This is a genomic window from Pedococcus sp. P5_B7, from assembly GCF_054049895.1.
The window spans coordinates 1-43,380 of record NZ_JBFULM010000006.1; the positions used below are offsets into that span (position 1 = coordinate 1).

At 71.1% G+C, this 43,380-nt stretch carries 46 protein-coding genes, 1 tRNA gene, 1 pseudogene and 1 riboswitch; of the genes and pseudogenes, 37 read left to right on the forward strand and 11 right to left on the reverse strand.

Annotation, left to right across the window (positions count from 1 at the left end; translation table 11 throughout):
- Window positions 1–260: pseudogene (locus tag ACXJKD_RS13805) on the forward strand (pyridoxal 5'-phosphate synthase lyase subunit PdxS); the annotation flags it as partial.
- A gap of 133 nt (window positions 261–393) precedes the next feature.
- Here the strand turns inward: ACXJKD_RS13805 and kynU are convergent.
- The gene (gene kynU / locus ACXJKD_RS13810) at window positions 394–1,629 is read right to left on the reverse strand and encodes a kynureninase (protein ID WP_457255197.1); all 1,236 of its coding nucleotides are present in this window, start codon (window positions 1,627–1,629) and stop codon (window positions 394–396) included.
- Between the two features lie 60 nt (window positions 1,630–1,689).
- Window positions 1,690–2,217 (reverse strand): GNAT family N-acetyltransferase, encoded by a 528-nt coding sequence (locus tag ACXJKD_RS13815; protein ID WP_457255198.1) that lies wholly within the window; start codon window positions 2,215–2,217, stop codon window positions 1,690–1,692.
- Window positions 2,218–2,284: 67 nt separating this feature from the next.
- Here ACXJKD_RS13815 and pdxT point away from each other — a divergent pair, with 67 nt between their 5' ends.
- The 10 genes from pdxT to ACXJKD_RS13865 all read left to right on the forward strand — a co-directional run bounded on the left by pdxT (window position 2,285) and on the right by ACXJKD_RS13865 (window position 12,367).
- The gene (pdxT, locus tag ACXJKD_RS13820) at window positions 2,285–2,893 is read left to right on the forward strand and encodes a pyridoxal 5'-phosphate synthase glutaminase subunit PdxT (protein WP_457255199.1); all 609 of its coding nucleotides are present in this window, start codon (window positions 2,285–2,287) and stop codon (window positions 2,891–2,893) included.
- Window positions 2,890–3,651, forward strand: coding sequence for a YebC/PmpR family DNA-binding transcriptional regulator (locus tag ACXJKD_RS13825; RefSeq protein ID WP_457255200.1), 762 nt, complete (start codon window positions 2,890–2,892; stop codon window positions 3,649–3,651). Before pdxT ends, ACXJKD_RS13825 begins: the two co-directional genes overlap by 4 nt.
- A gap of 98 nt (window positions 3,652–3,749) precedes the next feature.
- Window positions 3,750–4,289 carry a crossover junction endodeoxyribonuclease RuvC gene (gene ruvC, locus ACXJKD_RS13830; protein WP_457255201.1) on the forward strand — a complete coding sequence of 180 codons (540 nt, stop codon included), beginning with the start codon at window positions 3,750–3,752 and terminating at the stop codon, window positions 4,287–4,289.
- On the forward strand, window positions 4,286–4,888 hold the full coding sequence (gene ruvA / locus ACXJKD_RS13835) for a Holliday junction branch migration protein RuvA (protein ID WP_457255202.1): 603 nt from the start codon (window positions 4,286–4,288) through the stop codon (window positions 4,886–4,888). The genes ruvC and ruvA overlap by 4 nt, the downstream gene beginning before the upstream one ends.
- 3 nt (window positions 4,889–4,891) lie before the next feature.
- Window positions 4,892–5,995, forward strand: a complete 1,104-nt coding sequence (ruvB, locus tag ACXJKD_RS13840; RefSeq protein ID WP_457255203.1) for a Holliday junction branch migration DNA helicase RuvB — start codon at window positions 4,892–4,894, stop codon at window positions 5,993–5,995.
- Between the two features lie 165 nt (window positions 5,996–6,160).
- A complete protein-coding gene (gene yajC, locus ACXJKD_RS13845; protein WP_457255204.1) occupies window positions 6,161–6,499 on the forward strand; it encodes a preprotein translocase subunit YajC in 339 nt (112 codons plus the stop codon).
- Window positions 6,500–6,511: 12 nt separating this feature from the next.
- Complete coding sequence (secD, locus tag ACXJKD_RS13850) at window positions 6,512–8,308, forward strand: protein translocase subunit SecD (protein ID WP_457255205.1); 1,797 nt, start codon at window positions 6,512–6,514, stop codon at window positions 8,306–8,308.
- Window positions 8,305–9,471: a protein translocase subunit SecF gene (gene secF / locus ACXJKD_RS13855; RefSeq protein ID WP_457255206.1), complete on the forward strand. Its 1,167-nt coding sequence runs from the start codon at window positions 8,305–8,307 to the stop codon at window positions 9,469–9,471. The genes secD and secF overlap by 4 nt, the downstream gene beginning before the upstream one ends.
- Window positions 9,472–9,517: 46 nt before the next feature.
- Complete coding sequence (locus ACXJKD_RS13860) at window positions 9,518–10,048, forward strand: adenine phosphoribosyltransferase (protein WP_457255207.1); 531 nt, start codon at window positions 9,518–9,520, stop codon at window positions 10,046–10,048.
- A gap of 9 nt (window positions 10,049–10,057) precedes the next feature.
- Window positions 10,058–12,367: a RelA/SpoT family protein gene (locus tag ACXJKD_RS13865; RefSeq protein WP_457255208.1), complete on the forward strand. Its 2,310-nt coding sequence runs from the start codon at window positions 10,058–10,060 to the stop codon at window positions 12,365–12,367.
- 32 nt (window positions 12,368–12,399) lie between these two features.
- Here the strand turns inward: ACXJKD_RS13865 and ACXJKD_RS13870 are convergent, their stop codons facing one another.
- The 3 genes from ACXJKD_RS13870 to ACXJKD_RS13880 are packed head-to-tail and all read right to left on the reverse strand — an operon-like array spanning window position 12,400 to window position 16,978.
- The gene (locus tag ACXJKD_RS13870; RefSeq protein ID WP_457255209.1) at window positions 12,400–14,091 is read right to left on the reverse strand and encodes a DUF349 domain-containing protein; all 1,692 of its coding nucleotides are present in this window, start codon (window positions 14,089–14,091) and stop codon (window positions 12,400–12,402) included.
- 2 nt (window positions 14,092–14,093) lie between these two features.
- Window positions 14,094–14,906, reverse strand: a complete 813-nt coding sequence (locus tag ACXJKD_RS13875; RefSeq protein ID WP_457255210.1) for a peptidylprolyl isomerase — start codon at window positions 14,904–14,906, stop codon at window positions 14,094–14,096.
- 5 nt (window positions 14,907–14,911) lie between these two features.
- A complete protein-coding gene (locus ACXJKD_RS13880; RefSeq protein WP_457255211.1) occupies window positions 14,912–16,978 on the reverse strand; it encodes a penicillin acylase family protein in 2,067 nt (688 codons plus the stop codon).
- Window positions 16,979–17,042: 64 nt separating this feature from the next.
- Between ACXJKD_RS13880 and ACXJKD_RS13885 the strand changes: the two genes are divergently transcribed.
- Genes ACXJKD_RS13885 through ACXJKD_RS13895 form a run of 3 tightly spaced genes read left to right on the forward strand, consistent with a single transcriptional unit; the run spans window position 17,043 to window position 20,353 of the window.
- Window positions 17,043–17,744 carry an MBL fold metallo-hydrolase gene (locus ACXJKD_RS13885; RefSeq protein ID WP_457255212.1) on the forward strand — a complete coding sequence of 234 codons (702 nt, stop codon included), beginning with the start codon at window positions 17,043–17,045 and terminating at the stop codon, window positions 17,742–17,744.
- Entirely contained in the window at window positions 17,741–19,099 is a 1,359-nt protein-coding gene (gene hisS, locus ACXJKD_RS13890) for a histidine--tRNA ligase (RefSeq protein ID WP_457255213.1), read from the forward strand. Before ACXJKD_RS13885 ends, hisS begins: the two co-directional genes overlap by 4 nt.
- A 6-nt stretch (window positions 19,100–19,105) precedes the next feature.
- The gene (locus ACXJKD_RS13895) at window positions 19,106–20,353 is read left to right on the forward strand and encodes a 4-alpha-glucanotransferase (protein WP_457255214.1); all 1,248 of its coding nucleotides are present in this window, start codon (window positions 19,106–19,108) and stop codon (window positions 20,351–20,353) included.
- On the opposite strand, the gene ACXJKD_RS13900 is transcribed toward ACXJKD_RS13895, so the two are convergent.
- Window positions 20,333–20,956 carry a hypothetical protein gene (locus ACXJKD_RS13900; RefSeq protein ID WP_457255215.1) on the reverse strand — a complete coding sequence of 208 codons (624 nt, stop codon included), beginning with the start codon at window positions 20,954–20,956 and terminating at the stop codon, window positions 20,333–20,335. The two genes, ACXJKD_RS13895 and ACXJKD_RS13900, sit on opposite strands and share 21 nt — an antisense overlap.
- Here ACXJKD_RS13900 and xerD point away from each other — a divergent pair.
- From xerD to ACXJKD_RS13950, 10 genes are all read left to right on the forward strand, one after another.
- Window positions 20,955–21,905: a site-specific tyrosine recombinase XerD gene (xerD, locus tag ACXJKD_RS13905; RefSeq protein ID WP_457255216.1), complete on the forward strand. Its 951-nt coding sequence runs from the start codon at window positions 20,955–20,957 to the stop codon at window positions 21,903–21,905. The two genes, ACXJKD_RS13900 and xerD, sit on opposite strands and share 2 nt — an antisense overlap.
- Window positions 21,906–22,122: 217 nt before the next feature.
- Window positions 22,123–22,938: a ParA family protein gene (locus ACXJKD_RS13910; RefSeq protein WP_457255595.1), complete on the forward strand. Its 816-nt coding sequence runs from the start codon at window positions 22,123–22,125 to the stop codon at window positions 22,936–22,938.
- A 19-nt stretch (window positions 22,939–22,957) separates the two neighbouring features.
- Window positions 22,958–23,911 carry a segregation and condensation protein A gene (locus ACXJKD_RS13915; RefSeq protein WP_457255596.1) on the forward strand — a complete coding sequence of 318 codons (954 nt, stop codon included), beginning with the start codon at window positions 22,958–22,960 and terminating at the stop codon, window positions 23,909–23,911.
- Complete coding sequence (gene scpB, locus ACXJKD_RS13920) at window positions 23,904–24,560, forward strand: SMC-Scp complex subunit ScpB (RefSeq protein ID WP_457255217.1); 657 nt, start codon at window positions 23,904–23,906, stop codon at window positions 24,558–24,560. The genes ACXJKD_RS13915 and scpB overlap by 8 nt, the downstream gene beginning before the upstream one ends.
- Window positions 24,557–25,537, forward strand: coding sequence for a pseudouridine synthase (locus ACXJKD_RS13925; RefSeq protein ID WP_457255218.1), 981 nt, complete (start codon window positions 24,557–24,559; stop codon window positions 25,535–25,537). Before scpB ends, ACXJKD_RS13925 begins: the two co-directional genes overlap by 4 nt.
- A 37-nt stretch (window positions 25,538–25,574) precedes the next feature.
- On the forward strand, window positions 25,575–26,657 hold the full coding sequence (locus tag ACXJKD_RS13930; RefSeq protein WP_457255219.1) for a prephenate dehydrogenase: 1,083 nt from the start codon (window positions 25,575–25,577) through the stop codon (window positions 26,655–26,657).
- A gap of 28 nt (window positions 26,658–26,685) precedes the next feature.
- Window positions 26,686–27,390 (forward strand): (d)CMP kinase, encoded by a 705-nt coding sequence (gene cmk / locus ACXJKD_RS13935; protein WP_457255220.1) that lies wholly within the window; start codon window positions 26,686–26,688, stop codon window positions 27,388–27,390.
- Window positions 27,387–28,112: a lysophospholipid acyltransferase family protein gene (locus ACXJKD_RS13940; RefSeq protein WP_457255221.1), complete on the forward strand. Its 726-nt coding sequence runs from the start codon at window positions 27,387–27,389 to the stop codon at window positions 28,110–28,112. Before cmk ends, ACXJKD_RS13940 begins: the two co-directional genes overlap by 4 nt.
- Window positions 28,113–28,226: 114 nt before the next feature.
- The gene (der, locus tag ACXJKD_RS13945; protein ID WP_457255222.1) at window positions 28,227–29,684 is read left to right on the forward strand and encodes a ribosome biogenesis GTPase Der; all 1,458 of its coding nucleotides are present in this window, start codon (window positions 28,227–28,229) and stop codon (window positions 29,682–29,684) included.
- Window positions 29,685–29,786: 102 nt separating this feature from the next.
- Window positions 29,787–29,860 (forward strand) — tRNA-Pro (locus tag ACXJKD_RS13950).
- A gap of 93 nt (window positions 29,861–29,953) precedes the next feature.
- On the opposite strand, the gene ACXJKD_RS13955 is transcribed toward ACXJKD_RS13950, so the two are convergent.
- Both ACXJKD_RS13955 and ACXJKD_RS13960 read right to left on the reverse strand, forming a co-directional pair.
- On the reverse strand, window positions 29,954–30,424 hold the full coding sequence (locus ACXJKD_RS13955) for a hypothetical protein (RefSeq protein WP_457255223.1): 471 nt from the start codon (window positions 30,422–30,424) through the stop codon (window positions 29,954–29,956).
- Window positions 30,425–30,782: 358 nt separating this feature from the next.
- The gene (locus tag ACXJKD_RS13960) at window positions 30,783–31,013 is read right to left on the reverse strand and encodes a hypothetical protein (protein ID WP_457255224.1); all 231 of its coding nucleotides are present in this window, start codon (window positions 31,011–31,013) and stop codon (window positions 30,783–30,785) included.
- A gap of 148 nt (window positions 31,014–31,161) precedes the next feature.
- Here ACXJKD_RS13960 and ACXJKD_RS13965 point away from each other — a divergent pair, with 148 nt between their 5' ends.
- Both ACXJKD_RS13965 and ACXJKD_RS13970 read left to right on the forward strand, forming a co-directional pair.
- Window positions 31,162–31,824 (forward strand): hypothetical protein, encoded by a 663-nt coding sequence (locus tag ACXJKD_RS13965; RefSeq protein ID WP_457255225.1) that lies wholly within the window; start codon window positions 31,162–31,164, stop codon window positions 31,822–31,824.
- Window positions 31,825–31,864: 40 nt separating this feature from the next.
- Window positions 31,865–32,845: an NAD(P)-dependent alcohol dehydrogenase gene (locus tag ACXJKD_RS13970; protein WP_457255226.1), complete on the forward strand. Its 981-nt coding sequence runs from the start codon at window positions 31,865–31,867 to the stop codon at window positions 32,843–32,845.
- 37 nt (window positions 32,846–32,882) lie between these two features.
- On the opposite strand, the gene ACXJKD_RS13975 is transcribed toward ACXJKD_RS13970, so the two are convergent.
- Together ACXJKD_RS13975 and ACXJKD_RS13980 are read right to left on the reverse strand one after the other, a co-directional pair.
- Window positions 32,883–33,644: a class I SAM-dependent methyltransferase gene (locus tag ACXJKD_RS13975; RefSeq protein ID WP_457255227.1), complete on the reverse strand. Its 762-nt coding sequence runs from the start codon at window positions 33,642–33,644 to the stop codon at window positions 32,883–32,885.
- 9 nt (window positions 33,645–33,653) lie between these two features.
- Complete coding sequence (locus tag ACXJKD_RS13980) at window positions 33,654–34,298, reverse strand: DUF2461 domain-containing protein (RefSeq protein ID WP_457255228.1); 645 nt, start codon at window positions 34,296–34,298, stop codon at window positions 33,654–33,656.
- Window positions 34,299–34,331: 33 nt separating this feature from the next.
- On the opposite strand from ACXJKD_RS13980, the gene ACXJKD_RS13985 reads away from it, so the two are divergent.
- The gene (locus ACXJKD_RS13985) at window positions 34,332–34,781 is read left to right on the forward strand and encodes a YdeI/OmpD-associated family protein (protein ID WP_457255229.1); all 450 of its coding nucleotides are present in this window, start codon (window positions 34,332–34,334) and stop codon (window positions 34,779–34,781) included.
- On the opposite strand, the gene ACXJKD_RS13990 is transcribed toward ACXJKD_RS13985, so the two are convergent.
- Window positions 34,778–35,920, reverse strand: coding sequence for a MalY/PatB family protein (locus ACXJKD_RS13990; RefSeq protein ID WP_457255230.1), 1,143 nt, complete (start codon window positions 35,918–35,920; stop codon window positions 34,778–34,780). The genes ACXJKD_RS13985 and ACXJKD_RS13990 overlap by 4 nt on opposite strands.
- Window positions 35,921–35,961: 41 nt before the next feature.
- Here ACXJKD_RS13990 and ACXJKD_RS13995 point away from each other — a divergent pair, with 41 nt between their 5' ends.
- The 10 genes from ACXJKD_RS13995 to ACXJKD_RS14040 form a co-directional block, all read left to right on the forward strand.
- Complete coding sequence (locus ACXJKD_RS13995; protein WP_457255231.1) at window positions 35,962–36,576, forward strand: CDP-alcohol phosphatidyltransferase family protein; 615 nt, start codon at window positions 35,962–35,964, stop codon at window positions 36,574–36,576.
- A complete protein-coding gene (locus ACXJKD_RS14000) occupies window positions 36,573–37,547 on the forward strand; it encodes a DUF881 domain-containing protein (RefSeq protein ID WP_457255232.1) in 975 nt (324 codons plus the stop codon). The genes ACXJKD_RS13995 and ACXJKD_RS14000 overlap by 4 nt, the downstream gene beginning before the upstream one ends.
- The gene (locus ACXJKD_RS14005) at window positions 37,544–37,876 is read left to right on the forward strand and encodes a small basic family protein (RefSeq protein WP_056920954.1); all 333 of its coding nucleotides are present in this window, start codon (window positions 37,544–37,546) and stop codon (window positions 37,874–37,876) included. Before ACXJKD_RS14000 ends, ACXJKD_RS14005 begins: the two co-directional genes overlap by 4 nt.
- 25 nt (window positions 37,877–37,901) lie before the next feature.
- A complete protein-coding gene (locus ACXJKD_RS14010; RefSeq protein ID WP_457255233.1) occupies window positions 37,902–38,651 on the forward strand; it encodes a DUF881 domain-containing protein in 750 nt (249 codons plus the stop codon).
- A 70-nt stretch (window positions 38,652–38,721) separates the two neighbouring features.
- Complete coding sequence (gene gcvH, locus ACXJKD_RS14015; protein ID WP_457255234.1) at window positions 38,722–39,111, forward strand: glycine cleavage system protein GcvH; 390 nt, start codon at window positions 38,722–38,724, stop codon at window positions 39,109–39,111.
- A gap of 108 nt (window positions 39,112–39,219) precedes the next feature.
- Window positions 39,220–39,675, forward strand: coding sequence for an FHA domain-containing protein (locus tag ACXJKD_RS14020; protein WP_457255235.1), 456 nt, complete (start codon window positions 39,220–39,222; stop codon window positions 39,673–39,675).
- A gap of 71 nt (window positions 39,676–39,746) precedes the next feature.
- The gene (gene ftsR / locus ACXJKD_RS14025; protein WP_457255236.1) at window positions 39,747–40,448 is read left to right on the forward strand and encodes a transcriptional regulator FtsR; all 702 of its coding nucleotides are present in this window, start codon (window positions 39,747–39,749) and stop codon (window positions 40,446–40,448) included.
- A gap of 19 nt (window positions 40,449–40,467) precedes the next feature.
- Window positions 40,468–40,965 (forward strand): bifunctional nuclease family protein, encoded by a 498-nt coding sequence (locus ACXJKD_RS14030; RefSeq protein ID WP_457255237.1) that lies wholly within the window; start codon window positions 40,468–40,470, stop codon window positions 40,963–40,965.
- A 173-nt stretch (window positions 40,966–41,138) separates the two neighbouring features.
- A complete protein-coding gene (locus ACXJKD_RS14035) occupies window positions 41,139–41,720 on the forward strand; it encodes a MerR family transcriptional regulator (RefSeq protein WP_457255597.1) in 582 nt (193 codons plus the stop codon).
- 78 nt (window positions 41,721–41,798) lie between these two features.
- Window positions 41,799–41,906, forward strand: a riboswitch (glycine riboswitch).
- A gap of 150 nt (window positions 41,907–42,056) precedes the next feature.
- Window positions 42,057–43,380 (forward strand): glycine dehydrogenase (locus ACXJKD_RS14040; RefSeq protein WP_457255598.1); only part of this gene is annotated, 1,324 nt, incomplete at its 3' end.

Consider the following 43,380-nt stretch of genomic DNA (forward strand, 5'->3'; position numbering starts at 1 on the left):
GGTTCACCGCCGGTGGCATCGCGACCCCGGCCGACGCGGCGATGATGATGCAGCTCGGCGCCGAGGGTGTCTTCGTCGGCTCCGGCATCTTCAAGTCCGGCAACCCGGCCCAGCGCGCTGAGGCCATCGTCAAGGCGACGACCTTCTTCGACGACCCCGACGTGATCGCCAAGGTCTCGCGCGGTCTCGGCGAGGCCATGGTCGGCCTCAACGTCGACGAGATCCCGGAGCCGCACCGGCTCGCCGAGCGCGGCTGGTAGCCGACCCACCCCTTTATCGGGTTTAGCAGCAAGGTTGCCCTTCACCCGACTTGCGAAGTCGGGTGAAGGGCAACTTTGTCCCAGAACCCGATAAAGGGGAGGCCCGGAGGTCGGAGGTGAGGCCTACCGGCGCTCAGGTGACGGTGCTGCGGGCGCGGAACTCGTCGCGCTCGAACTCGCGACCGTCCAGCACCGCCGCGACGTGCTCGGCCGCGGCGACCACGTCGGCGTGCGAGAGGTAGAGCGGGCTGAATCCCAGGCGCACGATGTCCACCTCACGGAAGTCGCCGATGACGCCTCGGGCGATGAGCGCCTGCACCACGGCATACGCCTCGGGGTGCCGCAGGCTCACCTGTGAGCCGCGACGTGCCTCGTCGCGCGGAGTGGCGAGGGGCAGGTCGACGCCGAGGCTGTCGAGCGCCTCGATGAACAGCCCGGTCAGCGACAGCGACCGCGCCCGCACGTCCTCGATCGAGAGCCCGTCGTATGCCGTGAGCGCACCTTCCAGGGTGAGCAGGCTGAGCAGGGGAGCGGTGCCGACCCTGGCCCGGGTGATGCTGGCCGCGGGGTCGTAGTCGGTGGACATGCCGAAGGGGTTGGCGTGGCCCTGCCAGCCCGACAGCGGGTTGTCGAACGCGGCCAGGTGCTCGCGCCGGACGTAGATGAACGCCGGCGCGCCCGGGCCACCGCTGAGGTACTTGTAGCCGCAACCGACCGCCAGGTCGGCCCCGCCCTCGTCGAGCCCCACCGGCATGGCGCCCGCGGAGTGGCACAGGTCCCAGCAGACCAGCGCGCCCACGTCCTGTGCGGCCCGGGTCAGCGCGGGCAGGTCCCACTGCTCCCCGGTGCGGTAGTCGACCTGCGAGTAGGCAGCCAGGGCCAGCGACTCACCGAGCTCGGCGATGCGGGCGGGTGCCTCCGGAGTCGGCACGAGCTCCAGGGTCAGGCCGAGCAGGTCGCAGGCCGAGCGGGCGATGTAGACGTCGGTCGGGAACGAGTCGGGGTCGGTCAGCACGGTGCTGCGTCCCGGACGCATGCGTGACGCGGCGACGATGGTCTTGAAGAGGTTGACCGAGGTCGAGTCGGTGACGACGACCTGCCCGGGGGCGGCACCCACCAGCGAGCCGATGCGGTCCCCGACCCGCTCGGGCGCGCCCCACCAGTCGGACTCGTTCCAGGCGCGGATGAGCTGCTCGCCCCACTGCCGGGCGACCACGTCCGCAGCGGTGCGCTCGGCCTCGAGCGACATGGCCCCGAGCGAGTTGCCGTCGAGGTAGATGACGCCTTCGGGGATGCGGAAGGCGCTGCGTCGGTCGGTGGCGGAGTGCTGCGCGTCGAGGTCGCGGGCGCGGGCGGCGAGGTCGGTCATGCCCGAAACCTATAGGGGCCTGGCGGGTCGATGTCAGGGCCGGCCGGCACTCGTCTCAGTTCAGCCGTCCGCAGGGTCAGGCAGCACCATGAACAGCACCGGCAGGTGGTCGTCGGGAAGCCACCGGGGTCGGCCCTCGCCGACCACCTGCCACCCGGTGCGACGGTAGAGCTCGACGGCCGACGCGGTCTCCTGCACGACGTCCAGCACAGGGGTTCGTCCCGACCGCCGGATGGCGTCCACCGCCGTCGCGAGCAGCGACCTGCCGATGCCCCGGCCCACCACCGTGTGGTCGACGAACAGGACGGCGACCGCGGCGAGCTCCTCGCGTGGACGCCCGGCCCCGGCGGTCCACAGGTCGGCCTCCAGCCCGGGCGCGACCCGCGACACGGCCACGTGGCCGACCACCTGGTCACCGAGCTCGGCGACCCACGCGGCATCCTCGTCGGCCCGGGCGATGAACGACCCGACCGGGTAGGGCAGTGGCCAGTTCTGCGGGTACCCGGAGTGCGGCTGCTGGGCGGCCAACACCTCTGCCAGGGCCGGGATGTCGTCCCCGGTGCGCTCGCGCACCACCACCTCGTTCATGGCGCCACTGTAGGTCGGGGGCAGGGCGGGGCGTGGCGGCGGTCCACCCGCCCGTAGCATTCCGGGCGTGACCGACCAGCCCACCATCGGAGTGCTCGCCGTCCAGGGTGACGTGCGCGAGCACCTGTATGCCGTGCAGCAGGCGGGCGCGCACGCCACCACCGTGCGCCGCACGACCGAGCTCGACGGGGTCGATGCCCTCATCATCCCGGGCGGCGAGTCGACCACCATGGACAAGCTGGTCCGGGCCTTCGAGCTGCGCGACCCGCTGCGTGAGCGGATTCGAGCCGGAATGCCGGCCTACGGGTCGTGCGCGGGCATGATCATGCTCGCCGACCGCATCGCCGACGCGCGTCCCGACCAGCAGACCCTCGGGGGCCTGGACATCACGGTGCGGCGCAACGCATTCGGGCGGCAGGTCGACTCCTTCGAGGAGGACCTGCACATCCGGGCCATCGGTGGCGCCCCCATGCGGGCCGTCTTCATCCGGGCGCCCTGGGTCGAGGACGTGGGGGAGGGCGTCGACGTGCTGGCCCGCGTCGAGGACGGGCCCGCCGCAGGTAGGATCGTCGCCGTTCGTCAGGGGTCGCTGATGGCCACCTCCTTCCACCCGGAAGTGACCGGTGACCACCGGTTCCACCAGTTGTTCGTCGAGATCGTGAGAGGCAAGGCATGAGCGGCCACAGCAAATGGGCAACCACGAAGCACAAGAAGGCTGCCATCGACGCGAAGCGGGGCAAGCTCTTCGCCAAGCTCATCAAGAACATCGAGGTCGCCGCGCGCACCGGTGGCGGTGACCCCACCGGCAACCCGACGCTCTACGACGCCATCCAGAAGGCCAAGAAGACCTCGGTGCCCAACAGCAACATCGACAACGCGGTCAAGCGCGGGTCCGGTGCGACGGCGGGCGGCTCCGACTGGGAGACCATCACCTACGAGGGCTACGCGCCGGGTGGCGTGGCCGTCCTCATCGAGTGCCTGACCGACAACCGCAACCGCGCGGCCGCCGAGGTGCGCACCGCCCTGACCCGCAACGGCGGCCAGCTGGCCGACCCCGGTTCGGTGTCCTACGTCTTCGACCGCAAGGGCGTCGTCATCGTCCCCAAGGGCGACAAGACCGAGGACGACATCCTCGAGGTGGTGCTCGAGGCCGGCGCCGACGAGGTCAACGACCTCGGTGACTCCTACGAGATCATCTCCGAGGCGACCGACTTCGTGGCCGTCCGCAAGGCCGTCCAGGACGCCGGGATCGACTACGACTCGGCCGAGGCGTCGTGGGTCCCGAACCTCAAGGTGCCGCTCGACGCCGACGGTGCCCGCAAGATGATCCGCGTCATCGAGGCCCTGGAGGACTCGGACGACGTGCAGGACGTCTTCGCCAACGGCGACATCAGCGACGACGTGCTCGCCGAGATCGAGGACGACGACGAGTAGAGGCGTGTTGCTCCGCTCGATCGTGCGACCCGGTGTGTAGCGTTCAACCCGAACATGTGTTCGGAAAAGACGGATTCGGACGTGAGGGAGCAGCTGTCGTGCGCGTACTCGGTGTCGATCCCGGACTGACCCGGTGTGGCATCGGAGTGGTCGAGGGAGGGCGTGGCCGGCAGGTCCGGCTCGTGGCCGTCGGCGTCGTGCGTTCGCCTGCCACCGAGCCCACTGCGCAGCGGCTGCTCTACCTGCAGACCGAGCTCGACACCTGGCTCGACCGGTTCCAGCCCGATGCGATCGCCGTCGAGCAGGTGTTCGCCGACGTCAATGTCGCCAGCGTCATGCACACCATGCAGGCCTCGGCCATCCCGTTGCTCGCCGCCGCCCGACGGGGGCTGCCGGTCGAGCTGCACACGCCCACGTCGGTGAAGGCCGCGGTCACCGGGTCCGGCCGTGCTGACAAGGCGCAGGTCACGGCGATGGTCACCCGCATCCTGCGGATGGAGTCGGCGCCCAAGCCGGCCGATGCGGCCGACGCCCTCGCCATCGCGATCTGCCACCTGTGGCAGGGCGCCGCGTCCAGCCGCCTGCACGAAGCGGCCCGCGTCGAGCAGGCCAGGCTTCGGGCCGCGGTGGCCCGGTGATCGCCAGCGTCCGTGGCGCGGTGCGTCACGTGGGCCTCGACCGCGTGGTCGTCGAGGTCGGGGGAGTGGGCATGCTCCTGCACACCACCCCCGCGACCGCATCGGCGCTGCACCTCGGCCACGAGGCGCTGCTCGCCACCACGCTGGTGGTGCGCGAGGACTCGCTGACCCTCTACGCCTTCGGCTCCGACGACGAGCGCGACATCTTCGAGCAGGTGCAGACCGTGTCCGGCGTCGGTCCCCGGATCGCCCTCGCCATGCTCTCCGTGCTCGCGCCCGACCGGCTGCGCGCCGCCGTCACCAGCTCCGACCTCGCGACGCTCACCAAGGTGCCGGGCATCGGCAAGAAGGGCGCCGAGCGCATCGTGCTCGAGCTGCGCGACAAGCTCGCCATGCCGTCCGGTGCGGCCGGCGGCGCGACCGCGGCTCCGACCAGCCCGACCGCTGCGTGGCGCGACCAGGTGGCCGAGGCCCTCGTCGGGCTCGGCTACTCCGCGAAGCAGGCCGATGACGCGGTGTCCCGTGCCGCCGAGGCCGCGCCCGCGGGGGCCGACGTCTCGGCGATGCTCCGCGCCGCACTCCGCGAGCTGGGGCGCTAGGCCATGGCGGATGGCTTCTCCTCCGAGATGTTCGAGGACTCGTCGATCGACGCCACGTCGCGGGTGGTCGACGCCGACAGCGAGGCCGACGAGCGCACCGTCGAGGCGGCCCTGCGCCCCCGTCGGCTGAGCGAGTTCACCGGACAGACGCGCGTGCGCGACCAGCTCTCCCTGGTGCTCGAGGCAGCCCGGCGACGCGGGACCCCGCCCGACCACGTGCTCCTGTCCGGACCGCCCGGGCTGGGCAAGACCACCCTGGCCATGCTGATCGGCACCGAGCTGGAGCGCCCCATCCGCATCACCAGCGGCCCGGCGATCCAGCACGCTGGCGACCTGGCCGCGGTGCTCTCCTCGCTGATGGAGGGCGAGGTGCTCTTCCTCGACGAGATCCACCGGATGTCGCGCTCGGCCGAGGAGATGCTCTACCTCGCGATGGAGGACTTCCGCGTCGACGTGATCGTCGGCAAGGGACCGGGGGCCACCGCGATCCCGCTCGAGCTCCCGGCCTTCACCGTCGTGGGGGCCACCACCCGTGCCGGCCTGCTGCCCGCCCCGCTGCGCGACCGCTTCGGGTTCACCGGCCACCTCGACTTCTACGCGGCCGACGACCTGGTCACGATCCTCGAGCGCTCGGCCCGGTTGCTCGAGGTGTCGGCCGACACCGACGGCATCACCGAGATCGCCCGTCGGTCCCGGGGCACACCACGCATCGCCAACCGCCTGCTGCGCCGTGTGCGCGACTGGGCGCAGGTGCACGGGCGCCAGGTCGTCGACCTGGAGGCAGCCCATGCGGCCCTCGCCCTCTTCGACGTGGACGACCGTGGCCTCGACCGCCTTGACCGGGCCGTGCTCGACTCGCTCTGCCGCCGGTTCGGCGGTGGCCCGGTGGGGCTGTCGACCCTGGCCGTCGGGGTGGGGGAGGAGGCCGACACCGTCGAGACGGTCGCCGAGCCGTTCCTCGTCCGCGAGGGCTTCATCACCCGCACCCCACGCGGCCGCGCCGCCACCGCGCTGGCCTGGGAGCACCTCGGGCTCACGCCACCGGCCGGGCACGTCGCCCAGCCGAGCCTCCCGCTCGACACCGGTGAGGGCCGCTTCGGGAGCTGACCACCGCCAAAGGTCACAATTGGAACGCAGCCACGGTGGGGCACGTTGGTCGGTATGCCGTGCGTCACCTACACTCGGGCGGTCCCCCGGCTGGAGTCGGGGACTTGCGTGTGCCCGACTGCGTGGCGCCGCACACCGCCTGCCCCAACCCGAAGGGACTGCTCCATGACGTTAGGCATGCCGGCCACGCTGACGGCGGTCACGGCTTCTGGCGGCGGGTCGCCCGTGGCCAGCCTGCTGATCTTCGCGCTGCCCGTCCTGCTGATCGTCTTCATGGTGTTCAGCCAGCGGCGCCGCCAGCGTGAGGTCCAGACCCTGCAGGCGGCGCTGGTCGTCGGCGACGAGGTCTGCACGACATCGGGCCTGTTCGGCACCATCAAGTCCCTCGACGACAAGACCGCCACCCTGGAGATCAGCCCCGGGGTCACCGTCCGTTTCGACCGGCGAGCCATCGGCACCAAGACAGCGCCGACCGGCCCGGTTGCACCCGGCACCACCGAGTAGAGGTCCCTGCACGTGGCAATCAACCCGCACAACCGCAAGCCGCTGAAGGTCCTGTCAGCGCTGGCGGCCGTCACCCTGGCCCTCTACGGGCTGCTGTTCTCCGTCACCACCTGGGGTGACGCCCACTGGAAGCCCAAGCTCGGCCTCGACCTCGAGGGCGGCACGCAGCTCGTGCTCAAGCCGGTGCTCGTCGGGTCGAGCAAGGTCACCAACGAGCAGCTGACCCAGGCCCGCGACATCATCGTGCAGCGCGTCGACGCCAACGGGGTGGCCGGGGCGGAGGTGACCACGCGCAACAGCGAGGACATCGTCGTCAGCATGCCGGGCACGCCCGACAAGACCACCGAGGATGCGATCCGGAAGTCGTCGCAGATGCGCTTCCGCCCGGTGCTGGCCACGGCCCCCGGGGTGAACCAGCCGACGCCGACCGGCACGGCCACCGGCACCGCGACGGGGACCGCGACCGGCACCGCGACGGGGACGGCCACCGGCACCGCCACTGTGCCCAAGGCGACGGGCACGGCCACCACGGCCGGCTCAGGAGTGCCCGGTGCGTTCGTCAAGAGCACCACCGAACCCACCGGGAGCGCCACCGGAACCGCGACCGGCACCGCCACCACCGCTCCGACCGGCTCGTCGTCCAAGCCGGCCAACGCCAGCGACCTGGCCTGGATCACCGACGACGTGGCGAAGGCCTACCAGGCGCTCGACTGCTCCGTGCCGGGAGTCACCGACAAGATCGTCGACGACCCCGCGAAGCCCTTGGTGACCTGCAGTGACGACGGGGCGGAGAAGTACGTGCTCGGCCCGGTCGTCGTCAACGGTGACCAGATCAAGGACGCAGCAGCTGGCTACCGCCCGCTGTCCAATGGCCAGCCGTCGAGCACCGTCGAGATCAGCCTGACCTTCAAGTCGTCGGGCACCAAGGCCTACGGCGAGGCGAGCCGGCGGATGGTCTCGCTGGAGTCGCCGCGCAACCAGATGGCCGCCACCCTCGACTCGCGCGTCATCGTCGCCCCCTACTTCGAGGCAGCCATCCTCGACGGCCGCGCCAGCATCTCGGGCTCGTTCACCATCGAGTCGGCACGCGACCTCGCCAGCCAGCTGAAGTTCGGCGCCCTGCCGTTGTCCTTCACGCTGCAGACGCGCGACCAGATCAGCCCGACGCTCGGGAGCGAGCAGCTCCGCATGGGCCTGATCGCCGGCATCATCGGCTTCGCCCTGGTGTTCCTCTACTCCCTCGCGCAGTACCGCGCCCTCGGCCTCGTCACGGTGTTGTCGATCGTCATCGCCGCCATGCTGACGTACGTCGCGATCGCGTTGTTGGGGTGGTCGCACAACTTCCGGCTCGACATGGCCGGGGTGACCGGCCTGATCGTGGCCATCGGTGTGACAGCCGACTCGTTCATCGTCTACTTCGAACGGATCCGAGACGAAGTGCGAGAAGGACGGCCGCTGCGAGCGGCCGTGGACACCGGTTGGCGTCGCGCCCGGCGCACGATCCTGGCCGCTGACGGCGTGAACTTCCTCGCCGCCTTCGTGCTCTACCTGCTGGCGTCGTCCAACGTGCGCGGGTTCGCGTTCACGCTCGGCCTCACGACGCTGATCGACCTGCTCATCGTGGTCTTCTTCACCCACCCGCTCGTGGCCCTGCTGTCGGGCACGAAGTTCTTCGGCGGCGGACACAAGTGGTCGGGACTCGACCCCGAGCGCCTTGGCGCCAAGGCCCACAAGCCCCGGTATGCCGGGCGCGGACGGGTCGCGATGCCCACCACCGCACGGACCGCGAGCGACGGGAGCGCGCTGTGATCAACTTCGCCGCACTGGGCAACGACCTCTACACCGGCAAGCGGTCGGTCGACTTCGTCGGCCGCTACAAGCGCTGGTACGCCCTCTCCGGCGTCTTCTTCCTCATCGCCATCATCGGCCTCGTCTGGCACGGGCTGAACCTGAGCCTCGAGTTCCGAGGGGGCTCGGAGTTCCGGGTCTCGAAGGTCACCGCCAGCCAGGACTACGAGACCAGGGCCAAGGACGCCGTGGCCACCGTGCCGAACGCCGGTGCTGCCGAGGTGACCAAGGTCGGCTCCGGCACCATCCGGGTGCAGACCGAGAAGCTCGACGAGTCGGGGATCCGCTCGGTCCAGTCCGCGCTCGCCGACGAGTTCAAGACCGACGTGACCGACGTGTCGGCCTCCTTCGTCGGTCCCTCGTGGGGAGCCTCGGTCAGCCAGAAGGCCCTGCAGGCGCTGGCGGTCTTCCTCGCGCTCGTCTCGCTGGTGATGGCCCTCTACTTCCGCACCTGGAAGATGGCCGTCGCCGGACTCGTCGCGCTGCTCCACGACCTGTTCATCACCGTGGGCATCTACGCGTTGGCCGGGTTCGAGGTCTCGCCGGCCACGATGATCGGCTTCCTGACGATCCTCGGCTACTCGCTCTACGACACGGTCGTCGTGTTCGACAAGGTGCGCGAGAACACCACCGAGGCGCTCGGCAATGGCCGGATGACCTACTCGCAGGCGGCAAACCTCGCGGTCAACCAGACCCTCGTGCGCTCGATCAACACGACCATCGTGGCCCTGCTGCCGATCGCGTCGATCCTGGTGATCGGGTTCCTCTTCCTCGGCCCCGGCACGCTGCTCGACCTCGCGCTGGCGCTGTTCGTCGGTATCGCCGTGGGTGCGTACTCGTCGATCTTCATCGCCACCCCGCTCCTGGTGCACCTGCGCATGAAGGAGCCGGCTGTCGTCGAGCTCGACAAGAAGGCCACCCGCTACCAGGCCCGCCACGGTGGGGTGATCTCCTCCTCGGACGCTGCCCCGGTCCCGCACGAGCCCGATGCGGAGGAGCTGTCCGAGGACGGCCGCGAGCCGGTCCCGTCGGCGGCGCGCACCAGTGCTGTCCGCGAGACCCACAAGTACGCGACCAGTGGTCCGCGCAACCAGCCCAAGCGTCCGCCCAAGTCACGTCGGTGAACAGCAGCACGTCGATGAGCCAGCCGTCGCGTCGGTGGACCGGACGATGAGCGAGTCGCTCGCCGCCCGGGTCACCGCGCGGCTGCGTGACATCCCGGACTTCCCGACCCCGGGGATCCTGTTCAAGGACGTCACTCCCGTGCTCGCCGACGGCGGGGTCTTCGGCGACATCATCCGCGACATGGCCGACCGCCGGCGCGGCAGCATCGACGTGGTCGTCGGCATCGAAGCCCGCGGCTTCATCTTCGGGGCAGCCCTGGCGCACGAGCTCGGCATCGGGTTCGTGCCGGTCCGCAAGGCGGGCAAGCTCCCGGGGGCGGTGCGCGGTCTGACCTACGACCTCGAGTACGGCTCGGCCACCATCGAGATCCACCAGGACGCCTTCGTCGGCGGCGAGCGGGTGCTGGTGGTGGACGACGTCCTGGCCACCGGCGGCACCGCGGCGGCGGCCTGCCAGCTGCTCGACCAGGCCGGGGCCGAGGTCGTCGCGTTCGAGACCCTGGTCGAGCTGGCCTTCCTGTCCGGGCGCGAGCGCTTGTCCGGACGCGAGATCCACTCGACCGTGGTGGTCACGTAGGCTTCCGACATGACTGAGGACGTCGTCACCGGGCCGGTGCCCACCGGCGCGTCCTCGGCGAACCGCGTCCGCGCCCGACTGGCCAGGTTCGGCAGTCGCGGGGGCCCGACCAACCCGGTCCTCGAGCCGTTGCTCCAGACCGTGCGGGCCACCCACCCCAAGGCCGACCTGACCGTCATCGAGCGGGCCTACGTCGTCGCCGAGGAGGCCCACCGCGGCCAGCAGCGCAAGTCCGGTGACGCCTACATCACCCACCCGCTGGCGGTCACGACGATCCTCGCCGAGCTCGGCATGACGCCGGCCACGCTGGCGGCCGCCCTGCTGCACGACACGGTGGAGGACACGGCATACAGCCTGACCCAGCTCGAGAAGGACTTCGGGCGCGAGGTGGCGATGCTCGTCGACGGCGTCACCAAGCTCGACAAGGTGACCTACGGCGACGCCGCCCAGGCCGAGACGGTCCGCAAGATGGTCGTGGCCATGGCGCGCGACATCCGCGTGCTCGTCATCAAGCTCGCCGACCGCCTCCACAACGCCCGCACCTGGCGCTACGTCTCGGTCGAGTCAGCCCAGCGCAAGGCCCGCGAGACCCTCGAGATCTACGCACCGCTCGCCCACCGGCTCGGCATGAACACCATCAAGTGGGAGCTCGAGGACCTGTCCTTCGCGACGCTCTACCCGAAGGTCTACGACGAGATCGTGCGACTCGTGGCCGAGCGCGCTCCGGCGCGTGAGGAGTTCCTGTCGGGGGTGCGCGAGCAGGTCAGCGAGGACCTCAAGGGCGCCAAGATCAAGGCGACGGTCACGGGGCGACCGAAGCACTACTACTCCGTCTACCAGAAGATGATCGTGCGCGGCCGCGACTTCGAGGACATCTACGACCTCGTCGCGGTCCGCGTCCTGGTCGACTCGGTGCGCGACTGCTACGCGGCGCTCGGTGCCCTGCACGCGCGGTGGAACCCCCTGCCCGGGCGGTTCAAGGACTACATCGCGATGCCGAAGTTCAACATGTACCAGTCGCTGCACACGACGGTCATCGGACCCGAGGGCAAGGCCGTCGAGATCCAGATCCGCACGCACACGATGCACCGCAGGGCTGAGTACGGCGTGGCCGCGCACTGGAAGTACAAGGAGGACGGCACCGCGCCGAGCGCCGGCACCAAGGAAGGCGAGACCGGCCCGATCAACGACATGGCGTGGCTGCGCCAGCTGCTCGACTGGCAGAAGGAGACCGCCGACCCGGGGGAGTTCCTCGACTCGCTGCGCTTCGAGATCAACGCCCGCGAGGTCTACGTCTTCACGCCCAAGGGTGAGGTCGTGGCCCTCCCGGCCGGGGCGACCCCCGTCGACTTCGCGTATGCCGTGCACACGGAGGTCGGGCACCACTGCATCGGTGGCCGCGTCAACGGCCGCCTCGTCCCGCTCGAGTCGACGCTCGAGAACGGCGACGTCGTCGAGGTCCTCACCTCCAAGGCCGACGGCGCCGGCCCGTCCCGCGACTGGCTCACCTTCGTCAAGTCGCCCCGGGCTCGCAACAAGATCAAGCAGTGGTTCTCGAAGGAGCGCCGCGAGGAGGCGATCGAGACCGGCAAGGACGCGATCGCCCGCGCCATGCGCAAGGAGGGTCTCCCGCTCCAGCGGTTGCTCACGGTCGAGACCCTGACCGGGCTCGCCTCCGAGCTGCGCTACCAGGACATCGATGCCCTGTATGCCGCGGTGGGCGAGGGCCACGTGTCCGCCCAGCACGTGGTGGGCCGGCTCGTCGCCTCCCTCGGTGGGGAGGAGGGCGCGTCGGAGGATCTCGCCGAGGCGACCACCCCGACCCGTTCGATGCGCCGACGCTCGGGCGACCCGGGTGTCGTCGTGGTCGGCACGGCCGACGTGTGGGTCAAGCTCGCGCGCTGCTGCACCCCTGTCCCCGGCGACCCGATCATGGGCTTCATCACCCGGGGCAACGGCGTCTCCGTCCACCGCACCGACTGCACGAACGCCGAATCCCTTCTCTCGCAACCGGATCGGATGATCGAGGTGGAGTGGGCGCCGTCATCCGCGTCGGTCTTCCTCGTGCAGCTCCAGGTCGAGGCGCTCGACCGCAACCGCCTGCTGTCCGACGTCACGCGGGTGCTGTCCGACCAGCACGTCAACATCCTGTCGGCGTCGGTGCAGACGTCGCGCGACCGCGTCGCCATCAGCAAGTTCACCTTTGAGATGGGCGACCCGAGCCACCTCGAGCACGTCATGAAGGCGGTCCGCAAGATCGACGGCGTGTTCGACGTCTACCGGATCACCGGCACCAAGGCCACCGCCGCCAAGGCGTAGCCCTTCGCGTGGTCGCCGACGGCGACCGTCGGTCAGCCGCCGAACTCGTCGAGGTTGCCGCGAGCCTGCTCGAGCCACTGCTCCTGGGCGTCGAGCTTGGCCTGGGCGTCCTTGACGTTGCGCTCGTTGCCCGAGGACTGTGCCTTGGCCAGGTCGTCACGCAGCGACGAGACCGACGCCTCGAGCTGGTCGACCATGCTCTGGGCGCGCGCCGCGACCTCGGGGTTCGACTGCTTCCAGCGCTGGTCGTCCGCGTCGCGGACGGCCTGCTCGATGCGGCGCATCCCCTTCTCCATGCGGTCGACGTCGCCCCGAGGCACCTTGCCGGCCGCGTCCCACTTGTCCTGCAGGGTGCGCAGCGACGCCTTGGCGGCCTCGAGGTCGGTGACGGGCAGGATGGCCTGACCCTCCTTGAGGAGCTCCTCCTTGACGGCGAGGTTGCCGCGGAACTCCTCGTCCTCCTTGGCCGAGATCTCGTCCTTCGCCGTGAAGAAGGCGTCCTGGGCGGCCTTGAACCGCTCCCACAGCGCATCGTCGTCAGCGCGGGAGGCGCGACCGGCCTGGCGCCAGCGGTCCATCAGGCGCTTGAAGGCGCCGGCGGTCTGGCCCCAGTCGGTGCTGCTGGTCAGGGCCTCGGCCTCCTTGACCAGCTCCTGCTTGGCGGTCTTGGCCTCGGCCTGCGTGCCCTCGAGCTGGGCGAAGTGCACGCGGCGTGCCTTGTCGAAGGAGTTGCGGGCCTGGCTGAACCGCTGCCAGAGCGCACCCTCGGTCTCGCGGTCGAGGCGGGCCCCGCCGCGCTGGTGCTTCTTCCACTCGTCGAGCAGCTCACGCATCCGCGCGCCACTGCTCTTCCACTGGATCTTGTTCTCGGGCTGTCCGGCGATCTGCTCGGCCTCGGCCACGATCGCCTCGCGCTCGACGGCGGCGGCGGCCCGGGCGGCGCTGCGCTCGGCGGCCTCGGTCTCCTTGCGCGCCTTCACCAGGGTCTCGATCTCGGCGACCTTGCCATCCAGGATGGCGAGGTCACCCACGACGTTGGCCTCGGCACAGTGCTCGCGCAGCTTGGCCAGACCCTCGGTCGCGTCCTTGGACGAGAGCTCGGTGGTCGTCAGCCGCTGGTGGAGCAGCTCCGCGGTGGCGTAGAGCTCGTCGTACTTGCGGGCGAAGTAGTGCAGGGCCTCCTCGGCGGTCGCGCCGGGGTAGGCGCCGACCTCGCGCTCACCGTCGCCGGTCTGCACGAAGACGGTGCCGTCCTCGGCAACCCGACCGAAGGTCTCCGACGGCGGACCGGGGGGAGCCGCGACCGTCAGGGCGGCAGGCTGCGCGTGGGCGATCTTGCGGACCGCGGCCGGCGTCGGCACGGGACCGGGCTTCGGGGTGGGGCGAGGCACCGGCTTGGCGGCCGGCTCGGCTGCGGGGGCAGTGGCGACGGATTCGGGCGCGGCCTCGGGAGCGACCTCGACCTCGACCTCAGGTGCAGGCTCGGGTGCCGCCTCTGCCTCGGGTGCAGCCTCTGCCTCGGGCGCGGGTGCCGGCTCAGGCTCGGGCTCGGGTGCAGCCTCTGCCTCGGGCTCGGGTGCCGCCTCGGGCTCGGGTGCCGCCTCGGGCGCGGGTGCCGCCTCGGGCTCGGGCTCCACCGTCCCTTCCGGCTGCGGTGCGGCGGTGGTGGGGGCCTGGCTGTCGTCGGGCTCGGTGGTGTCGGCCGGGGGAGTCTGCTCGGTCACGGTCAGGCCTTCTTCTCGGTCACAGCAACCTTGAGGATGCTGATGGGCGCGGCAGGGGCGCCATCGGTGGCACCTCCACTCACACCTGCTGCGGCGATCTTCTCGACAATATCCATACCCTTGGTCACCGTGCCGAAGATGGAGTAGCCGCCACCCTCGGTCGGGAGCTTGGTGTCCTTGTAGACCAGGAAGAACTGGTCGGCGTTGCTGTTCGGGTCACTGGTGCGGGCCATCGCCAGGGTGCCCTTGGGGTAGGTGCCGTCCTTGGGGGCGTTCTCGATGCCGTACGAGTAGCCGGGCCCGGGGCCGGAGCCCCCGAGCGGGTCACCGCACTGGAGCACGAAGATGCCCTCGGTGGTGACGCGGTGGCAGGGCGAGTCGGCGAAGTAGCTGGCCCTGGCGAGCGCGACGAACGAGGCGACCGTCTGGGGCGCCTTGGCCCCATCGAGCTCGAGCGTGATGTCGCCGCAGTTGGTCGTGACGACGGCCGTGAAGGTCTTGCCCGCAGCGGTCGCCTGGTCGGGCTTGGCGGCCTTGGGAACCTGCTTCGGGGGAGCCGGTGCAGCGGTGCAGCTCTCGACGGCGGCGGTCGTGGCGCTGGTCGCGCTGGGGGTCGTGGGTGCCGCGGCAGGGGTCTTCGTGTCGTCACCCAGCTGCGTGGTCAGGAAGACGAACGCGGCCACCACCACGAGCACGGCCGCCACCACGACGGCCACCTGGCGGTTGCGGGCCGCCTCGCGCTCCTTGAGGGCCTGCTTGGCGTCGAACTTCTCCGCACGGCGGCGCGCCCTGGCGCGCTCCTGTTCCCTGGTCACGCGCGTCAGTCTAGGCAGGGACCCTCGGTGAGGTCGTCGTTGGGCACGGACGCGAGCTCGCCCTGCAGCCACATGGACCGTTGGTCGACGGCGTGTGCCGAGCGGGCTGATCCGGCAGTGCCGTGCGGGACCACCCACCGGCTGCCGGACCGGTCGGCAAGGTCCCAGACGTAGCGCGCCGCCGGCGCCTGGACGAACCGGTCGTCGGAGTCGGGGAGGCTCGACGTCGCGAACACGCAGTCCCGGTCGCCGGAGGCGCCGACCCTCTCGGGCGGTGCTTCGCCCGGCGGTCCGATGCGGATCGGCACCAGGCGGTGCCGGTCACCCCACACGGCTTGGGGCGCGGCGGCAGCCGCCTCGAGGGCCGAGGCCAGCTCCGATCTGACGTCGAAGCCCTCGGGAGGGTTGGTGAGGAGCGACTCGAGCCGGACGGACACCCGCAGCGCCAGCGACATCCACGGGTCGAACAGCCCGGGCAGGCCCGATCCGGCCGTCAGGCCGTCGAAGGCGTCCAGACGACAGAGGGAGTCGACCAGGGCAGCCCGCAGCACGGCATACCGGTGGGCCAGGGCGCTGCCGGCATCCATCCGGCAGTCCCACGCCAGCAGCTCGCCCCGGAGCGCGGCCGCAGGCGCGCTCAGGCCTGTGAGCTCCTCCAGCCGGGGCAGGATGCGGTGGGCGGGCGCGTGAAAGGTGTCGGTGTGGATCCGTTGCAGGTCGTCCGCGTCGAGACTCGGCGTGGCGGCCAACAGGTCGGTGATGCGGTGGGCGCGGTCCGGGCTCGCGAAGTCACGGCCCAACGGCGCGGTATGCCGCGTGGCGTGGTTCGCGTGCACCGCGACGTCGCTGACGGCCGACTCGGCATGGTCGAGGTAGCCGGTCCACGTGTGGTGGGGGTCCCACCCGGGCACCGGTCCCTCGCGGTTGGCGGCATCGCGCTCGGGCACCAGCCCCGCCGTGAACTCCAGCACCGTCCCGGCCCGGTCGGCGGTGACGACGGCGTTGACCGGTTCGACCCAGCCGCGCCAGGCGGCCCGCACGTCCTGGGCGGAGCGTGCGCGGAGCAGGGCGAGCGAGGCGGCCAGCCCGGCGTCGCCCTGGACGCGGGGGACCATCCGCACCGAGAGAGCCCGGCCCGACCCCACCCTGCCAACCACGACCGGCCCGCGCGCAGTCTCGACGACCTCCACCTCGACCGGGTCGGCGCCGAGCACCTGCAGGACCTCGCGGTGCGCCTCCGCGGGAGCCCAGCCGTCTGCCTCCCGCGACTCGATGCCATCGGCCGAGCGGCGCAGCTCCTCCTCGAAGACGTCGTGGCAGTCGGACATCGCGTTCGTGATGCCCCACGCCACGTCGCCGGCGTGCGCGAAGTGTGGTGTGCCGGGCACGCCGGCGAAGGCGATGCCGACCACGTCGAACTCGGGGCACGCCAGGCGGACCTGCAGGTAGCCGCCCGGGAGCTCGAGCGAACGGTGGGGGTCGCCCGCCACGAACGGGTGGGAGGTCGTGGTCCGGCTCGCGGCGACGGCCCAGGCGTTGCTGCCGCTCGCGGCCACGCCGTCCCAGTCGGCGGCAGACGGGTGCCGCGGCCCGCACAACAGGTCCCACGCGCGGGGGGCCTCACGACGCACGCGGTCGCGCCAGAGCTTGTCGCCCAGGGTGCCGAAGAGCACGTGCTGGGTCAGCAGGACGGCGATGGGAGTCCAGGGGTCCCAGCGGCCGGCCCGCACCCCTGCGTCGTCGAACTCCGGCGCTCCGGGCCCCTCGACGAGACCGGCGCTCACGCCCTCGGCGTACGCGGCGACCCACTGGGCGGTCTCCACGTCGAGGCGCTCGAAGCAGCGGCGCGCCGTGTCCGTGATCCGGACCTGTCGGGCGAAGGTGTCCCACTCGACCCAGGCGGGTCCGAGGTGCTCGGCCAGGCGGCCCTCGGAGCGCCACCGCTGCACCTCGAGCTGCCAGGCCCGGTCCGTCGCGCAGACCTTCCCCTGCAACCGGGACAGGGCGATGACGTCCGGGGCCCAGAGCTGGGGGACTCCCCACGCGTCACGCCTGACCGTGCTCTCCCTCATGGCAGCCGACGCTAACCGACCGGGCTCTCCGCGGTGGTGGGGGATCGCGGATACAGTGCGGGCCGTGCTCACCGTCGCCTTTCCTGCCGCCGCCTTCGACACGAACTGCTACGTCCTCGCCCCGGCCGCGGGGGAGGAGTGCGTCATCGTCGACCCGGGCATCGGTGTCGAGGAGACCCTGCGGGAGGTGCTGGCCCAGCACCGGCTCCGTCCGGCCGCCGTCCTGCTCACGCACGGCCACGTCGACCACGTCTACTCGGTGACACCGGTGTGCGGCGCTGACACGGCGGCCTACATCCACGGCGACGACCGCTACCGGCTCAAGGACCTGCTCTCGAACGTCGCCCCCGGGCTGCTCGCCATGCTCGAGCAGCAGTTCGGCCGGCGCGCGACCTGGACCGAGCCCAGCAATGTCATCGAGGTGACCGACCGGGCCACGCTCGACCTCGCCGGCCTCGGTTTCGAGGTCCTGCACGCGCCGGGGCACACCGAGGGCTCGGTGATGTTCAGCGTCGACGCGGTGCCCGACGGGATCGCCGACCAGGTCGACGTCGACCACACGCTCCTCAGTGGCGACGTGCTCTTCGCCGGCTCGATCGGCCGCACCGACCTGCCGGGAGGTGACCCGGCCGCGATGGACCGGTCGCTGCGCGAGGTCGTCCTGCCCCTCCCGGACTCCACGCTGGTCCTGCCCGGTCACTACCAGGCGACCACCATGGACCGCGAGCGGGCAACCAACCCCTATTTGCAAGGATTGGCCTCGTGAAGATCACCCCGCTCAGCGGCTTCCCCGAGTTCCTCCCGGCCCAGCGGATCGTCGAGCAGCACTTCCTCGACATCATCCGCGAGACCTTCGAGCTGCACGGGTTCCCGTCGATCGAGACCCGTGCCGTCGAGCCCGTGGACCGGCTGGTCGGCAAGGGGGGCGACGCCGACAAGGAGATCTACGGGATCCACCGGTTGGCTCGTGACGAGGACGGCGGTCCGGAGGACCGCTCCGGTGAGCTCGGCCTGCACTTCGACCTCACCGTGCCGTTCGCCCGCTACGTGCTGGAGAACGCCGGCCACCTGTCGTTCCCCTTCCGTCGCCACCAGGTCCAGAAGGTGTGGCGTGGCGAGCGACCTCAGGAGGGCCGCTACCGCGAGTTCACCCAGGCCGACATCGACGTGGTCGACGTGGGCGAGCTCGCGCCGCACTTCGAGGCCGAGATGCCGCTGGTCATAGCCGAGGTCTTCCGCAAGCTCCCCGTCGACCGGATGGTCATCCAGGTCAACAACCGCAAGATCCCCGAAGGCTTCTACCTCGGCATCGGCATCGAGGACGTGGCGGGCACCCTGCGGATCGTCGACAAGCTCGACAAGCTCGGTGCGGCCAAGGTCAAGGACCAGCTGGTCGAGGCAGGGCGGACCGCCGAGCAGGCCGACCGGTGCCTGGCGCTCGCGGCGATCCGGTCCGAGGACCTGTCGTTCGTCGAGCAGGTGCGGGCGCTCGGGGTCGAGCACCCGACCCTCGACGAGGGGCTCGAGGCTCTGGCAGCGGTCATCCGGGCGGGACTGGACAACGCCCCCGGAGCCCTGGTCGCCGACCTCAAGATCGCGCGCGGTCTCGACTACTACACGGGCACCGTCTACGAGACCCAGCTGGTCGGCCACGAGTCCTGGGGCTCGTTCTGCTCCGGCGGCCGCTACGACTCGCTCGCCTCCGACGGGAAGACGACCTACCCCGGCGTGGGGATCTCGATCGGGGTCTCACGGCTGCTCGGCCTGCTCATCGGCAAGGGGCTGCTGGTCGCCAGCCGCTCGACCCCCGCGTGCGTCCTCGTCGCGGTCAACGACGAGGAGAGCCGTGCGGTCTCCACCCGCATCGCCACCGAGCTGCGCGCCCGCGGCATACCGTGCGAGGTGGCGCCCAAGCCCGCCAAGTTCGGCAAGCAGATCAGGTATGCCGAGCGGCGCGGGATCCCCTACGTCTGGTTCCCGGGCGAGGAGGGCGCCGGGGGAGGCGTGAAGGACATCCGCTCCGGTGACCAGGTCGACGCCGACGCCACCTCGTGGGAGCCTCCGGAGCAGGACCTGCGACCGCAGATCCTGCGTGTCGAGCACGCCACCGACCAGAGCTGAGCCGCCATGGACGCCACCCGGCCCCTGACCGAGACCCGCACCAGCGGGGTGCAGCTGCACGTCACCTCGCTGCCCGGTGGGCGGCTCGGCCAGCCGGCCCGTGACTTCGTCGACTGGCTGGTCGAGGCGGGGCAGTCGGTGTGGCAGGTGCTGCCGGTGTCGATCCCTGACCAGCACCGCTCGCCCTACAAGTCGCCCTCGGCCTTCGCCGCGTCCCCCGCGCTGCTGGAGCACCCGGAGGCCCCGGTCACCGAGCAGGAGCTCGCCGACTTCGTTGAGCGGGAGGCCTACTGGGTCGACTCGTGGACGGCCTTCGGCGGTGACCTCGCCGACCAGGTGCGCTTCGACCGGGAGTGGTCGGCCCTGCGGGCCTACGCGCACGAGCGCGGGATCCGCATCCTCGGCGACGTCCCGATCTACGTCGCGCCCGACGCCGCCGACGAGCGCGCCTGGCCGCAGTTCTTCCGCTCCGATGCGGTGGCCGGCTGCCCACCCGATGCCTATGCCGCGACCGGCCAGCTCTGGGGCAACCCGCTCTACCGCTGGGACGTGCTGCGCGACGACGGCTACCGCTGGTGGATCGAGCGGCTGCGCCGGACGTTCGCGCTCTTCGACCTGGTCCGGGTCGACCACTTCCGTGGCTTCGCGGCCTACTGGGCCATCCCGGCCGGGGACGACACCGCCCTCAACGGCCGGTGGGAGCAGGGCCCGGGCCGGGAGGTCTTCGACGCGGCGCTCGGTGCGCTCGGCCCGCTGCCCGTCCTCGCCGAGGACCTCGGCGACATCGACCAGCCGGTGATCGACCTGCGCAAGGCCCTCGGCTTCCCCGGGATGGCGGTCCTGCAGTTCGCCTTCGAGCCGGCCTACGAGTACAACGCCCACGACCCGGAGAACCACGAGCCCAACCAGGTCGTCTACACCGGCACCCACGACAACGACACGGTCTGCGGCTGGTGGTGGGACCTGCCCGACCACCGTCGGCAGCTGGCCCGTGAGGCGTGTCGTCGGGCGGGGGTGGGCGCCGACGTCGATGCGGAGCCGTCCTGGGGGTTCATCGAGCTCGCCCAGCGCGGCCCGTGCGGCCTGTCGATGATGCAGGCCCAGGACGTGCTGGCCCTTGGGTCGCAGGCACGGATGAACGCGCCCGGCATCGAGGGCGGCTGGTCGTGGCAGATGGAGCCCGGCGCCCTCACCTCCGAGCACGCAGCCCGGCTCCGGGCGCTCACCGAGGAGTCAGGCCGCCTTCCCGGCTGAGGCGGGTGGGCGCAGCCCGGTGTCGCGCAGCTCGAGCAGCGCCAACGACCGGATGGTCTCCTCGTCGCCACGACGCCAGGCGCCGGTCGGGTCGGCCGAGATCGCGGCGAGCTTGCGCATGGGCTGACCCGCCATCGCCCGCAGGGCGAACAGGTCGAGGTCGGCGGCGTTGTCGATGAACCGCTGGGCCGCGCTCGCCCTGCGGACGAACCGGCCACGCAGCACCAGCCAGACCAGGCCCACGATGAGGATCGGCACGAGGGCCGTCACCCACCCGAGGATGTTCGCGAGCCGGGTCACGGCGTCGACGAGGTCGGTGCCGGCCTGCTCGATGGTCGTCCCCGCACCGCTGACCTGGCGGAACGGCGCGGCGATGCGGTCGCCGACGAGGGGCAGGTCCCGCACCGAGTCGCCGGCGCTGGTCATCTGTTCGCGGAACCCCGACCCGGCGCTCTGCAGCTGTCGCCCTGGTGCGGCGAGCTCCATCGTCGTGTCGTGGACGAGTCGTCCGACCCATGCCCACAGGCACACCCAGGCGACGATTCCGACGTCGGCGAGGATCTGGAGCGTGCGGCGGCCCGGCAGGTCTGCATAGAGCTTCATGCCGCCTACACTCCCATCCGTGCCACCCTCGAGCGCGGTCGAACGCGCAGCCCGCGGCTGGCTGAACCATCTCGACGTCGAGCGCGGCGTGGCGGCGAACACCCTCAAGTCCTACCGTCGCGACCTGGCCCGCTACGCGGCATACCTCGCGGCGCAGGGGGTCAACGACCCCGCTGGCATCGACGAGGCGCACGTGAGCGACTTCCTCGCGACGCTGCGCGAGGGGAGCGCCGAGCACCCACCGCTCGCGGCGTCGTCCGCGGCGCGGACGCTCGTCGCGGTGCGCGGCTTCCACCGGTTCCTGGCCCTCGAGGGTGACGTCGACACCGACGCGGCCGGCGCGGTGAGCCCGCCCCGGCCGCCGGCCAGGTTGCCGAAGGCGATCAGCGTCGAGGACGTCGAGCGGCTGCTCCAGGCGGCCAGCGTCGGTGACACGCCCGCCTCGCTGCGCGACCGCGCGCTGCTGGAGCTGCTCTACGGCGCCGGAGCCCGCATCTCCGAGGCGGTCGGGCTCGACGTCGACGACCTCGACCCGCGCGAGGGGGTGGTCCGGCTCTTCGGCAAGGGCAGCAAGGAGCGGATCGTCCCGCTCGGCTCGTATGCCGCGGACGCGCTCGACGCGTACCTGGTCCGGGGGAGACCGGCCTTCGCGGGAAAGGGCAAGGGCACCCCTGCGGTGTTCCTCAACCAGCGGGGCGGGCGGCTGTCCCGCCAGTCCGCCTGGGCCGTGCTCCGGGCGGCCGCCGAGCGCGCCGACCTAGGGGGACACCTGTCACCACACACGCTGCGGCACTCGTTCGCGACCCACCTGCTCGACGGCGGGGCCGACGTCCGGGTCGTGCAGGAGCTGCTCGGGCACGCGTCGGTGACCACCACCCAGATCTACACGCTCGTCACGGTGCAGCGACTGCGTGAGGTCTATGCCCAGAGTCACCCCCGTGCCCGCTGATAGGGTCGTGCCGATCAGCGCGAGGCTGACCGACGAACGCCAACTCACCGGGAGTGAAACGCCTGTGGAATCTGAGGTGACCACCCAGGAGCAGTCGCCGCCCACCCTTTCGGGCGCACCCTCCGAGTCGGCCCCCGACGGCGATGGTCGTGACCACGTGCTCCTGCCCGGCACCGAGGCTGCCGGCGCCGGACAGCTGGGTCCGACCGGGCGCCCGATGCCCGTCTTCCCCGATCCCGCGCCGCTGGCCGCGCACGGCCCCGCGCGGATCATCGCCATGTGCAACCAGAAGGGTGGCGTCGGCAAGACGACGACGACCATCAACCTCGGTGCTGCGCTGGCCGAGGTCGGTCGCCGGGTCCTGCTCGTCGACTTCGACCCGCAGGGCGCGCTGTCCGTCGGTCTCGGGGTGCGGGCCAACGAGCTCGACGTGACGATCTACAACCTGCTCGTCGAGCGCGGCCACGACGTGCGTGAGGTCATCCAGCAGACCTCGACCGAGAACCTCGACGTCATCCCGGCCAACATCGACCTGTCGGCCGCGGAGGTCCAGCTCGTCGGCGAGGTCGCTCGCGAACAGATCCTGGCCCGCGTGCTGCGGCCGGTCATGGACGACTACGACGTCATCATGATCGACTGCCAGCCCTCGCTGGGGCTGCTCACCGTCAACGCCCTCACCGCCGCCCACGGGGTCGTCATCCCGCTCGAGTGCGAGTTCTTCGCGATGCGTGGGGTGGCCCTGCTGGTCGAGACGATCGACAAGATCACCGACCGGCTCAACCCGCGGCTCCAGGTCGACGGCATCCTCGCCACGATGTACGACTCGCGCACCCTGCACAGCAAGGAGGTCGTGCGCAGCGTCGTCGACCACTTCGGTGACCAGGTGTTCCACACGGTGATCAGCCGCACGGTGAAGTTCCCCGACGCCACCCTGGCGGCCGAGCCGATCACGACCTACGCGTCGACGCATGGTTCGGCCGCGGCATACCGACAACTCGCCCGAGAGCTGATCGCCCGTGGTGGGGCGGCCTGACGAGGTGAGTCAGGAGGTCATCGCCACTGCGCCGGGAGGCGCGGTGCCGCCCAGTGACGCCCAGGCGGGGCTGACCCCCGGTGGGGTCATCACCCGCCGAGGTGGGTCCACCCCGTTCGAGGTGCACCTGGCCAACTTCTCGGGCCCGTTCGACCTGCTCCTGGGCCTGATCAGCAAGCACAAGCTCGACATCACCGAGATCGCCCTGGCGCAGGTGACCGACGAGTTCATCGCCCACATCAAGGCGGCGCAGTCGTCCGACACGGAGTGGGACCTCGGGCAGGCGTCGGAGTTCCTGCTCATCGCCGCGACCCTGCTCGACCTGAAGTCCGCGCGTCTGCTCCCGCAGACCGGCCCACAGGACGAGGAGGACCTCGCCCTGATCGAGGCCCGCGACCTGCTGTTCGCCCGGCTCCTGCAGTACCGCGCGTTCAAGGACATCGCCTTCACCTTCGGCGAGCGGATGGCCACGGCCGGCCGGATGACCCCGCGCCAGGCCGGGCTCGAGCCGCAGTTCGCCCGGCTGCTGCCGGAGCTGGTCATGGGCATCACGCCCGAGCAGCTCGCGATGATCGCGGCCCGTGCCATGGTGCCGAAGGTCGTCCCGAGCGTGGGCCTCGACCACCTCCACGCACCGCAGGTGAGCGTGCGCGAACAGGCCGGCATCCTCGGCGCCCGGCTGCGGTCGGAGCGGGTCTGCTCGTTCCGGGCGCTGGTCGCCGACGCCGACTCGACGCTCGTCATCGTGGCCCGCTTCCTGGCGCTGCTGGAGCTGTTCCGCGAGGCGGCGATCGCGTTCGAGCAGGCCGAGGCGCTCGGCGAGCTCACCGTGCGCTGGACCGGCGCCGACGACGGCGAGATCGAGGTCAGCGACGAGTTCGACGAGTTCGACGAGTTCGACGAGCTGGACGAGCCGGACGACGAAGCACGGGCCGACACCCCCGAAGACGACGGAGAGAGCGACGATGAGTGACCTTGAGGTCGTGCCCGACCACGGGCCTGACGAGGGCGTCGAGGCGCCCGCCGACGGGGCTGCCGACGAGCAGTTCGCGTTCGACGTCAGCGACTTCCCGGGCGGTGCCCGCAGCGCGATCGAGGCCGTGCTGATGGTCGTCGACCAGCCGATCACCGAGATCTCGCTCGCCTCCGCCCTCGAGCTCCCCGTCGACGACGTGCGGGCGCACCTCACCGCGCTGGAGGAGGAGTATGCCGCGCAGCAGCGAGGCTTCACGCTCCGCTCGGTGGCGGGTGGCTGGCGGGTCTACAGCCGTTCCGACTACGCGCCGGTGGTCGAGAAGTTCCTGCTCGACGGCCAGCAGGCCAAGCTCACCCAGGCCTCCCTCGAGACCCTGGCGGTGATCGCCTACCGTCAGCCGATCTCCCGGTCACGAGTCAGCGCGGTCCGCGGTGTGAACGTCGACGGCGTCGTCCGCACCCTCCTCAACCGCGGCCTCATCGAGGAGCTCGGCTCCGACGGCGACGGCGGCGCGTTCCTCTATGGCACCACCGACTACTTCCTCCAGCGCCTCGGTCTCGGCAGCCTCGAAGAGCTGCCCGCCCTGGCGCCCTACCTCCCCGAAGTCGACGTGCTCGACGAAATCGCAGAACAAGGACGCGGATGACACCCCCACGCAGCAGAGGCCCCGCAGGATCCGGCTCGGACCGGGCTGGCGGTGGTCGAGGCCGTCCCGGCGGCAGCCAGGGCCACGGTGGTCGCTCGGCTGGGCGCACCGGCGGACCTCGGGGCGGTGGCCCGACGGCGTCCGAGGGAGGTCGCCCCGAGCGGCCGCAGCGCGGGAGCTCCGGCACGACCAAGAAGAGCCAGCCGACCAGGGTGCCGCGTGAGCGGGCCACCCCCGAGGTGGACGTGCACGACCCGGACGGCATCCGGCTGCAGAAGCTGCTGGCCGCCGCCGGGGTGGGTTCACGTCGGGTCTGCGAGAACCTCATCTCCGACGGCCGCGTGGAGGTCGATGGTCACGTCGTGACCGAGCTCGGAGTCCGGATCCGCCCCGACCAGACCGTCCACGTCGACGGGGTGAAGGTGCAGCTCGACGAGACCCGGGTCTATTTCGCGTTCAACAAGCCCCTCAACGTCGTCACGACCATGAACGACGAGCTGGGCCGGATCAGCATCGGCGACTACGTGGGTGACCGCCACGAGCGGCTGTTCCACGTCGGCCGCCTCGACGCCGACACCGAGGGCCTGCTGATCCTCACCAACGACGGCGAGCTGGCCCACCGGCTGCAGCACCCGCAGTACGGCGTCCTCAAGACCTACCTCGCCCAGATCCGCGGACCGGTTCCCCGCGACATCGGCAAGCAGCTGCGCGAGGGCGTCCAGCTCGAGGACGGTCCGGCCTCGGTCGACTCGTTCCGGGTCGTCGACTCCCAGCCCGGCAAGGCACTGGTCGAGGTGATCCTGCACGAGGGACGCAAGCACATCGTGCGGCGCCTCCTCGATGCCGTGGGCCACCCCGTCCTCAGCCTGGTGCGCGTGCAGGTCGGTCCGATCAGCCTCGGCGACACCAAGCCGGGCAAGATGCGCAAGCTGACCAAGGAAGAGGTCGGCCGCCTCTACACCGCTGCTGGAATGTGAGCGCACGCACCCACCACCCGTCGGTAGCCTTCGCGTCGTGACCACCAGCGTCCGCATCGTCGGCACCGGCCTCATCGGCACCAGCCTGGGCATCGCCCTCTCGCGGGCCGGGTATGCCGTCGTGCTCGCCGACCCGTCGCCCACCGCGGTGGCGCTGGCGCGCGACCTGGGGGCCGGCGCTGTCGCGGCCGCTGACGACGCGGCTCCGGACATCGTCGTGGTGGCTGCGCCGCCGGACGTCGCAGGATCGGTGGTGGCCGACGAGCTGGCCGCGTGGCCCGGCGCCGTCGTGACCGACGTCGCCTCGGTCAAGGTCGCGGTGCTCGAGGACGTGCGCCGTCGCGGAGGCGACCTCACCCGGTATGCCGGGTCGCACCCGATGGCGGGCCGCGAGCGGTCCGGTGCGGTCGCCGCCCGCGGAGACCTCTTCGACGGTCGGGCCTGGGTGGTGGTGCCGAACGAGCAGTCGTCGCGGCCAGCCGTGGCGGCCGTGACCGCTCTGGCGACCGCGGCCGGCGGCACGGTCTCGACGATGGACCCCGCCGAGCACGACGCGGCCGTCGCGGTCGTCTCGCACGTGCCACAGCTCGCCTCGTCACTCGTGGCCGGGCGACTGCGCGACCTCACCGACCCGGCCGTCGCGTTGTCCGGTCAGGGGATCCGCGACGTCACCCGGGTGGCGGCGAGCGACCCGCAGCTGTGGACCCAGATCCTGGCCGGCAACGCCGCTGCGGTCCGTGCGGTGCTCGTCCACCTGCACGCCGAGCTGACCGAGGTGATCGGTGCCCTCGACGTCCTCACCGACGGCGACGGGGTGGGCGCCCGTGAGGTGCTTGCGCGGATCGTGGCGCAGGGCAACGCCGGCCACGCGCGGATCCCGGGCAAGCACGGTGCCGCCCCCACGGCATACAGCGTCGTCGTGGTGCTCGTGCCCGACCAGCCCGGCGAGCTGGCCCGGCTGCTGCACGACGTCGGCGACGCCGGCGTCAACCTCGAGGACCTGCACCTGGAGCACGGACTCGGGCAGCCCTTCGGACTCGCCGAGGTCTCCGTGCTCCCGGCCGTCGCGGAGCGCCTGGGCGAGGAGCTGACCGCCCGCGGTTGGCGACTTCACGGCTGACGACGACCCGCCGTTAGTCTTGCCTGCCATGGAGAGCAAGCACCTCGTCGTGGCTGTCGACGGACCTTCCGGCTCGGGCAAGTCCAGCGTCTCGCGCGCTGCCGCCTCGGCGCTGGGCATCGGCTACCTCGACACCGGCGCGATGTACCGCGCCGTGACGTGGTGGTGCCTCGACCAGGGCGTCGACCTCGACGACCACGAGGCGGTCGCGCAGGCCACGCGCGACATCCCGCTCGAGATGGGCACCGACCCGACCACCCCGAGCGTGCGGGTCGGCGGCGGTGAGATCGAGGACGACATCCGCACCACGCGGGTCAGCGAGGTGGTCTCCAAGGTCGCGACCAACACGCTCGTTCGCCCGATCCTCCAGCAGCTCCAGCGCGACCTCATCGACCAGATCGCCACCGAGACCGGGGGAGTGGTGGCCGAGGGCCGCGACATCACCACCGTCGTCGCCCCCGACGCCGACGTGCGGGTGCTGCTGACCGCCAGCGTCGAGGCCCGCCTGCGGCGCCGGTCCAAGGAGCTGCACGGCCACGATGCCGACCACGCGGTGGAGGCGACCCGCGACCAGATCGTGCGCCGCGACGCCGACGACTCCACCGTCTCCGAGTTCACCGAGGCCGCCGAGGGCGTCCACCTGGTCGACACCTCCGACCTCGACTTCGAGCAGAGCATCGAGGCCCTCCTCGACGTCGTCCGACGTGAGGTGCCGCACAAGGTCCCTGCGTGACGGACGCCACGGCGCCCGGCGCGAGTGGCCTGACCCCGACCTGGCGGGTCCGGATCAACATGGTCGTCGGCCGGGTCCTGTTCGGCGCGCTCTACCGGGTCACGGTCGTCGGTCGCGGCCGGGTGCCGCGGACCGGGCCGGTGGTGTTCGTCGCGAACCACGCCGGCTTCCTCGACGGACCGATGCTTCCGGCCCTCGCCCCGCGCCCGACCTCGGTGCTGGTGAAGCGCGAGATGTTCACGGGTCTGCTCGGCTGGTTCCTCACCTGGATCGGCCACATCCCGGTGACCCGCAACTCCGGCGACCGAAGGGCGCTCACCGCCGCGGTGGCGATCCTGCACGCAGGGGGAGCGGTGGGCATCTTCCCTGAAGGCACCCGCGGTCGCGGCGACGTGGCCGCGGTCCAGCAGGGGGCGGCCTGGCTCGCCCAGCAGGGCGCTGCCCGGGTCGTGCCCGTCGCGTTCCTCGGGACCCGCACGACGGGTGCCTCCAAGGGCTCACTGCCGCGTCTGTGGACCCGGATGGTGGTCGAGTTCGGAGAGCCGATGGACCTCGTGGCCGACCCTGCGGTGACGGGGTCGACAACCGGTCGTCAGCGGCTGGCAGCCGCCACCGGCCTGGTCCGCGAGCTGCTCGCCACGCACGTCCGGGAATCCCAGGAGCGACACCGCGTGTTCCTCCCGGAGGACGACGGCCGGCAGGGCCGCGACCCGGAGGCCTGAGGCTGGCCGGACCGCGCGACTGGTCGGTCCCACCGCAAATGTGCGCGACAATGGTGGGCGGCCACGCGGCACACCTGTCCGCGACCACACCCCCGAACGACGCAAGGAACCCCCGTGAGCGAGAACCTGACCGACGACTCGACTGTCGAGCGCGCCCTGCGCGTTGGGCTGGAGGAGTTCGACCTCAGTGAGGAGGACCGCTCCCTCATCGAGGGCGAGTACGACGAGGACGGCTACGCGATCACCGACGGGCCGCTGCCGGTCGTCGCGGTCGTCGGGCGTCCCAACGTCGGCAAGTCCACCCTCGTCAACCGCATCCTCGGCCGCCGCGAGGCCGTCGTCGAGGACGTGCCCGGGGTGACCCGCGACCGCGTCGCCTACGACGGCGAGTGGACCGGCCGCCGGTTCACCCTCGTCGACACCGGTGGCTGGGAGATCGACGCGACCGGCATCCACCTGCGCGTGGCCGAGCAGGCCGAGGTGGCCGTCGACCTCGCCGACGTCGTGATGTTCGTGGTGGACGCCACGGTCGGAGCCACCGACGACGACGAGGCCGTCGTCAAGCTGCTGCGCCGCTCGGGCAAGCCGGTCATCCTCGTCGCGAACAAGGTCGACGACCAGCGCAGCGAGGCGGACGCCGCCGCCCTCTGGAACCTCGGCCTCGGCCAGCCCTGGCCGGTCTCCGCCCTGCACGGGCGTGGGAGCGGTGACGTGCTCGACGCCGTCCTCGACGTCCTGCCGTCGATCTCCGCGAACGCCGACGCCTACCAGCGTGGTGGCCCGCGCCGCGTCGCCCTGGTCGGTCGTCCCAACGTCGGCAAGTCCTCGCTGCTCAACAAGCTCGCCGGCGAGGACCGTGTCGTCGTCGACAACGTCGCAGGCACCACGCGCGACCCGGTCGACGAGTTCATCGAGCTCGGTGGCAAGACCTGGCGCTTCGTCGACACGGCCGGCATCCGGCGCCGGGTCCACCAGGCCCGCGGCGCCGACTTCTACGCCTCGCTGCGCACCCAGACCGCCCTGGAGAAGGCCGAGGTCGCCGTCGTCCTCATCGACGCCGAGCAGTCCATCGCCGAGCAGGACGTCCGGGTCGTGCAGCACGTCATCGACGCCGGCCGCGCGCTGGTCATCGCCTACAACAAGTGGGACCTGCTCGACGAGGAGCGGCGCCACTACCTCGAGCGCGAGATCGAGCGCGAGCTCGTCCAGGTGCCGTGGGCGCCCCGCGTCAACATCTCGGCGCTCACCGGTCGCTCGGTCGAGAAGCTCGTGCCCGCCCTCGAGCGCGCCCTCGACTCGTGGGACTTCCGCGTCCCCACCGGTCGGCTGAACGCCTTCTTCGGCGAGATCGTCGCGGCCCATCCCCACCCGGTCCGTGGTGGCAAGCAGCCGCGCATCCTCTTCGCGACGCAGGCCTCGACCCGCCCGCCGCGGTTCGTGATCTTCGCCTCCGGCTTCATCGAGGCCGGCTACCGCCGCTTCCTCGAGCGCCGGCTGCGCGAGGAGTTCGGCTTCGAGGGCACGCCGATCGAGGTCTCCGTCCGGGTGCGCGAGAAGCGCAAGCGCCGCTAGCCGGCAGCACGGCATACCGATTTCAAGCGGAGGTATGCCGTGCGCTAAGGTTTCGTTCGCTCCCGCGGTCCTGCTTCGGCTGGATTTCGCGTGGGCAAGCCACGGGCTGTGGCGCAGCTTGGTAGCGCACTTGACTGGGGGTCAAGGGGTCGCAGGTTCAAATCCTGTCAGCCCGACTAACGGGGTCCGACTTGTCCACACACTTCGGGCCCCGTTTTCATGCCCCGGTGCGGCCGCCCTCGACGACACCGAGGAGCCGAAGCGGTGGGTCACAGCGATGACCAGCAGTAGACGTTCTCCCCGGAGGCAGCCGCAGCGCGGGCCAGGACGGTCAGCCCCGAGATCCACTCGCTCGCGACTTCGGGCGGATAGTCGCCCCACTGCCGGACGGCCCACTGCGTGGCGAGGTCGGCGACGCGGACCGGATCGATGGCCGCGAGCCCGTCGCGCACCCGCTCGGTCAAGCGCTCGATCCCGGGATCGGTGAGCCAAGGCGACGACTCGTCACTCGGTGGTGGTGTGTCGGCAGGCGGCCAGAGGCGTTCGGAAGTCTGCGGCCCGCGTTCGTAGGCTCGGTCCTCGGACAGGGCGAGAAGTTCCTCGAGGTGAGGGTCAGGGAACACCCCCTTGGTCGAGAAGCCGTCGTACGTCGCCGGGTTCAGAGGACCGCCCGCCAAGCCCTTCGTTGCGATGGCAGCGTCGTCGTCTGCGGCGCGGAAGTAGTCGAAGTAGATGCCCACCAGGTCCTCCGCGAGTCGAGTTGGTCCGGGCAAAGCCTGTCATCATCCAGCGGCGCGCAAGGTTGGTTCACGCGAGTTGGCGGACCAGGAAGTTCATTGCAGGATCGGCGATTCGCGTCCTCGGCGTCGATGATCGCGAGTTCAGTCGAGCCAAGTGTGGCGGTACGCCGAGGACTGGGCGGCTCGAGTCAGTGCGTCTGTCGAGCTGATGGCAGTCGGCCAGACGATGGGCGGGGAGTGATCCTCGTGCCCCCTGACGGGACGAACACTCCCACGGTCGTGTACGTCCGCTCTGGGGGCCAGCTCACGGCGTACAGCCTCTCCGGCGGGCCCTAGCACTCCGCTCACTTTGAGCCCATCAGTTCTCGCGACGGCGCATCCCGGCTCGCATCGCCACTGCCACGACTCCCACGACCAGGCCGAACACCGTGCCCATCGCCGCCATGCCGACGAGCGAGTCGGTGCGCTCGTAGGAGTCCCCCCACGTGAGGGCGAAGACCGAGCCCACACCGATCAGCACGCCGCTCGCCCAGAACAGCGCCACCAGACCGAGGTCGGACACGCGTCGTCGGTCTCGTGGATCACCCATCACTGGAGCCTGGAGGCGGCCATACTTCCCGGGTGAGGATTGCGTCTCGGCGGTCGCGGGGAGACTCCGCCCGCAAGGCCACCTTCACTCTCCTGCTGTTCGCGCTGCCTGTCGTGGTCCTGATCTCCGCTGCCGGGGTCGGACCGCGATGTCGGTCGATGCGTGGGCTGCGGTAGTCCTCGGCGGCCCGACGGCCGCGGTCGCTCTGTGTGCCCTGGTGCTCCCCACCACGGCCACGCCAGCGGCGGCCCTCATCGGACGGCAGGGATGGCGGTCAGTCTGGGAGTGGACCGTTCGTCCCTATCGTTCGACTGCGCTACCTGCTCTCGGCATCGCCCTCGCGGAGTACCTCGGGGCTGCGCTCTCGACTCAAGGGCTGCGGCCCCTTCTCTTTGCCGACGACCCTGAACTGGGTTGGTACCTCCCGTTGGTCGGACTGGTGTTGGGTGTCCTGCTGGGGTGGGTGCTCATCGCCCTGGTGGTGATCCCGTTCAAGGCGGCAGCCCGCGCGGTGTCAATCTGGCAGTCGGACCGTCACGAGGCCGTCCGGCTACTGGTGTTCCCCTTCGTGATGCTCGCGATCCTGCTCACCGGGGCGGCCCACCTCGGCGCCTTTCCCCAGACGGCGGAGGTAGGTCGGTTGGCCATGCTCCAGGACGAGCGCGACCTCCTGTTCACGCCCGGTGCATCCGGCGCGCCGGCGTGGTGCGTGGCCTTCGCCTGGGCAGGCGTGGCGGCTGTGCTCGCCGCAGGGATCTCGGTGCGGTGGACGACGAGGGCGACGCGTCAGGTCACGCAACCCGGCCCGTAGCCCCAACCGACCGACGGCCGGATGGGGCTACGGTCGGGCCATGAGGGCGGCCGTCTACACCGAGTACGGGGGACCGGACGTCGTCCGTGTCACGGACGTCGAGGCACCCAAGCCTGGCCCGACTGACCTGCTTGTCCAGGTCCACGCGACCACGGTGAACCGGACCGATGTCGCCTTTCGCGCAGGACAGCCGACGTTCGCGAGGATCGTCTACGGGATCCGTGGTCCGAAGGCCACGATCCTCGGGTGCGAGTTCGCCGGGACGGTGATCGATGCAGGTGAGGCAGATTCCGCCTTCGCTGTCGGTGACACAGTGTTCGGTTATGTCGAGGGACCGTTCGGGGCGCATGCCGAGCTCCTCGTCGTGCCCCAGCGAGGATCGGTCGCCAAGATCCCGGCCGGCCTGTCCTTCGACATGGCCGTCGCAGGCACCGAGGGATCGCACTACGCGCTCGGCATGATCCGGGCTGCTGGCGTCCGGGCCGGCGATGCCGTGCTCGTCAACGGCGCGTCGGGTGGGATCGGCTCCGCCGCCGTGCAGCTCCTGCACCACCTGGGGGCAAAGGTGACGGCGGTCTGCTTCGCGGAGCAGGTCGACCTCGTTCGCGGGCTGGGCGCGGATCGCGTGATCGACTGCACCGCAGAGGATTTCACCCGTGACGCGTCACGCTACGACCTCGTCCTCGACGCGGTCGGCAAGAGCACGTTCACCGCTGCCCGACGGGTCCTGAAGGCCCGGGGGACCTACATCTCCTCGGAGCTCGGCCCGGCGCTCCAGAATCCGCGACGAGCCCTCGTGGCACCGCTGAGCCGCGGCCAGCGGGTGCGGTTTCCCATCCCGACGCACAACCAGGCCATGATCGAGAGCCTGGCCGCCCTCATGGAGTCCGGTGCCTTCCGCCCCGTCATCGACCGGACCTACCCGTTGGACGAGATCGTCGAGGCACACCGGTATGCCGGCAGCGGCCAGAAGATCGGGAACGTCGTCGTGCTCGTGGCGTCCACCGAGTCGTCAGGCTGACCAGCGCCTGAGTCGGCGCGGCGCGCCGCGGGTCGAGTCAGCGGGCGCGTGCGGTCGCGACCCACGCGGAGGCGGTCAGGGTGAAGGGACCATCAGGCAGCCGACGGGCGCACTCTGCCTTCAACGCCTCCCGCCCCGTCTCGTCGAGGTCGGCGACGTACGCGCCGGCCGGCCCCACGCCATACGTGAACGGCTCCCACCACTCGTCCAGGCCGGCGAAGGCCACGTCCACGGAGAGCACCCCCGAGCTGACGTCGTCCAGGCCGGCCTCGGCGAACAGCTCCGCCAGATGACCTTCGCGCGCGCCGGCCAGCCCACGCTCGGCACCGGCGAGGGGATCGAGCTCGTGCACGGCGTCCCAGAAGAGCGAGAGCGGGCCACCACCACCCGCGTGGTCCCAGACGGAGGCGGAGACGATCCCGCCGGGACGAGTCACCCGGCCCATCTCGCGCAACCCCGTGACCGGGTCACGCATGAAGTGCACGACGAGCTGGGCCAGCGCGACGTCGAACGACGCGTCCTCCCACGGGAGCTCCTCCGCGCTCCCGGCGCGGACCTCCACTCCGGGGAGGCGGTCGCGGAGCGCGGCGACGAACGACTGGGAGGGGTCGATGGCGGCCACCTGGTCGGGCCCGACCAGGTCGACCAGCACCGCCGTCAGGGCACCCGGACCGGCTCCCACGTCGAGCACTCGCTGACCGGCCGAGACTCCTGCCGCCCCGGCGAACGCCGGCGCCAGTGGCTCGGAGAAGCGCCCCATGAAGCTGCCGTATGCCGCGGCGGTCACCTCGAAGCCCATGGTCCGACGCTACTCGTGCACGTGCTCGGCCATCCACTCCACGAGCGGGCGAACCCGTCGCCACTCGGCGCGCACGTGGTCGACCGCCTCGGGCCCGGACAGCCAGGACGGGGTGCCCACCCGCTGGATGGCCATCATCTCCTTGCGGCGCAGGAGCTCCAGACGAGGGTGGTCGGCAGCGAACCCCTTCGGCCGGGTCTTGAGCGAGTCACCCTCGAGGGCGAAGCCGGCTGCGGTCAGGCCTGTCGCAACCTGCTCGAGCCGGGCCCCGGACGCCGGTGCATCGACTGCGGCGCGGTAGCGGCCCGTCTCGGCGGGGGAGTGGGCGCGGAAACCACCACCGACCGCCAGCCCGTCACCACTGACCTGGACGTAGTAGCCGATCCCCGTGGCGACGCCGACGAACGCGCCCTGATGCGTCTTGTAGGGCGACTTGTCGTGGCTGAACCGGATGTCGCGGTTCGGGCGGAACAACCGCGCCGGGCCGAACTCGTCCTCCAGCGCATCGGCCAGGGCGAGCATCGGCTCACGAACGTCGCGCTCCCACTGTGCCTTGTGCTGCGCCCAGAACTCCTTGGTGTTGGTCTCCTCCAGCTCCTGGTAGAACGTCACGCCCCACTGCGGGAAGCCGGCGAAGGCACCACTGTCAGCCATGCCCACACTGTGGCACGCGGCATACTCGGCCGCATGAAGTTCACCACCGAGGTGCTGCAGACGGGGAAGACGACCACGGGCCTGGTCGTGCCGGACGAGGTCGTCGAGGGGCTCGGCGGCGGCAAGCGGCCGAAGGTCACCGTGACCATCAACGGCAAGACCTACCGCGGCAGCGTCGCGTCGATGGGTGGTCGCTACCTGGTCGGCGTCAGTGCCGAGAACCGCGCGCTGACCGGGGTCTCCGGCGGCGAGGTCGTCGAGGTCACCCTCGAGCTCGACACCGCGCGGCGCGAGGTCGAGGTGCCCGCGGACTTCGCGGCCGCCCTCGAGGTGGTGCCCGATGCCAAGGCGGTCTTCGCGCGACAGTCCTACAGCCACCAACGAGCCCACGTCGACGCGATCAACGGTGCCAAGGCTCCCGAGACGCGGCGGAGGCGGATCGACAAGGCCGTCGAGATGCTGCAGGCGCAGGCGGAGGGCTAGAGGGCAGCGGCGATCCGGCTGACCGCCTCGCGGACGATGTCGGGGGAGGTGCCGAAGTTCAGCCGGGCATGCCCGAGACCGCCCTGCCCGAACCCCGGTCCGGGGTGCAGGGCCACCCGAGCGCGCTCCCGCAGCACCGCCGCCGGGTCGTCACCGAGGCCGAGGGCCGTGAAGTCGAGCCACGCGAGGAACGTGCCGTCCGGCACGCGGTAGCCCACCTCGGGAAGCTGCTCCGCCAACAGCGACGCGAGGAGCTGCCGGTTCGAGTCCAGTCCCGCGAGGAGCGCATCGAGCCAGGGCCCGCCGTCGAGGTAGGCGGCCCGGTGGGCGATGACCCCGAGGTGGCTCGCGCCGTGGGACACCTCCTCCGGCATGCGGGCCAGGTCGGCGGCCGCGTCCGGACCGGGCACCGCCATGGCCGCCTTGAGGCCGGCGAGGTTGAACGCCTTCGACGCCGACATCAGCGCGATGGCGCGCGACCCCGCGGGCAGCGAGGCCACCGACGTGAAGGTCGCCGGAGCGTGGACGACGGGGGCGTGGATCTCGTCGGCCACGACCCGCACGCCGGACGAGTGCGCCAGCTCCAGGGCCGAGGTGAGCTCCTCGGGGGTGTGCACCGTGCCGGTGGGGTTCTGCGGGTTGCACAGCAGGTATGCCGCGCGGCCGCCACCGCTGGTCGCTTCGGCGAAGGCCCGCTCCAGCGAGGCGAGGTCGAGCCGACCGTCCTCGCCCAGCGGCGCCTCGACGACCCCGTGCCCGAGGTGGGAGACGAACTGGAAGAAGGGTGGGTAGACGGGGGAGTTGACGACCACCGCGGCACCGGGGTCGGCGACGAGCTTGAGGACCTCCACCACCCCGAGCATCACGTCGGGGACGATCCCCATCGTCGCCGGGTCGGGCTCCCAGCCCCAACGCTTCGCCGCGAAGGCCGACAGCGCCTCCGCGTAGTCGGCCGCCCACGGGTAGCCGGTGTCGCCGCTCGACATGGCGTCCGCCACCGCCTGCTGGATGGGCTCGGCCGGCACGACGTCCATCTCGGCGACCCAGAGCGGCAGGATGTCCGGGTCGTAGAGCCGCCACTTGACGCTGCGACGCTCGCGCAGCCGCTCGAGACCGGGGCCGACCAGCGGGTTGTCCATGCCTGCGAACTCTACGTGGGGCTGGCGGTTAGGCTGCCAGCGTGTCAGCACCAGGAGAGCGGGGGAGGGTCGTCGGCGAGCATGCCGTGACCGACCGTGTCCTGACTCTGCCCAACGTGCTGTCCGTGCTGCGGCTGGTCGGGGTGCCGATCTTCCTCTGGGCGATCCTGTCCGAGCACGACGTGCTCGCCCTCGTCACCCTCATGCTCTCGGGGGTCAGCGACTACCTCGACGGCAAGATCGCCCGCCGGTTCGGCATGGAGTCCCGGCTGGGCCAGCTGCTCGACCCCTTCGCCGACCGCCTCTACATCGCGACGACGCTCTTCGGCCTCGCCTGGCGCGACATCATCCCGTGGTGGCTCGTGATCGCCCTCGTGGGGCGCGAGGTGCTGCTCGCAGGGGTGCTGTGGTGGATCAAGCGCTACGGCCAGACCGGCCTCCCCGTGCACTTCGTCGGCAAGGCCGCCACCTTCAACCTCCTCTACGCCTTCCCGCTGCTGTTGCTCGGTGAGGGTTCCAGCACCTTCGCCGCGTGGGCCCTGCCGATCGGGTGGGCGTTCGCGTGGTGGGGGACCGTCCTCTACTGGGTGGCCGGGGTCATGTACATCGTGCAGGCCCGCCAGGTGGTGGCCGCACACACGGTGCCGGCGACATGACGACCCCCCACACCTCACACCGCGACGCCGGCCCGCCGGCCACCCCACCGGGCCGTCGGCCCGACGAGTCGATGACGCTGCTCATCTCGATGATGGAGCGCCCGCTGGACCCCGGGTATGCCGCGGCCGCAGCCGAGCGCGAAGCCGCCGGCCTGCCGCCCAGCACCGGGACCCGGACCGTCACGGTCGCGGTGTCCGCCCTGGTGGCCGGCCTGCTGCTCACCCTCGGCGCGCTGGCGCTGCGCACGCCCTCGACCTCGGCGATCCGGGCCAAGGCCAACCTGGTCAGCCAGATCGAGACCCGTCGGGCGGAGGTGGACCGGCAGGAGGCGCAGCTGCGGGTGGTCCAGGCGGAGGTCGACCGGTTGCAGGCGCAGGCGCTGGGGCAGGACGAGAAGTCGCTCCAGACCCGGCTCGCCGCGCTCACCCTGGCCTCCGGGGCCGAGAAGGTGTCCGGTCCCGGCATCACGGTCGAGCTCGACAACGCACCGGGCAGCGACGGCACCAGCGCGGACGGCAACCCGCGCACCGACGCGGGCAAGGACGAGGGCAAGGTCTTCTCCAAGGACCTCCAGATCGTCGTCAACGGGCTCTGGGAGGCCGGTGCCGAGGCGATCGCCGTGAATGGCCAGCGACTGACCTCGCGGTCGGCGATCCGGTTCGCGGGTGAGGCCATCCTCGTCAACTACCGTCCGCTCGCCCGGCCCTACCGGATCAGCGTCATCGGCGACCCGGAGGACCTGCAGGTCGAGTTCGCGGCCAACGACGGTGGCGCGTACGCGCGCGCCCTCCAGGACAACTACGGCATCCGTGTTTCCATTGACGCGGCCAAGAGCCTGTCGCTCCCCGCGGCGACCTCGCTCACGGTCCGCGAGGCCAGGGTGCCGAAGCCGAAGTCCAGCGCGCCGGCCACCACCGGTACCACCCCATCCACCACGACCACCCCGTCCACGTCGGAGAGTTCACCGTGATACCACTGCTCGGCCTCATCGGCGGCGTGCTGGTGGGACTCCTCTGGGGTCCCGACGTGCCCGTCGCGCTGCAGCCCTACCTCCCGATCGCCGTCATCGCCGCCCTCGACGCCGTGTTCGGTGCGGTGCGCGCCGTGCTCGACGGGATCTTCAACGACAAGGTCTTCGTGGTGTCGTTCCTCGCGAACGTCGTGGTGGCCGCGTTCATCGTCTTCCTCGGCGACCAGCTCGGCGTCGGGTCCCAGCTGAGCACCGGTGTCGTGGTCGTCCTCGGGGTGCGGATCTTCTCCAACGTGGCCTCGATCCGAAGGCACCTGTTCAAGGCATGAGCGACGCAGCCATGGGCGAGGGCACGTGAGCACCGACGGTCCCGAGGACACCTCGGGCTCGTGGGGCAGGTTGCTGCGCATGGCGCGGCCGCGGGCGACGCGGGCCAACGCCTTCGCGGCCCTGCTGGCCATCGTGCTCGGCTTCGCCATCGCCACCCAGGTCCAGCAGACCAACCAGAGCGGGCTGGAGCAGCTGCGCGAGGACGAGCTGGTCCGCATCCTCGACGACGTCAGCCAGGAGCAGGACCGCCTGGCGTCCGACTCGCGTGAGCTGGAGACCAGTCGCGACCGGCTCGTGTCCGGTGTCGACTCCAGCGCCGAGGCGCTCAAGTCCGCCCAGGAACGGCTCGACACCCTGGGGATCCTCACCGGCACCTCACCGGCCACCGGACCGGGCATCGTCATCAACATCAACGACCCCGACCACAAGGTCACCGCGGCTCGTCTGCTCGACGCCCTGCAGGAGCTGCGGGACGCCGGCGCCGAGGCCGTGCAGATCGGTGACGTGCGCGTCGTGTCCGACACGTGGTTCGCCGACGTCGACGGTGCGATCGAGATCGGTGGCGAACGCGTCGAGTCCCCCTACGTCATCACGGCCATCGGCGACAGCGCCACGATGGCGTCCGCGATGGAGATCCCCGGTGGTGTCAGCGAGTCGGTCCGCGGCGATGGCGCGCTGCCGTCCGTGCGGCAGTCCGACGACCTCGCCATCACCGCGTTGCACAGTCTGAGCGAGCCTCGTTACGCTCGGCCCGTCCCGGCACCATCGCCCTGACCCGCGATCGCCCCGACGGCAGCACTCTGCCGTTGTTCGAAAGCAGCCACCCCATCCTCCGAGGAGCAGCATGAGCGAGCTGGACTACCCCCAGGACCTGCGTTACACGGCCGAGCACGAGTGGGTGCGGACCGGTGACGACGGCACGGTGCGGATCGGGATCACCTCGTTCGCCCAGGACTCCCTGGGTGACGTCGTCTACGTCAGCCTCCCCGCGGTGGGCGACACCGTGTCCGCGGGCGACGCCTGCGGTGAGGTCGAGTCCACCAAGTCCGTGAGCGACCTCTACGCCCCCCTCGCCGGCGAGGTGACGGCCGTCAACGAGTCGCTCGACGCCACCCCCGAGCTGGTCAACACCGACCCCTACGGCGAAGGCTGGATGTACGAGCTGCGCCCCTCCGACGCTGCAGCCGTCGACGCGCTGCTCGACCCGGCGGCATACCAGGCCCAGCTGGGCTGACCTGCGCGTCGCGCGTTCGCACAATTGGCTGCGGACGGCACCGGCGTCCCTTTAGGTTTGTGCTTTGCTAGAGGGGCGGACAGAACCACCACGAGGGAGTGCGGACCCATGAACGGCAGCGAGAACGACGAGCACACGTCCCGGCCCCACGAGCCGACGACGATGCGGCTGCCCGGGATCAACGACCTCGAACAGGTCGACACCAGCGCCGAGGCCGAGATCGCCCTCAGCAAGGCTGACCAGGCCACGGTCGACGCGCTCCGTCCCGGCACGGCACTCCTGGTGGTCCTGCGCGGCCCGAACACCGGCGCGCGGTTCCTGCTCGACGACGACGAGGTCAACTCCGGTCGTCACCCCGACAGCGACATCTTCCTCGACGACGTCACGGTGTCGCGCAAGCACGCGACCTTCCGTCGCGTCGGCGACACCTTCGTGGTGCGTGACGTGGGCTCGCTCAACGGCACCTACGTCAACCGCGAGCGGATCGACGAGGTCACGCTGCAGACCGGCGACGAGGTCCAGATCGGCAAGTTCCGTCTCGTGTTCTACGCCGGCAGGGCCTGACGAAGCTCCGCGAAGACCCCGGCGACACAGAAGCCTGGCTACTGGTGAGCCCTCGCACGACACCGCAGCCCATGACGATCGGTGCGGTGCTGGCTGCCCTGACGCCGGACTTCCCCGACGTCACCATCTCCAAGATCCGCTTCCTCGAGGCGGAGGGCCTGGTGACGCCGGCCCGCACCGGCTCCGGCTACCGCACCTACTCCGGCGCTGACCTCGAACGGCTCCGCTACATCCTCACCGCCCAGCGCGACCACTTCTGGCCGCTGAAGGTGATCGCCTCCGCCCTCGACGCCATGGACCGTGGCCTGACCCCGGAGCGCCACGACGCCGGTATGCCGCGGCCGTCCGTCCCGGCGCCGGTCGCCGACCCCGAGGTGCCCACCGCTGCCGAGGTCACCCAGGGCGGGACGCTGCGGCTGACGAAGGCCGAGCTGGCCGCCTCGGCCGGCCTCGACGCCGCCACGGTGGACGCGCTTGAGACCTTCGGGCTCCTGCACGCCGACGCCACTGGGCACTTCGGTGACGCGGCGCTCACGGTGGCGCACACGGCCGCCGAGCTCGCGGCCTACGGGCTCGAGCCGCGCCACCTGCGGCCGTTCCGCACCGCCGCCGACCGCGAGATCGGCCTGGTCCAGCAGGTCGTCACGCCGCACCGCTCGACCTCCGGCAAGCGCGCCCGGGCGGGCGACCCGAAGGATCCGACCGGTGACGTGCTGCGCCTGTGCATCGCGTTGCACACCGCCCTCGTGAGGGACGGGCTCCAGCGCGGCTGAACCGGGTTAAGGTGGGACGGTGAAGGTCCTCGAGGTCCTCGGTGTCCGCGTCGAGATGCCCACCAACCACCCCATCGTCCTGCTCCGCGAGCGAGACGGTGACCGCTACCTGCCGATCTGGATCGGCGCCGCGGAGGCGACCGCGATCGCCTACGCCCAACAGGGGATCGAACCGCCCCGGCCGCTGACCCACGACCTGATGAAGAACGTCATCGAGGGACTGGGTCACCGACTCACCGAGGTGCGGATCGTCGAGCTCCGCGACGGCGTCTTCCACGCGGCCCTGATCCTCGACGGCACCACCGAGATCTCGTCGCGCTCGTCGGACGCGATCGCCCTCGCCCTGCGCACCGGCACGACCATCGTCGCAGGGGAGTCGCTGCTCGAGGAGGCCGGGGTGGCCATGTCCGGCGAGGAGGACAAGGACGACGAGGTGGAGAAGTTCCGGGAGTTCCTGGACCACGTCTCGGCCGAGGACTTCGAGACCAAACCGGACGAAAGCGGGACAACCGGCTAGGGCGTCACGCTCAGAACCATGAACCTCAACTGAACATCTAGGGTTGACCCTCCGGGCGCGACACGCCGAAGGGCAAAGGTCGAGTGGTAGTTGACCTGCGGTTCTGCGCCACCGTACCTTCGGCACAGACCAGTAATGCGACCGGTGTAGTTACACCAGAGGAGGTGAGCGCTGTGAACCCGAGCAACGAGGCTCCGCACGGCCACACGAACGTGCCGGCTGCGGCACAGGGGCTGTTGTTCACGGACGACCTCCCGGAGCTGAGCGACGACATCGGCTACCGCGGACCCACGGCGTGCAAGGCGGCCGGCATCACCTACCGCCAGCTCGACTACTGGGCCCGCACCGGCTTGGTCGAGCCCTCGGTGCGCGGTGCCACGGGTTCCGGCACCCAGCGGCTCTACGGCTTCCGCGACATCCTCGTGCTCAAGGTCGTCAAGCGCCTGCTCGACACCGGTGTCTCGCTCCAGCAGATCCGGGTGGCCATCACCCACCTGCGTGAGCGCGGCGTCGAGGACCTGGCCCAGATCACCCTGATGAGCGACGGCGCCTCGGTCTACGAGTGCACCTCGGCCGACGAGGTCATCGACCTCGTCCAGGGCGGCCAGGGTGTCTTCGGCATCGCCGTCGGTCGGGTCTGGCGCGAGGTTGAGGGCGAGCTGGCCCAGCTGCCCAGCGAGCGCACCGACGACGAGGTGCCGGCAGACCACCCCGGCGACGAGCTCCGCGAGCGTCGCGCGGCCAGGTTGGCCTGACCCGGAGGCCCCATTCGTCCCATCCGGCCCGTCGTCCTCTCGAGGACGGCGGGCCGTGTTGTAGATTGGCACTGCTGAACATCCCGCGCGGGAGAGTCCCCGCGTGCACCCGGACGGGTCGCACGGCGGGGCGCCGAAGGGGCAAACTCCCCGGAACCTCTCAGGCGCCAGGACTGCGTGGGACAGGCACCTCTGGAGCGGCCAGTGCGGCGTGACAGATGGGGAGGCGATCCGAGCAATCCGACGTTCAGGAGCCTCATGTCCGCCCAGTTCACCACCGACCTGCCCGAGTTCGCCGGGCGCCACATCGGTCCGTCCGACGCCGACGTCGACGCGATGCTCGCGGCAGTCAAGCACTCGTCGCTCGAGGCCCTGGTCGACCACGCCCTGCCCGGTGCCATCCGCACCGACGGCCCGCTGCGCGTCGACCCCGCAGACTCCGAGGCGGCCGTCGTCGAGGAGCTCCGGGGCATCGCCCGCCGCAACCACGTGATGACCTCGATGATCGGGCTCGGCTACTACGGGACCATCACCCCGGCCGTGATCCAGCGGAACGTGCTCGAGAGCCCCGCCTGGTACACCGCCTACACGCCCTACCAGCCGGAGATCTCGCAGGGCCGGCTCGAGGCACTGCTCAACTTCCAGACCGTGGTCAGCGACCTGACCGGTCTGACCACCTCCGGGGCGTCGCTCCTCGACGAGGGGACCGCGGCGGCCGAGGCGATGACCCTGATGCGTCGTTCCAGCAAGGCCGCGGCCGACGCCGTCCTGCTGGTCGACCGGCACGTCTTCCCACAGACCCTGGCCGTGATGCAGACGAGGGCCAAGCCCCTCGGCCTGCCGGTCGTGGTGGCCGACCTCGACGGACTCGACTCCGCCGAGGCCCTGCGTGCCGCCGCGGACGATCGTCCGGTGTTCGGCGTGCTCGTGCAGTACCCGGGTGCCGACGGCGAGCTGCGCGACTGGCGCGGCCTGGCCACCGCAGCGCACGACGCGGGTGCCCTCGTGGCCGCGGCCGCTGACCTGCTCGCCCTGACCCTGGCCACGGCGCCGGGGGAGTGGGGTGCGGACCTGGCGGTCGGCACCACCCAGCGCTTCGGCGTGCCGATGGGCTTCGGTGGCCCGCACGCCGGCTACATGAGCGTCCGCCCGGGGCTGGAGCGTTCCTTGCCCGGCCGCCTCGTGGGCGTCAGCGTCGACACCGAGGGAGCGCCGGCCTACCGCCTCGCCCTCCAGACGCGCGAGCAGCACATCCGTCGTGAGAAGGCCACGTCGAACATCTGCACCGCGCAGGTGCTCCTCGCCGTGATGGCCTCGATGTATGCCGTCTACCACGGCCCGACCGGCCTGGCCGCGATCGCGCGGCGGGTCCACGGGCACGCCGTCACCCTCGTCGACGGCCTCACCGCCGCGGGCGCCGACGTGCAGACGTCGGTCTACTTCGACACCGTCACGGTGTCGGTCCCCGGACGCGCCGACGAGGTCATCAGCCAGGCCGCGCAGCGCGGGGTCAACCTCTGGCGGGTGGACGCCGACCGGGTCTCGATCAGCGTCGACGAGACCACCGACCTGCGCGACCTCGAAGCGGTCTGGAGCGCGTTCGGGGCCACCGGGCCGAGCGAGGTCACGATCGGTGACCTCCAGTGGCCGTCGTCGCNNG

Bases quoted from the DNA above. Each gene is read 5' to 3' on its own strand.
- kynU (WP_457255197.1), bottom strand. From the start codon at position 1,629: ATGACCGACCTCGCCGCCCGCGCCCGCGACCTCGACGCGCAGCACTCC.
- ACXJKD_RS13900 (WP_457255215.1), bottom strand. From the start codon at position 20,956: ATGAAGCTCTATGCAGACCTGCCGGGCCGCCGCACGCTCCAGATCCTC.
- ACXJKD_RS13980 (WP_457255228.1), bottom strand. From the start codon at position 34,298: ATGGCTGACAGTGGTGCCTTCGCCGGCTTCCCGCAGTGGGGCGTGACG.
- ruvB (WP_457255203.1), top strand. From the start codon at position 4,892: ATGGCGGATGGCTTCTCCTCCGAGATGTTCGAGGACTCGTCGATCGAC.
- yajC (WP_457255204.1), top strand. From the start codon at position 6,161: ATGACGTTAGGCATGCCGGCCACGCTGACGGCGGTCACGGCTTCTGGC.
- ftsR (WP_457255236.1), top strand. From the start codon at position 39,747: ATGACGATCGGTGCGGTGCTGGCTGCCCTGACGCCGGACTTCCCCGAC.
- ACXJKD_RS13910 (WP_457255595.1), top strand. From the start codon at position 22,123: ATGCCCGTCTTCCCCGATCCCGCGCCGCTGGCCGCGCACGGCCCCGCG.
- ACXJKD_RS13985 (WP_457255229.1), top strand. From the start codon at position 34,332: ATGAAGTTCACCACCGAGGTGCTGCAGACGGGGAAGACGACCACGGGC.
- ACXJKD_RS13925 (WP_457255218.1), top strand. From the start codon at position 24,557: ATGACACCCCCACGCAGCAGAGGCCCCGCAGGATCCGGCTCGGACCGG.
- ACXJKD_RS13975 (WP_457255227.1), bottom strand. From the start codon at position 33,644: ATGGGCTTCGAGGTGACCGCCGCGGCATACGGCAGCTTCATGGGGCGC.
- ACXJKD_RS13895 (WP_457255214.1), top strand. From the start codon at position 19,106: ATGGACGCCACCCGGCCCCTGACCGAGACCCGCACCAGCGGGGTGCAG.
- gcvH (WP_457255234.1), top strand. From the start codon at position 38,722: ATGAGCGAGCTGGACTACCCCCAGGACCTGCGTTACACGGCCGAGCAC.
- ACXJKD_RS13990 (WP_457255230.1), bottom strand. From the start codon at position 35,920: ATGGACAACCCGCTGGTCGGCCCCGGTCTCGAGCGGCTGCGCGAGCGT.
- ACXJKD_RS13815 (WP_457255198.1), bottom strand. From the start codon at position 2,217: ATGAACGAGGTGGTGGTGCGCGAGCGCACCGGGGACGACATCCCGGCC.
- ACXJKD_RS14020 (WP_457255235.1), top strand. From the start codon at position 39,220: ATGAACGGCAGCGAGAACGACGAGCACACGTCCCGGCCCCACGAGCCG.
- ACXJKD_RS13960 (WP_457255224.1), bottom strand. From the start codon at position 31,013: ATGGGTGATCCACGAGACCGACGACGCGTGTCCGACCTCGGTCTGGTG.
- scpB (WP_457255217.1), top strand. From the start codon at position 23,904: ATGAGTGACCTTGAGGTCGTGCCCGACCACGGGCCTGACGAGGGCGTC.
- ACXJKD_RS13825 (WP_457255200.1), top strand. From the start codon at position 2,890: ATGAGCGGCCACAGCAAATGGGCAACCACGAAGCACAAGAAGGCTGCC.
- cmk (WP_457255220.1), top strand. From the start codon at position 26,686: ATGGAGAGCAAGCACCTCGTCGTGGCTGTCGACGGACCTTCCGGCTCG.
- xerD (WP_457255216.1), top strand. From the start codon at position 20,955: ATGCCGCCTACACTCCCATCCGTGCCACCCTCGAGCGCGGTCGAACGC.
- ACXJKD_RS13865 (WP_457255208.1), top strand. From the start codon at position 10,058: ATGACTGAGGACGTCGTCACCGGGCCGGTGCCCACCGGCGCGTCCTCG.
- ACXJKD_RS13965 (WP_457255225.1), top strand. From the start codon at position 31,162: ATGTCGGTCGATGCGTGGGCTGCGGTAGTCCTCGGCGGCCCGACGGCC.
- ACXJKD_RS13970 (WP_457255226.1), top strand. From the start codon at position 31,865: ATGAGGGCGGCCGTCTACACCGAGTACGGGGGACCGGACGTCGTCCGT.
- ACXJKD_RS13860 (WP_457255207.1), top strand. From the start codon at position 9,518: ATGAGCGAGTCGCTCGCCGCCCGGGTCACCGCGCGGCTGCGTGACATC.
- ACXJKD_RS13880 (WP_457255211.1), bottom strand. From the start codon at position 16,978: ATGAGGGAGAGCACGGTCAGGCGTGACGCGTGGGGAGTCCCCCAGCTC.
- ACXJKD_RS14000 (WP_457255232.1), top strand. From the start codon at position 36,573: ATGACGACCCCCCACACCTCACACCGCGACGCCGGCCCGCCGGCCACC.